At 43.4% G+C, this 57,671-nt stretch carries 52 protein-coding genes (2 of these 52 cut by a window edge); 25 read left to right on the plus strand and 27 right to left on the minus strand.

Translation table 11 applies throughout. The annotated features are described in order from the left end of the window. Window positions 1-1,162 carry the 5' portion of a cytochrome c oxidase subunit II gene (gene coxB, locus BCT34_RS13165; RefSeq protein ID WP_076652009.1) on the minus strand. It extends 98 nt beyond the left edge of the window, so the window shows 1,162 of its 1,260 coding nt (coding positions 1-1,162); its start codon is at window positions 1,160-1,162; its stop codon lies off the left edge, out of view. A gap of 443 nt (window positions 1,163-1,605) precedes the next feature. Here coxB and BCT34_RS13170 point away from each other — a divergent pair, with 443 nt between their 5' ends. Further along, the gene (locus tag BCT34_RS13170) at window positions 1,606-3,312 is read left to right on the plus strand and encodes a phospho-sugar mutase (protein WP_076652006.1); all 1,707 of its coding nucleotides are present in this window, start codon (window positions 1,606-1,608) and stop codon (window positions 3,310-3,312) included. Between the two features lie 105 nt (window positions 3,313-3,417). Here the strand turns inward: BCT34_RS13170 and BCT34_RS13175 are convergent, their stop codons facing one another. The 4 genes from BCT34_RS13175 to yegD form a co-directional block, all read right to left on the minus strand. After that, window positions 3,418-4,050 (minus strand): LysE family translocator, encoded by a 633-nt coding sequence (locus tag BCT34_RS13175; RefSeq protein WP_076652003.1) that lies wholly within the window; start codon window positions 4,048-4,050, stop codon window positions 3,418-3,420. Between the two features lie 150 nt (window positions 4,051-4,200). After that, the gene (locus BCT34_RS13180) at window positions 4,201-4,833 is read right to left on the minus strand and encodes a fumarylacetoacetate hydrolase family protein (protein ID WP_076652000.1); all 633 of its coding nucleotides are present in this window, start codon (window positions 4,831-4,833) and stop codon (window positions 4,201-4,203) included. 345 nt (window positions 4,834-5,178) lie between these two features. After that, window positions 5,179-6,306 carry a porin gene (locus tag BCT34_RS13185; protein ID WP_076651997.1) on the minus strand — a complete coding sequence of 376 codons (1,128 nt, stop codon included), beginning with the start codon at window positions 6,304-6,306 and terminating at the stop codon, window positions 5,179-5,181. A gap of 493 nt (window positions 6,307-6,799) precedes the next feature. Continuing rightward, window positions 6,800-8,152, minus strand: coding sequence for a molecular chaperone (gene yegD, locus BCT34_RS13190; protein WP_076651994.1), 1,353 nt, complete (start codon window positions 8,150-8,152; stop codon window positions 6,800-6,802). Window positions 8,153-8,310: 158 nt separating this feature from the next. Here yegD and BCT34_RS13195 point away from each other — a divergent pair, with 158 nt between their 5' ends. Next, on the plus strand, window positions 8,311-8,619 hold the full coding sequence (locus BCT34_RS13195; RefSeq protein ID WP_076651992.1) for a DUF1289 domain-containing protein: 309 nt from the start codon (window positions 8,311-8,313) through the stop codon (window positions 8,617-8,619). Between the two features lie 122 nt (window positions 8,620-8,741). Here BCT34_RS13195 and BCT34_RS13200 read toward each other — a convergent pair whose 3' ends face one another. After that, entirely contained in the window at window positions 8,742-9,092 is a 351-nt protein-coding gene (locus BCT34_RS13200; protein WP_076651989.1) for a HopJ type III effector protein, read from the minus strand. A 194-nt stretch (window positions 9,093-9,286) separates the two neighbouring features. Between BCT34_RS13200 and BCT34_RS13205 the strand changes: the two genes are divergently transcribed. After that, complete coding sequence (locus BCT34_RS13205; protein ID WP_076651986.1) at window positions 9,287-9,946, plus strand: PilZ domain-containing protein; 660 nt, start codon at window positions 9,287-9,289, stop codon at window positions 9,944-9,946. Window positions 9,947-10,031: 85 nt separating this feature from the next. Here the strand turns inward: BCT34_RS13205 and luxQ are convergent, their stop codons facing one another. The 5 genes from luxQ to BCT34_RS13230 form a co-directional block, all read right to left on the minus strand. Then, window positions 10,032-12,605, minus strand: coding sequence for a quorum-sensing autoinducer 2 sensor kinase/phosphatase LuxQ (gene luxQ, locus BCT34_RS13210; protein WP_076651983.1), 2,574 nt, complete (start codon window positions 12,603-12,605; stop codon window positions 10,032-10,034). Next, complete coding sequence (locus tag BCT34_RS13215; RefSeq protein WP_076651981.1) at window positions 12,605-13,699, minus strand: substrate-binding domain-containing protein; 1,095 nt, start codon at window positions 13,697-13,699, stop codon at window positions 12,605-12,607. Before BCT34_RS13215 ends, luxQ begins: the two co-directional genes overlap by 1 nt. Before the next feature lie 308 nt (window positions 13,700-14,007). Continuing rightward, the gene (locus tag BCT34_RS13220) at window positions 14,008-14,322 is read right to left on the minus strand and encodes a GIY-YIG nuclease family protein (protein ID WP_076651978.1); all 315 of its coding nucleotides are present in this window, start codon (window positions 14,320-14,322) and stop codon (window positions 14,008-14,010) included. After that, a complete protein-coding gene (locus BCT34_RS13225) occupies window positions 14,323-14,979 on the minus strand; it encodes a YceH family protein (RefSeq protein WP_076651975.1) in 657 nt (218 codons plus the stop codon). A gap of 56 nt (window positions 14,980-15,035) precedes the next feature. Continuing rightward, on the minus strand, window positions 15,036-15,236 hold the full coding sequence (locus BCT34_RS13230) for a hypothetical protein (RefSeq protein WP_076651972.1): 201 nt from the start codon (window positions 15,234-15,236) through the stop codon (window positions 15,036-15,038). A 195-nt stretch (window positions 15,237-15,431) separates the two neighbouring features. Between BCT34_RS13230 and BCT34_RS13235 the strand changes: the two genes are divergently transcribed. The 3 genes from BCT34_RS13235 (at window position 15,432) to BCT34_RS13245 (ending at window position 16,973) form a co-directional block, all read left to right on the plus strand. After that, window positions 15,432-15,746: a DUF496 family protein gene (locus BCT34_RS13235; RefSeq protein WP_076651969.1), complete on the plus strand. Its 315-nt coding sequence runs from the start codon at window positions 15,432-15,434 to the stop codon at window positions 15,744-15,746. Between the two features lie 199 nt (window positions 15,747-15,945). Further along, window positions 15,946-16,572: a D-Ala-D-Ala carboxypeptidase family metallohydrolase gene (locus BCT34_RS13240; RefSeq protein WP_076651967.1), complete on the plus strand. Its 627-nt coding sequence runs from the start codon at window positions 15,946-15,948 to the stop codon at window positions 16,570-16,572. Window positions 16,573-16,736: 164 nt separating this feature from the next. Then, window positions 16,737-16,973 (plus strand): hypothetical protein, encoded by a 237-nt coding sequence (locus tag BCT34_RS13245; protein WP_076651964.1) that lies wholly within the window; start codon window positions 16,737-16,739, stop codon window positions 16,971-16,973. Between the two features lie 32 nt (window positions 16,974-17,005). Here BCT34_RS13245 and BCT34_RS13250 read toward each other — a convergent pair whose 3' ends face one another. Continuing rightward, entirely contained in the window at window positions 17,006-19,570 is a 2,565-nt protein-coding gene (locus BCT34_RS13250; protein ID WP_076651961.1) for an ATP-binding protein, read from the minus strand. Between the two features lie 936 nt (window positions 19,571-20,506). On the opposite strand from BCT34_RS13250, the gene BCT34_RS13255 reads away from it, so the two are divergent. Continuing rightward, window positions 20,507-21,943 carry a glyceraldehyde-3-phosphate dehydrogenase gene (locus BCT34_RS13255; RefSeq protein WP_076651958.1) on the plus strand — a complete coding sequence of 479 codons (1,437 nt, stop codon included), beginning with the start codon at window positions 20,507-20,509 and terminating at the stop codon, window positions 21,941-21,943. A 239-nt stretch (window positions 21,944-22,182) separates the two neighbouring features. Here BCT34_RS13255 and BCT34_RS13260 read toward each other — a convergent pair whose 3' ends face one another. Then, the gene (locus tag BCT34_RS13260; RefSeq protein ID WP_076651955.1) at window positions 22,183-23,262 is read right to left on the minus strand and encodes a hybrid-cluster NAD(P)-dependent oxidoreductase; all 1,080 of its coding nucleotides are present in this window, start codon (window positions 23,260-23,262) and stop codon (window positions 22,183-22,185) included. Window positions 23,263-23,382: 120 nt separating this feature from the next. Then, entirely contained in the window at window positions 23,383-25,044 is a 1,662-nt protein-coding gene (gene hcp, locus BCT34_RS13265) for a hydroxylamine reductase (RefSeq protein WP_076651952.1), read from the minus strand. Between the two features lie 274 nt (window positions 25,045-25,318). Here hcp and BCT34_RS13270 point away from each other — a divergent pair, with 274 nt between their 5' ends. Next, window positions 25,319-25,549, plus strand: a complete 231-nt coding sequence (locus BCT34_RS13270) for a hypothetical protein (protein ID WP_076651950.1) — start codon at window positions 25,319-25,321, stop codon at window positions 25,547-25,549. A gap of 53 nt (window positions 25,550-25,602) precedes the next feature. Continuing rightward, complete coding sequence (locus tag BCT34_RS13275) at window positions 25,603-26,766, plus strand: alpha/beta fold hydrolase (RefSeq protein ID WP_076651948.1); 1,164 nt, start codon at window positions 25,603-25,605, stop codon at window positions 26,764-26,766. A gap of 144 nt (window positions 26,767-26,910) precedes the next feature. Here the strand turns inward: BCT34_RS13275 and BCT34_RS13280 are convergent, their stop codons facing one another. From BCT34_RS13280 to BCT34_RS13290, 3 genes are all read right to left on the minus strand, one after another. Next, on the minus strand, window positions 26,911-27,525 hold the full coding sequence (locus BCT34_RS13280) for a LysE family translocator (protein WP_076651946.1): 615 nt from the start codon (window positions 27,523-27,525) through the stop codon (window positions 26,911-26,913). 113 nt (window positions 27,526-27,638) lie between these two features. Further along, complete coding sequence (locus tag BCT34_RS13285) at window positions 27,639-28,559, minus strand: LysR family transcriptional regulator (RefSeq protein WP_076651944.1); 921 nt, start codon at window positions 28,557-28,559, stop codon at window positions 27,639-27,641. Next, the gene (locus BCT34_RS13290; protein WP_076652133.1) at window positions 28,553-29,014 is read right to left on the minus strand and encodes an Lrp/AsnC family transcriptional regulator; all 462 of its coding nucleotides are present in this window, start codon (window positions 29,012-29,014) and stop codon (window positions 28,553-28,555) included. Before BCT34_RS13290 ends, BCT34_RS13285 begins: the two co-directional genes overlap by 7 nt. 263 nt (window positions 29,015-29,277) lie before the next feature. Here BCT34_RS13290 and yjeH point away from each other — a divergent pair, with 263 nt between their 5' ends. Beyond that, window positions 29,278-30,543, plus strand: coding sequence for an L-methionine/branched-chain amino acid transporter (yjeH, locus tag BCT34_RS13295; protein WP_076651942.1), 1,266 nt, complete (start codon window positions 29,278-29,280; stop codon window positions 30,541-30,543). A 16-nt stretch (window positions 30,544-30,559) separates the two neighbouring features. Here the strand turns inward: yjeH and BCT34_RS13300 are convergent, their stop codons facing one another. Then, window positions 30,560-32,017 carry a PLP-dependent aminotransferase family protein gene (locus BCT34_RS13300; protein WP_076651939.1) on the minus strand — a complete coding sequence of 486 codons (1,458 nt, stop codon included), beginning with the start codon at window positions 32,015-32,017 and terminating at the stop codon, window positions 30,560-30,562. Between the two features lie 90 nt (window positions 32,018-32,107). Between BCT34_RS13300 and BCT34_RS13305 the strand changes: the two genes are divergently transcribed. Further along, window positions 32,108-32,767 carry a pyridoxamine 5'-phosphate oxidase family protein gene (locus BCT34_RS13305; RefSeq protein WP_076651937.1) on the plus strand — a complete coding sequence of 220 codons (660 nt, stop codon included), beginning with the start codon at window positions 32,108-32,110 and terminating at the stop codon, window positions 32,765-32,767. Between the two features lie 82 nt (window positions 32,768-32,849). After that, window positions 32,850-33,752, plus strand: coding sequence for an urea transporter (locus tag BCT34_RS13310; RefSeq protein WP_076651935.1), 903 nt, complete (start codon window positions 32,850-32,852; stop codon window positions 33,750-33,752). A gap of 10 nt (window positions 33,753-33,762) precedes the next feature. Here BCT34_RS13310 and BCT34_RS13315 read toward each other — a convergent pair whose 3' ends face one another. Continuing rightward, the gene (locus BCT34_RS13315) at window positions 33,763-34,770 is read right to left on the minus strand and encodes an AraC family transcriptional regulator (protein WP_076651934.1); all 1,008 of its coding nucleotides are present in this window, start codon (window positions 34,768-34,770) and stop codon (window positions 33,763-33,765) included. A 133-nt stretch (window positions 34,771-34,903) separates the two neighbouring features. Here BCT34_RS13315 and BCT34_RS13320 point away from each other — a divergent pair, with 133 nt between their 5' ends. The 6 genes from BCT34_RS13320 to BCT34_RS13350 all read left to right on the plus strand — a co-directional run bounded on the left by BCT34_RS13320 (window position 34,904) and on the right by BCT34_RS13350 (window position 41,778). Further along, the gene (locus BCT34_RS13320) at window positions 34,904-35,254 is read left to right on the plus strand and encodes an MFS transporter (RefSeq protein ID WP_076651932.1); all 351 of its coding nucleotides are present in this window, start codon (window positions 34,904-34,906) and stop codon (window positions 35,252-35,254) included. Further along, window positions 35,248-36,471: an HlyD family secretion protein gene (locus BCT34_RS13325; RefSeq protein WP_076651926.1), complete on the plus strand. Its 1,224-nt coding sequence runs from the start codon at window positions 35,248-35,250 to the stop codon at window positions 36,469-36,471. Before BCT34_RS13320 ends, BCT34_RS13325 begins: the two co-directional genes overlap by 7 nt. A 734-nt stretch (window positions 36,472-37,205) precedes the next feature. Next, entirely contained in the window at window positions 37,206-38,444 is a 1,239-nt protein-coding gene (codB, locus tag BCT34_RS13335) for a cytosine permease (protein WP_076651922.1), read from the plus strand. A gap of 9 nt (window positions 38,445-38,453) precedes the next feature. After that, on the plus strand, window positions 38,454-39,731 hold the full coding sequence (locus tag BCT34_RS13340) for a cytosine deaminase (RefSeq protein WP_076651920.1): 1,278 nt from the start codon (window positions 38,454-38,456) through the stop codon (window positions 39,729-39,731). A gap of 358 nt (window positions 39,732-40,089) precedes the next feature. Next, window positions 40,090-40,302: a cold-shock protein gene (locus BCT34_RS13345; protein ID WP_004740083.1), complete on the plus strand. Its 213-nt coding sequence runs from the start codon at window positions 40,090-40,092 to the stop codon at window positions 40,300-40,302. A gap of 459 nt (window positions 40,303-40,761) precedes the next feature. Continuing rightward, window positions 40,762-41,778 carry a GGDEF domain-containing protein gene (locus BCT34_RS13350; protein ID WP_076651918.1) on the plus strand — a complete coding sequence of 339 codons (1,017 nt, stop codon included), beginning with the start codon at window positions 40,762-40,764 and terminating at the stop codon, window positions 41,776-41,778. Between the two features lie 201 nt (window positions 41,779-41,979). On the opposite strand, the gene BCT34_RS13355 is transcribed toward BCT34_RS13350, so the two are convergent. Beyond that, window positions 41,980-42,576, minus strand: coding sequence for a malate synthase (locus BCT34_RS13355; RefSeq protein ID WP_017076609.1), 597 nt, complete (start codon window positions 42,574-42,576; stop codon window positions 41,980-41,982). A gap of 169 nt (window positions 42,577-42,745) precedes the next feature. Between BCT34_RS13355 and BCT34_RS13360 the strand changes: the two genes are divergently transcribed. Further along, window positions 42,746-44,275 (plus strand): DUF3612 domain-containing protein, encoded by a 1,530-nt coding sequence (locus tag BCT34_RS13360; RefSeq protein WP_076651916.1) that lies wholly within the window; start codon window positions 42,746-42,748, stop codon window positions 44,273-44,275. Window positions 44,276-44,811: 536 nt separating this feature from the next. Here the strand turns inward: BCT34_RS13360 and BCT34_RS13365 are convergent. Both BCT34_RS13365 and BCT34_RS13370 read right to left on the minus strand, forming a co-directional pair. After that, window positions 44,812-46,458, minus strand: coding sequence for a DEAD/DEAH box helicase (locus BCT34_RS13365; protein ID WP_076651914.1), 1,647 nt, complete (start codon window positions 46,456-46,458; stop codon window positions 44,812-44,814). A gap of 163 nt (window positions 46,459-46,621) precedes the next feature. Further along, on the minus strand, window positions 46,622-47,977 hold the full coding sequence (locus BCT34_RS13370) for a diguanylate cyclase (protein ID WP_076651913.1): 1,356 nt from the start codon (window positions 47,975-47,977) through the stop codon (window positions 46,622-46,624). A gap of 285 nt (window positions 47,978-48,262) precedes the next feature. Here BCT34_RS13370 and BCT34_RS13375 point away from each other — a divergent pair, with 285 nt between their 5' ends. After that, on the plus strand, window positions 48,263-49,411 hold the full coding sequence (locus tag BCT34_RS13375) for a DUF3541 domain-containing protein (protein ID WP_076651910.1): 1,149 nt from the start codon (window positions 48,263-48,265) through the stop codon (window positions 49,409-49,411). A gap of 103 nt (window positions 49,412-49,514) precedes the next feature. Here the strand turns inward: BCT34_RS13375 and BCT34_RS13380 are convergent, their stop codons facing one another. From BCT34_RS13380 to BCT34_RS13390, 3 genes are all read right to left on the minus strand, one after another. Further along, window positions 49,515-50,126: a class I SAM-dependent methyltransferase gene (locus BCT34_RS13380; RefSeq protein ID WP_076651908.1), complete on the minus strand. Its 612-nt coding sequence runs from the start codon at window positions 50,124-50,126 to the stop codon at window positions 49,515-49,517. 30 nt (window positions 50,127-50,156) lie between these two features. Then, window positions 50,157-50,426 carry a hypothetical protein gene (locus tag BCT34_RS13385; RefSeq protein ID WP_076652130.1) on the minus strand — a complete coding sequence of 90 codons (270 nt, stop codon included), beginning with the start codon at window positions 50,424-50,426 and terminating at the stop codon, window positions 50,157-50,159. Window positions 50,427-50,728: 302 nt separating this feature from the next. Then, window positions 50,729-51,937, minus strand: coding sequence for a NupC/NupG family nucleoside CNT transporter (locus BCT34_RS13390; RefSeq protein WP_076651906.1), 1,209 nt, complete (start codon window positions 51,935-51,937; stop codon window positions 50,729-50,731). Window positions 51,938-52,549: 612 nt separating this feature from the next. Here BCT34_RS13390 and BCT34_RS13395 point away from each other — a divergent pair. The 4 genes from BCT34_RS13395 to BCT34_RS13410 all read left to right on the plus strand — a co-directional run bounded on the left by BCT34_RS13395 (window position 52,550) and on the right by BCT34_RS13410 (window position 55,293). Beyond that, on the plus strand, window positions 52,550-53,026 hold the full coding sequence (locus BCT34_RS13395; protein ID WP_076651905.1) for a hypothetical protein: 477 nt from the start codon (window positions 52,550-52,552) through the stop codon (window positions 53,024-53,026). A gap of 284 nt (window positions 53,027-53,310) precedes the next feature. Then, window positions 53,311-53,580: a PTS sugar transporter subunit IIB gene (locus BCT34_RS13400; RefSeq protein ID WP_017064872.1), complete on the plus strand. Its 270-nt coding sequence runs from the start codon at window positions 53,311-53,313 to the stop codon at window positions 53,578-53,580. Window positions 53,581-53,590: 10 nt separating this feature from the next. Next, complete coding sequence (locus BCT34_RS13405; protein ID WP_076651903.1) at window positions 53,591-54,847, plus strand: PTS ascorbate transporter subunit IIC; 1,257 nt, start codon at window positions 53,591-53,593, stop codon at window positions 54,845-54,847. Then, window positions 54,844-55,293 carry a PTS sugar transporter subunit IIA gene (locus BCT34_RS13410; RefSeq protein WP_076651901.1) on the plus strand — a complete coding sequence of 150 codons (450 nt, stop codon included), beginning with the start codon at window positions 54,844-54,846 and terminating at the stop codon, window positions 55,291-55,293. Before BCT34_RS13405 ends, BCT34_RS13410 begins: the two co-directional genes overlap by 4 nt. Window positions 55,294-55,439: 146 nt before the next feature. Here BCT34_RS13410 and BCT34_RS13415 read toward each other — a convergent pair whose 3' ends face one another. Continuing rightward, entirely contained in the window at window positions 55,440-56,705 is a 1,266-nt protein-coding gene (locus BCT34_RS13415; RefSeq protein ID WP_076651899.1) for an HD domain-containing phosphohydrolase, read from the minus strand. A 225-nt stretch (window positions 56,706-56,930) separates the two neighbouring features. Between BCT34_RS13415 and BCT34_RS13420 the strand changes: the two genes are divergently transcribed. Continuing rightward, window positions 56,931-57,467: a GNAT family protein gene (locus BCT34_RS13420; RefSeq protein WP_076651897.1), complete on the plus strand. Its 537-nt coding sequence runs from the start codon at window positions 56,931-56,933 to the stop codon at window positions 57,465-57,467. 87 nt (window positions 57,468-57,554) lie between these two features. On the opposite strand, the gene BCT34_RS13425 is transcribed toward BCT34_RS13420, so the two are convergent. After that, window positions 57,555-57,671 carry the final stretch of a HAMP domain-containing sensor histidine kinase gene (locus BCT34_RS13425; RefSeq protein ID WP_076651895.1) on the minus strand. Its footprint extends 1,239 nt past the window's final position, so only the last 117 of its 1,356 coding nucleotides appear in the window; its start codon lies off the right edge, out of view — the gene reads right to left on this strand; the stop codon is at window positions 57,555-57,557.

Consider the following 57,671-nt stretch of genomic DNA (forward strand, 5'->3'; position numbering starts at 1 on the left):
AAGCTTGTTCCCCGCCTTCTTGCTTGGCTTTATAAGCGTTCACATCTGAAGCCTGAACAATATCGCCAGTGTCATTACCCCAAGCGTTTCGTTGATAAGTCACTACCGCTGCGATCTCTTTCTCGGTTAACTGATTATCGAACGCTTGCATCGCGGTGCCGCCACGACCATAAACAATAGTGTCGATATGAACACCCACATCACCAAGTGCGATAGGGCTTCCTTTGATAGCAGGGAAAGCTCCGGGGATGCCCTCACCGTTTACTTGGTGACAAACCGCACATCGAGTTTTGTAGACCTCTTCACCGATCGTATTCAACTCTTCCAAAGAAAGTGACGCATCTAATGCATCTTTCGCGGCTTGTTGTTCGGCTATCGCCAACTCTTTTTGCTCCGCTAGCCATGCGTCGAATTCGGCTTCTTCCATGGCATGCACCACTATCGGCATGAAACCATGGGCACGACCACACAACTCTGCACACTGCCCTCGATAAACACCGGGTTCATCTATCTTTGTCCAAGCCTCGTTGATAAAGCCTGGAATCGTATCTTTCTTAACGGCAAACGCAGGCACCCACCATGAGTGAATCACATCGTCGGAAGTCATCAAGAAGCGGACTTTACGGTCAACAGGCAGTACGAGCGGCTTATCGACTTCTAGCAGGTAATGTGCGCCTTTCACTTCGATGCCTTCAATTTCTTTGTCGCTGGTCGCTAAAAGGCTGAAAAACTCGACATCCTCACCAAAATAGCTGTAATGCCATTTCCATTGTGATCCGGTGATTTTAACGGTCAGGTCTGACTGGGAGGTATCTTCCATCGCTATCAAGGTTTTAGTGGCAGGTATAGCCATGGCGATGAGGATAATAATAGGGATGATTGTCCAAAGAATTTCGACTTTCGTGCTTTCATGAAAATGGGCAGCAACTGCACCCTTCGATTTCCTGTGCCTCAAAATCGAATAAAACATGACACCAAATACAACAAAGGCAATCGCGCAGCAGATGTAGAAGATCAGCATATGAAGTTCATACACCTTACCACTGATCTCAGTGACGCCTTGAGTCATGTTGTAGTCGCTGCTTGCGTGCACTAAAAGCGAAACAAGAAGCAAAACAGAACTCTTCAAAAGCCACGTTAGCCTAACCAGTAATCGTTTCAAAAGATCTCTCCTTATCCTTCCTAATTGGACACTTGCGACCTAAATGTCGTTGCGAGCTGTATTTCATTACGAGCTACATGTCATTACGAGCTGAGCAACATTCTCTGTTGTTCCAGCTAATAATGAAAAGGCTGAATCTCAATCTACAACTCATACAAAGTTGCCTTCAAAAGGGCTACTGACCTCACATCAACCTAGAAACTAATACGGATCAAGAGTGTTAGAGGTTTCCATGAAAGATTCAAAAACGGCGAATTTGTTAAATTTTGTTATATTTATGTAAAAGGCTAGTTAGTGATATCCAATTGTTCAAGGTAAGTTTATTTACTAAACAGTCAATTATTTTATATCGAGTTTTACGATTGCTTTCATAGAAATGATAATCAATATCACTTAAATTAAGTCAACAGTAAGTCATACCGAAATTAAAAGGTTTAGTGATTATGCAAGATGCAATGAATTGGTTAGCGAGAGACCCAGACCCAAGAACTCGTGAAGAGTTTCAACACCTCATCGATGAGGGAATGCACGACGAACTTGAAGACCGCTTTACTCAACGATTAGAGTTCGGAACAGCGGGACTTAGAGGAAAAGTGGGATGTGGTCCAAATCGAATGAACCGTTTAGTTATACAGGAAACGGCAACCGGACTCGGCCACTACTTAATCGAACATGTCGCCAATGCTACTATTCGAGGCGTTGTGGTTGGCTATGACGGCCGCTTAGATTCAAAGCAATTCGCTATTGATACCGCTTCCGTACTCACCGCTTTAGGCATTAAGGTCTACCTAACCGCGAATGTCGCCGCTACCCCTATTGTTGCTTTCGGTATTGAGCATTTCAATGCAGCCGCAGCCGTTGTGGTTACTGCCAGCCACAACCCGCCAGAATACAATGGCTTCAAAGTGTACTGGGAGAATGGTGCTCAAATCATTCCTCCTCACGACGCGGGCATTGCTGCTGAAATTGATATCGCATCAACCAAGCCTATTCCTTTAATGAGCCTGAGCGATGCTGAAACACAAGGCAAGTTAGTGTGGTTGACTGAGGGCTATTACCAAACGTATCGCGCTGCGATCAACCAGAGCCCATATGTGAGTAATGAGATCGAATCGGCGAACACCACCATCACCTACACAGCAATGCATGGTGTGGGCGCGCAAATGGCTGAAGATCTTCTCCATGATTCTGGTTTCCATAAGGTATTCAGCGTTGCAGAACAAAGAGAGCCCGATGGTAACTTCCCAACCGTAAACTTCCCTAACCCGGAAGAAAAAGGGGCTATGGATCTTGTGGTTAAGCTAGCAAAGAGTGTCGATGCAGATATTGCTTGTGCCAATGACCCTGATGCAGACCGTTTTGCGGTTGCGGTCAGAACTGAAGATGACTCTTACAAAATGCTGACTGGCGATCAAGTGGGTGTGTTGTTTGCGCATTATTTGCTTTCAAAACCTCACACCAAAACCCAGTTAGTTGGCAACAGTATCGTCTCATCAACGCTACTTGAAAAAGTGGCTAAATCCCACGGGGCGACTTATTTCCAAACGCTGACTGGCTTCAAATGGTTAGCGAATATTGGCATGCAGTTAGAAGATGATCAGAACGAGTTCTTGTTCGCCTATGAAGAAGCACTAGGCTACACAATTGGTACTCAAGTACGAGACAAAGATGGGCTATCGGCTATTGTCGTGTTTGCTCAATTGGTTGAAGAGTTGAAATCTCAGGGCCGAACCGTTTGGGATCTCCTAGCTCAGATTTCATTTGAACATGGCGTTCACACCAACGCACAGCGAAGTATCGCACTAGACCCAGATTCACCATCGATTGGTTCGAGGCTAAGATCAGCACAACCTAAAGCAATCAACGGTGTCGCTATCTCTGTAATTGAAGATCTTCAATCTTCTTTGCGCTTCGTCATTGGTGGCAACACCGAAGCCATTAACTTACCCGCGAGTGACGTGCTCATCTACCACCTCGAAGACGGTTCACGCATTATCGTGAGACCTTCAGGCACTGAACCAAAAGTGAAAGTCTATTATGAGACAGTGACAAAGTTCGAAGGGACAGAAACGTACGAAGACACTCGTCTGCGCGGTGAGCAATACATGGATAAACTGATTGAACAACACCAACAAGAATTAAACTCATAGCGATTTAGCGTGTTCAGATGCAACGGTTAAAACTAAAAATGGACGCTCGAAGCGTCCATTTTTGTCTCAGCGGCTAATCGCTAGAATATGTCTGAATTGATTCGCCTAAGCAGTAAAGAAAGAAGACAACATCCAGATAGCTAACACGATGAAAACTCCGCCCATCACTTTCTGTTGATAGGTACGAAACTTAGCATTTTCTACAAGAGACTTACCAATTGTCCCCACTAAAGCCACCAGCAAAAAGTTGAACGTTAAGCCGAGAACATTCAATAACAAACCCAGAATAAGCATCTGCTCACCAGAAGTCGCTTCAATGTTCGTCGATACAAACTGAGGCAAAAACATCACAAAGAAAACCAGCGCTTTGGGATTAAGCAGGTTGCTGATTAGTGCTCGTTGGTAGTAGGCTTTTGCTGCAAAGTTATCGCTTAACTCAGGCGCCTTACCCTGTTCTGTTCGAAGGCAATCCCACCCCATTTTCAATAAGTAGGTACCGCCTAACAGATGAAGAGCATTTAGAGCGATTGGGCTCATCGCAATCAATGCTGAAACACCCATTGCTGCCAATACTGTCAGGATGATTCCAGAAGTTGCATTACCTAAACTTGCGAACACACCAACCTTGCGGCCGTAGCTCATACTCGAGCTCGCAATGAGTAACATATCAGGGCCAGGCAAAAGAAGAAGTGCAACAACAGCAGTCAGGTAAACAGGTAAGATGGCTAAGTCGATCATGGGGTTCAGTATTGATAAAAACGGAGGCGGATTTTATATCAATTACCAACACCCTTCCAGATGCAATTAGTTGTAAGTAGGATATATATTCGAATTAAAAACCAACTTTAACCACTGAAACCAATTTATTAACTAAACATAGCGTATTAATTAACTCGCTACCCACTCAATCTCAATCAAGGTCGTTTCACCACACTTTAGACGACCGAGGAAGATATCACCTCGATGCACCTCACCAACACCTTTGGGTGTACCTGTCATGACAACATCACCATCAAGCAAGGTCGTGTAAGAAGATAACTCTTCGAGGATAGTTTGTGGGGAATACAGCATCTGTGCAACGTGGCCTTTTTGAACGCGAACACAGTTAATAAACAGCTCCAGATTTAAGTCTGTGAGATCTAGGTTATCTGTTGGAACAAAGCGACTAAACACGGCTGAACCATCAAACGCTTTGGCGCGCTCCCAAGGCAGGCCTTTCTCTTTTAAGCTACTTTGCAATTCACGTTTGGTGAGATCTAACCCTAAACCTACTGCTGAGTATTGACCATTTTCAACGATGAAGCAGATTTCAGCTTCATAGTGCAGGGCTTCTTGGTGAAAAGAAGAGAGAGAGGACGATACGCTAGTACTGGGCTTATTAAACACCACCATAGCATCTGGAATCACGTTGTTGAGTTCTTCGATATGATCGACATAGTTACGTCCAACACACAACACTTTAGTTGGTGTTGCGGTTCGTTTCGAATTCATCAATTGTTCCTGCCCTACAACGCTGCTCATAGTTTATCCCTGAACTATTTATTGGAGTGCAGAGTTTAACGCATCATAAAAACAGAGTCTTCGACAACATGGTTACCAATATCTAAATTCTGATCTTTAGCTCAATTAAATGATTTAAATACTTTTATCCGAAGATCACGACATATAAGAGCTGATGAAATGAGCCATAGCTACGTAGATAAAATGAATGGCTGGGGAACATGAAGGAAAAGCTAGAACAGATGCGCATAAAACGAAAGAAGCCCTCTCAAACCAAAAGGCTTGAGAGGGCTTAGCATGGTGTCTAGGACAGTATCCTAAAAGGTAAACCTAAGGAGTAAACACTATGCTAAATAAGTCTGCGACTTATAGGTAGTAACGACCACCGATAGTCCACTTGTCATCAGTCTTACGACCGTTGTCGTCGTTTAGGTCGAACTGGTAACCAGCGTAACCAACGAACTTAGGCGTAAAGTTGTACTCAGTTTGAAGAGCCAGCTCTTCTCGAGTAGTAACTTTTGCATCACCTTTATCTTCACGACCTTCAACCATTTCATAGTTGATGATGAAGTTTAAGCTATTGTCTAGAGCGTAAGCAGCTAGTAGCTCGTATGCATCGCTCTCCACCATCAGGTCATTATATGTGTACTTGATAGTTTCAGCAGCGTTTAGATCTGAGCCAGAAATATTGTTCATGTACTCGTTAGATGCGTATACACCCGCTAGGTATAGACCTGTACCGTATGAACCATATGCCGCAGAAAATACGTGAGAAGAAGCTGTTTCATCGAAACCTGAAGCTTTGATATCGCCGGTGTTGTAACCGTAACCAAGCTTCGCGCCCATGATTTCGTAACCTACAGTCACTTGCGTTCGGTCTTTAACGTTTAGGTTAAAACCAACTGTTGCAGAAGCGTCAGTTTCACCAGTAGCGTCGGTTGCTGTTTCAGTAATGATATCTGAAACAGTTTGAGAACCCTGCCAGCCTAGACCGATAGTAATTTTACCCGCTTCACCTAGATCAAAACCGTTACGGTAAGAAACCATTTTGTCTGCGCGACCAGTACCGAACGCACCGTGGTTGTCGTAGATAAAGTCGTTCGCGAATGCGATTGGCATATCAGCAACACCCGCTACGTCATAGTAAGGAGCCCACTGAGTACCGACTACTGCGCGACCAAAGTCATCGTGAGTAAGACCTACGTAACCTAGACGAGTTGTAAACGTCTCTTCACCACCTTCAAGGTAGTTAAGTGCCCATTCGCCTTTAGCGTCAGCAGTAAAGCCGTTACTCAATTCTTGAGTAGCGTTAAAGTTGATACGTGGTGAGTTAGCACCTACATCTGTATCGCCATTCTCAGAGCCATTTAGGTTTACTGAAACGTGGCCGCCAACTGAGAATGTTGTGCCGTCTTCGTTGTAAAGTTCTACTGCAACTGCCTGTGTACCAAATACTGCACCAGAAATCGCTAGCGCTAAAAGTTTCTTATTCATTGTCATGTCCATTATGTAACTGGGTGAGTTATTCACTAACAACCTCGTACTTACGGAGAAGTTGTTACCTGCATTTAACAAGTAGGCAGACCGTAATATATGAATGACAAGAAAGTTGCATTAAAATATATAAAATAAAAAAAATAGCGCTATAAAAAACAAAAAAAATCAATCAAAAACAAGCAATTAAACAAGAAAGAACCAACAAAACCTTTCACAGTTAAAAACAAAAACTTTGATTATTTTTGATTTTTCAATCATAAAAAGAGCATTAAAAATCTAATTGAGAGATAACTCATCAGACCATCTAGAAACCAACCTTTAATCTTGAAACATTTTGTAACACCCAGAACGCACTTGAAATATTTAGCTTCGTGAAACAATTATCAATTGGAGCCAGAAAAAATCGCTCAACTGAAAGTTCACTAGAGAAAATACAAAAAAGGGCAACCAATCAACGACTGGTTGCCCTTAATAATTCACCATTGGACTTTTATTTGAAGCAAACCTCAGCCCAACGAGCTAAGCCTGCGGTTACTGAACCGAAGTAATTACCACTCACAATAGGTACGTTCGGTACAGCTTGTTGTACGGCTTCACGAAGTATCAGTGAACGAGCTGAGCCGCCCGTCATGTAGATTACATCTGGCTTTTTCTGGCCTTGTTGAATCGCTTCTTTAACCAACTCAATCATCTTAGACTTCGGTGTTTCAATCGCTTCAACCATCTGTTCGACTGAGATATCCACCTCGACCAGTTCGGAGGCAACATTAATCGCAGCACGATATTGAGAGGATTCTGCCAGCGCAATCTTGGCTTCTTCCGCTCTACGCACAATACCGTAACCCAAGGTGTCGTGATAAACCTTCATCAAACGCTCTAGCTTTTGAGGCTCTGACGCTTCTTTACGAAGTAATTTTAGTGCTGCTAGGTTCTCGCGAGAATAGAAGTTCTTTTGCGCTTCAACATTATTGATCGCAATTGGGTTCCAGAATTGAGTCAGTGGCATATCGATACCCGAAATACCTTTGCTACCCATACCAAAAGGTGACATCAGTTGTTTGAACGCAAGATAGATATCGAGGTCATTCCCCCCTACCCTTTGCCCACTGTGTGCCAACAAGCTCTGGGTACGATCCGCTTTGCCAGACCAGGTTGGTCCCATTTCTAACAATGAGCAATCAGTGGTACCACCACCAATATCGACAACCAATACCGTTTGGTTTTCAGTCAAAGTGCTTTCGTAGTCAAGACCGGCGGCTACTGGCTCAAATTGAAAAGCGATATCAAGGAGACCTGCACGCTTAGCTGCGCGAGACAGTATGTCTTCAGCTTGTCTGTTCGCCTCTTCACCACCTCGACCGTGGAAGTTAATTGGTCGGCCAATGACGGCTTGCTTGATCTGTTCTTGAGTCGTGAGTTCAGCTTGGTGTTTGATGTTCGCCATCATGGCGCACACCAAATCTTCGAAAAAGCTCACCTGAACATCATGCAGTCCACTTGCACCAAGAAACGACTTTGGAGACTTAACATAATAAACATCGCGAGGATCTTCTAAATATAAGTCTAACGCTGCCTGACCAAAGGCCATGTCTTCTGGCACTAGGTCGATGCTCTCTTCTCTATTCAGTGCAATTGCACGTCGTAGTACTTGCTCACCTATCGCATCACTCGGCTTAATATTCAAGTGACGAAATAGGTGTTCAGAGACGCTTTCACGAGTAGGAGCAAAAACGGTTGAGGGAATATAGTGGTTGTTACCTTCTAGCGGTAACAGGCTTGGCTCTCCATTAACCATCGCCGCGACAGAACAGTTCGCTGTTCCATAATCAAATCCAATAAACATAATATCCCCCACTCAACAAAAGGGGCGAGATGCTACATGAAAAGCCTTGAAATTACGAGGTCATTTACTTTTTTGCTTGGTCATTTTTCGGTTTGATGACTCTTAATAGGCAAACAAATATGCTACATTTCAGCCCAAATGAATCACAGGTTAGATAAATGAAAACACCTTGCCGAGCGGCTTGTAAAAATAATGGCGGAATGTGCAGCGGCTGCTTTCGAACAATGGACGAAATTATAGGTTGGAAAGGCTTATCTGAAGATGAGCGAGTATCCATCATGGATAACCTGAGTGGTGCGAGTTCGACTCACCAATGTCCTGAGTGCAATGAGCCCGCTCAATGTGATATCAGCGCGGGCAAAGAGACATGTTGGTGTTTTGATTTAGAAAAACGGGACACAAGCAATATTCCAAAGGCTGGCGTTTGTATGTGCCGCAAATGCTTGTCTGCTTTGCCTATTCAGTAGTTTAGAACCTATCCAGCAAGTTTTGAGATGGTTCAAACATATACAAAAAAGCGAGAGGTTAAACTCTCGCTTTAAAATACAGCATTAAGTTTCGACTTAATCGCGACTCGCTCGGTTAGTATCTACTTCGCTTTTACAATCAGCGCAGGCTCAGAAAACTGGATACCGCTCCAGCCATGAACCATGAAGTTACGAATATTTTGATGGTCAGTGTTCTCAGGAAAACCTAGCACGTCGTTACGGTAAAATTGACCAAAACAAGCAAGTGTTTGCTCTGGTGATAACCCTTGTTCTAAGCCAAAGGCAAAAATCTTACACGAACCATTATTCTGCCCTGCTGCATTCACGACCTCACCATTGCGAAATTCGCTCTCAGAAAAATCATAATGAGCTTCGATCACTTGCATTGTATCTTCAAATCGCACGGTTTCTGGGGTTTCAGCCAGAGTATTCAATAAGGTTTCCAGTTCCATTTACTACTTCTCCATTACGTATATATCTGTCAGCAGTGTATCTTGTTTTATGGCAAGAGTAAGCCGTTGTTTACTTTGAACAACGATTCATTTTTTTGTTGTAGAATGCTAATTACTTCAATGAAACTAATGACATAGTTTTATCAGGACGTTATATTATTTTATCAAACGATTAACATTGTTCAGTAACGAATATGCATAAAGATAAAAACCTAGAACTGTTTAGATACCTTAGACCTGGTACAAAAACAGCAGGTGTATTGGAATTTGGCCCAGACGACTCAATCCAGATCAGTACACTTTATATCGGACACAAAGAAGAGCAGTATCTTATCCTTGAACTTTCACAGAAAGCGACAGAAGCACTGACGCTAAGAAAGCTCACAAACGTGGATATTATTGTTCGTGCGATTACCGACACCGAACTTGGGCACATTGTTGCGTTCAAAACCAATGTATTGGCTCATATCACTTCCCCAGCACATCTTATCTTCCTTCGTCCACCCTCAAATTTTGCGACCAAGCCTATTCGCGAACACGAAAGGTATAAGGTACGACTCAGCTGTGAAGTCACCTTTGATACTTTGTCACTAGATGCCACTCTGGTTGATTTTTCAGCATCAGGCTGTGGTATCTATCTTACGCAGCAGTCAGATATCGATGTGGGTTGTAAGATAAAAGTCAATTCCGACTTGAATGAGTACTTAGATGACGCTTTGATCTACAAAGTGGTGAGTAAGAAGAGGCAAAGACAAGGCTGGCTGTTAGGTATCCAATTTCCTGAACATCTAGATATGAGTGATGAGTTAAAAACACTGCTGTTGGAACAAGCCTTTGTCGCTGGCTCTATATAAAGACAGGTTCAACAGAGTTTGTTAAACGACACCTTATGATTCACGCTTCTTCAATTGAGTCGCTAAAAGAGCGCTAAGCCAAAGCCTAGTGCTCGATATCATTCCAGTGTGAGTTTTTGAAGTGAACAAACGCTTGGTGCAGCGACTCTTCTTTTATCGGTTTTACGATGACGTAATTCGCCCCAGCAGCCATAAAGCTGTCTCTCGTTGACTCTTGAGCATCAGCGGTACACGCATAAATTGGGGCTGAGACACCAATCTCATCTCTGAGTTGCTGAGTAGTTTCAACACCACCAAGATTAGGAAGTTGGTTATCCATCAAGATCAGGTCATAGGTTATCTTCTGAGCCAACTCTATCGCTTCTAAGCCGTCTTTTGCCCAAGTGACGACCATGCCATATTTTTTGCAAAAAGCCTGCGCAATAAAAGCGTTGGTGTGATTATCTTCCACCAGAAGCACCTTCAATGGCCGGCTAAACAAAGCCTCAGGTTTGACTTCAGACTGTTGCTTAGCATCGACTAACAAAGGTTTGGCATGCGCAACCACTGGGATTTCTATCGTGAACTCTGATCCCTGATCTATCACGCTACGGACTTGAATGTCCCCTTCCAACATATCGACCAGGTTTTTGACAATCGTAAGCCCTAAACCAGTACCCCCATACTCACGTGTAGTGGTATCTTCTGCTTGAACAAAAGGTTCAAAAACCGCGTCAATTTTGCTTTCATCGATACCAATCCCGGTATCTTTCACTCGAACGATCAAGCTTGCGTGTTCGGTGTTAAAGATAGTCTCAAGCTCAAAGCTAACGGAGATATTGCCCTGATGAGTGAACTTAAGGGCATTGCTCAGAAGATTAAACATGATCTGGTTAAGGCGCACTTGGTCGGTGTTGATTTCAATGTCATCAACCAAGTGATTCACGATGATAAATTCGACCGATTTATCTTCACACAGCGGACGATAGATGCTGTCTAAGGTATTCACTAACTCCCCGAGTTGGAAGTCTTTCTTTTGAATATTGAACTGTCCTTGCTCAATCTTTGAGAAATCTAAGATATCGTTGAGTACCGCCAGTAAATGTTCCGCACTATTACACAAAACATCTACCTGATCGCGGTTGTTTCCGCTGTGGATAGAGCGCTTCAATAACTGAGACACTCCAAGAATACCGTTGAGTGGCGTGCGAATTTCATGACTCATCTTAGCCAAGAAGTCGGCACGAACATTCGCAAGATGTTCTGCTTCTTCTCTTGCTCGATCAGCCTGTCGTTCCGCATCGATAAGCTTAGTAATATCTTGTCCTTGAACCACCACTCCTGTGATGCAGTGTTCTACGCTGATTGCAGACATATTCCAACGAAACACCTTTTCACCAATGGGCACGTTAATGCCCGTCAGTTTAGAGCCTTGAACCACCATTTGAATATTAGGCAGCATACGATGCTCAAACTCTTGAGCGATTGAACCATAGTTGTCATCGGCATCAAATAGCGCCATACGAGCAGCAGGGTTCATCTGAATCAAGTCGCCTTTTTCGGACCAAACCAAGATAGGTGAATGAGCAAAGTTAAAGAGGTCTTGGAACTTTTGATTCTGTTCTGATAAGCGCTCAAAGGTATCTTCAAGGGTACAACCGATATGATGGAATTCAAAAATATTAGAGCCATCAAACTTGTTGTACTCTTCGCCATCACTAGCAGAGCGAGTGAAATCCATCAGCTTATCTAGCTCAGCAGCAACCCTTCTCTGAATCCAAGTTCGCGCAAAGAAAGACATCAATATGATCACCACAACCACTACGATGATCGCACGCTGATAATTTTCTTCTAACGCTATGAAATTATTGTTCTTTTGAACAGCTCGAATGATTAAAGGGGTTTCAACAGCATTGATTTTAATCGTTGCTATGGTGACAAAATGACTAGGCAACTGTTCGTCAACTTGATAATTGAGGATATCAGTCATGGTATAGCTTTCATCACCACTGAATGTTGATGTCACAGGAGTTCCATGCGCTTCAATAACGATATTTTCGCAGTTACTGCCTTGTTGGATTGATTCGGCTAACGAGAAGTTATTATCAAGCACTATAACAATATAGAGCTGACCAAGAACCTCCCCGGTAGCGTTATCAACAATGGGAGTTCGGCGAGCCAACAAGTGACGCTTACCTATATCTGTCCTTAATTTGATGAAATGCCAATTACTGCTGAACGAAACCTCATCAGAAATATGCGTTAAGCTGGACTCATCCAAGCCATAAAATTGACTATTGCCATCCTCCCACACTAAACCATCATGAGTAGAGACAAACCGTAAATCAGGTGCGTGATCAGGTTCGCGTTGGTCAACGCCAAAGAAAAAGTAGCTCAGAGCTTCATCGTTACCCGTATCAAAATACTCTCTGAGAGTTGCGCTGTGTGAGCTACTATCTTGATGGATTTGCAGCACCGACAAACGATAATCAAACATGTTTTGGATCAGGCTTGAGGTTTGCTTAACTGTCCGATTGGTCTCTTGTTTTACGATACTACTGCTGGTTTCATAATTATGAATAAGCACGCCAAGTGCCATCACGCCTATCACTAAAATAACGATACGCGTAATGAGTCTAGCTAAAGTGTTTCTGGGTGTACTGGCGTAGCTTTTCTTCATTATTGACCTGAGTACCTAAATGCTCGCTGTTTTAGTTCAGAAATACGTTCTGGAGAATCTTCTTTGGTCACAATTTCAAATTCACCCGAGTAAACGGTAGGCACTTCCAAGCCGGCTAGATCCCACTTAATCGCCTCTGCCATCGCAATGCCCGTATCGTCGTTCATACGCATGACAGTAACATCTAAGTCGCCCCTTGCAATGGCTTCAAGTTCGGCAGAACCGCCTCCCCAACCATTTACTAAGATGTCTCGACCTGATTCACTAATGGCTTCCGCCGCACCCAAAGCGACATCGGTTGAGCATGCATAGATAAAGTCTAGATCCTTATCGCTCTCTATGCTGATTTTAGCCGCTTGGTAGCCACTGTCTTTGCTTGATTTTGTATAGAACGAAGATTTAAGCGTAAAGTTGGTATCCGTATTCACTTCATGGATAAAGGTGTCTCCACGCGCATCACTGATATAACCTTGCGAATAATATAAAACAGAATAATTACTGTCTGGTTTACTTACTTGTTTAAAATAGTCTGCCAATTTTAAGCTGCCTGTCGCATGATCAAAACCCACATACATAAATGGCTGTCTATCTGCCCAGGCACGAACTGGCGTGGTGATATTCTGTAAAATCAACTTAGTATCTGTTGAGGTCAATACGTGCTCAATAAACTTGCGGTGGCGCGTGGTGTCTAGCGTAAAAATCAAGTAATCCGTTTTATTCTCAATAGCTTCTTGCAGAGAAATACTCTGCTGCGTGAGATCGGCATTAATACGGGTAAATACTTGATTTATTTGATAACGAATCTTCAGCTTATCGAGACGCGTCTCAAAAGCTTGAATGTTGCGAATCCAATAGTCAGAGATCTGTTGACCCGGATACACAACTGAAATCGTGATCGGCTCGTCTTGAATTCTTCTCAATGGCACAGGGTGATTTTGCACAGCCTCAACCATTTTATCGGTCAGTGCTTTTTGCTCTGGAAAATTGGAAAGATAATCTTGGTATTCCCAGTACCCATTGAGGACATGAGTACCATGGGAGAGAGCGGACGCAGAAAATACGGCAAGTCCAAACAACATCAGTAAACGTTTCATATTTTTCTCGTTTTATATGAGCTACTTTGGCTCATTTTTTAACCTAGCATGACACCATCTCTTCGTATGGCTGATGGATATTATGTAGGACAACGATGATAAATGATAGCGTCTAACACTAATTAGAACGACATTCTAAATGAGCGATATGTTAATTTGGAATGGAGATTAAGACAAACGAGTTAAAACGTGAATCAAAGCCACTAAGATTAAGATTTATTAGCTTTTAAATTCAATGATTTAACTACATTCATTGTGGTCATTTTCATTATTGAGATTTAATCAATAACAAACGTTTTGGCTATGAATTATGAGACTTCGATATATTGAATTTTGTCTTTTTGCCACTCAATAATCAGTTTGAGTGATACCAGTTTTTCTTTGCGGGATTTAGGTAATTGTTTGATCGCGTATTCGGTTTTCAACGCCTCACTTTTAGAACCAACACCAAAGCTCCAAACTAGCTTAAGTGGGCCTTTACCTTTTAAAGCTTTAGCACCTTTACCAGTTTGATGTTGTTCAAATCGACGTTCCAGATTATTCGTCACGCCACAGTATAGAGCGTTGTGACGATTGCGGATCAAGTACACAACCCAATCCGCATTTTTATCAGCGTTTGACATCTAAAGCAGTGATTCAACCAGAGCTTTAAGCTCAGCCACTTCAGCTCGTAGGCTTGCTACTTCCGACTCAAGTTCTTCAAACTTTTCACTCGTTGCTGAGGGTGCAGCCGCGCTTACTGATGCCGTCGCAAACGCTTCAACATCCACTTCACCGCTCAATAAGTGCTGGTAACGTGATTCACGTTTGCCAGCTTCGCGTGGGAGCTTAACCACCAACGCACCTGCTTCTCTTGCAGCGAGCTTCTCTAATGTTGCTTCGACTTCTTTCACATCACTAAAGTTTGCAAGGCGACCCGTTCGAGTACGAAGTTCTCCGGGTGTTTGCGCGCCGCGAAGCAGCATGCAACAGATGATCGCGCGCTCTTGCTCTGTAAACTGCAGATCACCGAACTCAGTATTGCAGAAACGATGCTGATACTTATTAACACGGCTATTGAAGCTGCTTTCATCGCTCACCATGCGACGTCCTATCAAACCATCAACCGCATCTAAAACGTCTGACTCAGAAAGAGAGAGAACAGGCTCACGGTTACTCTTTTGATTACATGCCGTTGTTAAGCTGTTCAGTGTCAGTGGGTAATGATCGGGAGTAGTGACTTCTTTCTCGATCAAGCAGCCGATAATTCTCGCTTCAATTGGGGAAAGTACTGTGTTCATCGTTTTTCCTTTTTATTATTTTGATAATTCCATCTCAACACTTAACAATACAGTGACTAGTGTTCAGACAAAATTGGTACTCGTTTCTTTCTGCCCTGTTCATCAATCATTATGATCTTAGAACGGTTTAGCTCTATTTCCACGACTTCCAAATAAGTACGCTCTTGTACATACGCATCACGAAGCTTGTTTTGCTCTGCTGAGGGTTCAGTGACATTGTCGTCCAAATCTTCGTTTTCCAATTGTTGTTGATTCATTTCACATTTCGTATCAATGCAGTATCTACATGGGATACTAACTTGAACGGTAAGATAAAAACAATCACACATCAGCGAGAGTGACGAATAATTAAACAACCTTACTTTTGCTTTGATCTAAAGACTGTTACATCATCAATTGATGTGCTTTAATCAGAACCAGACAACGTATTTGACGAATAGGAAAAGGAATCTATGAGCAGCGTATTTGAAATTGTTAACCAAGCACGACGTAAGAACAAACTTAAGTGTGAACTTTTAGACAACGAAAAGAAAGTTCGTGACAACCGTAAGCGTGTCGACCTTCTTGATAACCTACTTGATTACATCAAGCCAGAGATGACTCACGACGAGATCCTAGGCATTATCAAAAATATGAAAGCTGACTACGAAGACCGTGTTGATGATCACATCATCAAGAGCGCTGAGATTTCTAAAGCTCGCCGTGACATCAGCCGTCGCATTCGTGAACTGACAGAAGAAGACAAGCAAATCCAAGGTAAGAAGTAATCTTACAAAGTTGAATAACTTGTTTAGTAACCCACTCTTTGTAGTGGGTTTTTTTGTACCTAAATTCTAGCGTCTATACTTAAGCGTACTTAAATAAACACGTGAAACTGAACAGCTATAAAACACTGAACTACTATATAAAACAGAGCAACAGCAAGAAGAAATATAACTAGGTGAACATCAGCGATGGAGAGACCTTATGTATGCAAGTATTCTGATTACCTTAGCCTTATCAACCGCACAACCCTACCCTGAAGAATTTGAACGACTGTATACCGAAGAAACAGAAATTACTTATGACGATCTCGTTGTAGACGTTCATGGCTACAAAGTTCCGACCCGTTCAGCCTTTAGAGGTTGGATGCTGCTAAATCACGCAGAAGATAAGTTGAAAGAAATCGGCCAGCAACTCAAAGAGGCTGGCATTACACAAAGTATGCCCCTGCATCTCATTTTGCTGCAAGGGACAGACTGGGCAATGAGCAACACCACCTTATTTACTCTTCCTGATAAGAAAAATGTACCCAACATGATCAAGACATTGAAGTACATTCAACAATACATAGAGCCTGAAATCGGCGTCGTTATTCCCGTATCAGGTGAACGTTCTAAGCTCTACAACCAACAAGCTGGCGGAGCACTGCGAAGTAAGCACTTAGAGTTCTGCGCCTTAGATCTTGTACCTGCTAATGACATCACGCGCGAAGATCTGCATGTGAAGCTCAAAAAGATTCATTCGGAATTTGGGCAAAAGAATAACGTTGGGCTGGGATTATATTCTGGTGTTCGGTTCCACATCGATACGTGTGGGTTTAGACAATGGTAAACAACACTATAGAGTCATATAGACACTCAATTATCAAGTGTCATTTAGACTTAATAAATAAGAAATCTTCCATAAACAACTGATTACAAATGAAAATATAACTGGAACGCTAATTGCTATTAATAACAAGTATCATAATTATTAATAGCAATTAGGAATTCAATATGAAGACGATGCCTCAACGCTTTCAAACTCTGCTTTCTGTTTCAAACTTCACTCTAGCTGTCACGGCCTTGCTTATGCTACTCAGTATTATTGTCGCTTATCCACTGGCCGATCATTTCTCACTGCCAATTCAAATCGTCGCCCACATCAGTACCATCTTGGTCGCAGCTCTGTTAAAAATCAGCTATGTCGGTCGCTGCCTTGCACAATACAACCTTGGGTTAGAAGTTCGTTAACTCGCACAGCGCTAGCCTTGGTACTAGAACGCCTAGACAATATCAAGGCTACTGAAAAGGTCATACAGCTGGTGAGATTTATACGGTTTCGGTAAGTAGGCGTTCATGCCAGCTTCAAAACAATCTTTGATGTCTTCTTCTAGAACACTGGCGGTTAAAGCAATGATGGGTAATGGTGTGATTTGCTGATCAGCTTCCCATTGACGAATCGCACGAGTTGCCGTTATACCATCCATAACAGGCATCATGCAGTCCATTAAGATGGCATCAAACTGAGCACCTTGCGTGATCACATCCACGGCTTCTTGGCCATTACTGGCAATCAAATATTCATAGCCAGCTTGTTCAAGGAAGAAGCTCGCAATTTTTTGATTCATCAGGTTATCTTCAACAATCAAAATGCGTCGATTTAGAGAACGAACCTCTTCATCTTGTACTTCCACTTGAGGGGGTTGTTCTTCGCCCACATCAAGAGACAGTAAACTGTTTAAAAAACGTCGCCCTAAGAATGGTAATGTGTGGGTCGAGTGAACCGTTTCTGTGATGAGGTTGGTTTTAAACAAGTGATGCTGACACACGATGACGCGTTCAAGAGGGTATAATGCCTGCAACGTAGCAAGATCTTTCTCCATCGAGTGATGCAAGGTATGACAATAAAGTATGAAGTCGCTTTCTTTCACACTGTGTGCAAGCCCAGAAATGGATGAAACAACATTAGCTCGAATATTCAAACGCTCACACTCTTTCACAAGTTGGTCGAGATAATTGAAAGAGTTCGAGATGATCGTCGCTCGGCTCAGATTCTCGAAAGTTTGAACGGGGGCTTCTACAACATCGACATACAAGCAAAAAGTGAACGTTGAGCCTTCGCCTTTCACTGAACGCGCGGTAATATAGCCCCCCATCAAATCAACGAGCTGTCGACAAATCGCAAGCCCCAGCCCCGTACCACCAAATTGCCGCGTAATGCTGCCATCTTCTTGGGTGAAAGGTTCAAATATGGACTCTAGCTTCTCCGGTTCAATACCAATCCCGGTGTCAGATACACTGCATTCAAGCTTACCTCTGCCCAAAGACATGGGTGTATACGCAATGTCCGTAGTAATCGTGCCCTTGGACGTAAACTTGATGGCATTAGAAAGCAGATTGGTCAATACCTGTCTCACGCGGTACTCATCGAAAAACAGTTGTGGTGGCGTTTGATAATCGATATTGATGTCGAGCTCGATATCCTTACTTATCGCTTTCGACTGAATCACACTTACGGAGTCATAGACCGCCTCTCGCAAATCAGCATTGTGTGGTGACAACATCAAGTTACCCGACTCGATTTTAGACAGGTCAAGAATATCATTAAGTAGAACCAGTAAAGAGTGAGAAGAAGATTCGATATCTCCCAGCACTTCTTGTTGATTTGGGCTCAGTTGGCTTTGAGATAAGATCTCAGCCATGCCAATAATACCGTTAAGCGGTGTGCGTATTTCATGTGACATATTCGCTAAGAATGCGCTTTTGGCTTTATTAGCAGAAATTGCATCTTCTTTTGCTGTTATTAACTCTTTATTGTGGATGTAGTTACGCTCCATCACTCGATTTAAAGTTTCAGTGAACTCGGCAAGTTCATCGTTCCCTTGAATATGAATCACCTTCGGCTGACCATAGCTATCAGCGCATTCTGATACGCCTTTCAAGATAATCGATAGGTTTCTGTTTAAGCGTAGAGACGTAGCTACCCCAAGCCACATCAAGACACCAGAAGCGGCCAGTATCAGCAATGTCATGATCAAGGTTTGCCTTTTCTGTAAGGCGATGTTCTTTGTCAGCTCAAACTGTATTTGATTGGTGTAAGCGCTAATCGCTTTAGAAATCGCCCGCTTTTTAAGCTCTAAGCTTTTTAAATGTTGATATATTTCGGGTGATGAGAAATCACCTTTGAGAATTCGAGATGTGAATTTGTCTTGGAATTCATCTTTGGCCACTGCGTTTAATAACTGTCTAATGTTTGGAGAACGAGTATCCGAACGAAAAAACGTATCTAAAAGTTGCTGCTGCCTCTCTAGAGCCCCAACATAACTGAGCATAAATTGGTTTTTAAACTCTGGAGAGCGATACAAACTGAAGCTCAACCACGCTTCTCTCTGAGTCCAAAACACATAATGGGTAAGGTTAATAAACACCGCATCAGCTTGAGCTATATTGTCATCAACTAACACCATGCGATATTCAGAGAGTTCCATGAGCACGTCTTTTAACAAGTCGAAAGCGCGCTCTGTCAATTGCCTGCTGTCTGCGGTTTCTCGTGAGCTTGCAAGGCTCATCAACACCTTTTCTAATTCAGATAACTGAGGTTCAATACTCCAATTGCCCTCGAACTGTTGAAGCCGCTTTCCATACTGAGTGAGTCTATCTAGCTCCGATTGCAGTGTTAGAAGTAACTGACCTTTCTCAGGGGAATCATTAGACAGCACCAACCATCGATAAGCATCACTTGAAACCGTATTAAAAGATTGAAGCGCTTCAACCTTAATACGCGTTGTTTCAAGGTGATTCATCTTCTCATCGTTCTTAAACACTTCATTCACTGTAAACCCAAACATAATGAGTACAGAAACCGTGGAAAGAAAAATAAGACGCCATCTAATTGACAGATTTATCATTTTTATAACTACTCCCTTCCCGAAAGTAATTGACCTAGCCCAAATTAAGAATAGGACATTAACAGGATGTTATTGATCAAATTGGATATGAACAAACGATACTCTGAGCTCAGAACGAAAAATTAGAGTCAAAGAGCATCCAGAACAGACCTTAAAAACGATAATGTCGACTTAAATAAGTGAAGTTTATAAAAATTAGCTTTACGCGAGGAAGGCTTCTACAAATGAGATTTAGGCGAGCAAGGTTTAAATAAGCAAGATAAAAACAAAAGCCACTACATCAAGTTATTATTATCCGCATAACAAGTGAACCGCCACTTTTCACGGCTCAACTAAACGGCGAATAATGACGCTACGCACTGAAAAGTCGATGATTAGGCTGAAATTGTGACATCTAATCGTTTGCGTGGTGCACTTTTCACACTCAAACTAGGCTTATTCAAAGGTCGAACAAGGTTACTCGTTGATTCTCTTATTTTTCGTTTACTGTTTACGTGTAACTTGAGTTAATGATCACATCTTTAATGTTCAACATAACCTTTATTACACATCATATTTTGAATTGAGTATTTTTTGGTGAAAAATAAGTGCTACAGATTGTTAAAGTCAATAGTCTTTATCGACGTTCAAATCTTGATTTACGGCTAATATAAAGCCAATTTGTAGATATTTTGTCTGCATTTATTTTTCCTAGCAGAATAACCCGTCGTACCTTACAATCCTGCCACATAAAAATTACAAGTTACACACAAGGCATATCAGCACATTTAAGTGGCAATAAAGACCACAGCCTGATGCCTCAAATCCCCTATGCTGATTGGCTTCCCTACAACTGCCATGAATGCAGAAACTTAACGTGAAAGGTCCCGAGTAAAGATGAGTCCCGAAAAGCACCTCCTAGATTGGCAAACTAGTCAAACCATTGCTGAATCCATCGCTCCAACTTTAGGTCAGTTATACCGTCAAAAAGGCGTAGAAGTTATCCTCTTCGGTAAGACCTTAGTGAACGCGACAACTATCGACATCATCAAAGCTCACCGCATCGCAAAACGTTACACTGGTTCTCCTCTTACAGCAGAACAAACTCAACCCATCATTCAACATCTTCTATCTATGGACCTATCTCCATGTCGTATTGATGTTGGTCGCCTTGCACATTCATTCTGGCAAGATCGCGAAGACGCACACGGGTTGGATGATTTCTTACAAACTGCACTTATCGAGTCACTTGAAGGCGATGCGATGACAGAACCTCGCGACGTTGTGTTGTACGGTTTTGGTCGTATTGGCCGACTACTAACTCGTCTACTGATCGAGAAAAGTGGCCCGGGTTACCCACTTCGTTTGCGTGCAATTGTGGTACGTGGCGGTAAAGATGGCGACTTGGAAAAACGTGCTAGCCTACTTCGTCGTGATTCTGTTCACGGCCAATTCAACGGCAGCATTGTTGTAGACCAAGAACGCAAAGCGATCATCGTTAACGGTAACTTCATTCAAGTTATCTACGCAAACAAACCAGAAGAAGTGGACTACACGGCTTACGGCATTGAAAACGCACTTGTGGTTGATAACACAGGCGTATGGCGTGACGCGGAAGGCCTGAGCCAGCACGTTGCGTGTAACGGTGCGAAGAAAGTTCTACTGACTGCGCCAGGTAAAGGCGATATCAAGAACGTAGTATTTGGTGTGAATGAAGATGTGATTCAACCAGAAGACACTATTATCTCTGCTGCAAGCTGCACCACCAACGCAATCACTCCTGTATTAAAAGCGGTTCATGACAAGTTTGGTGTATTGTCTGGTCATATCGAAACCGTTCACTCATTTACCAATGATCAAAACCTAATCGATAACTTCCACTCAGGTGATCGTCGTGGTCGTGCTGCGTCATTGAATATGGTACTGACATCGACTGGTGCAGCCAAAGCCGTATCAAAAGCGATGCCAGAGATGGAAGGTAAACTAACAGGTAATGCGATTCGTGTACCAACGCCAAACGTTTCAATGGCTGTCGCGAACCTGAACCTTGAGAAAGGCACAAACAAAGAAGAATTGAACGAGTACCTACGTGAAATGGCGCTGTCTTCTGCTTTGTCTGCACAAATCGATTACACAGACTCGACTGAGATTGTATCGACTGACTTAGTTGGCTCTCGTCACCCAGGCGTGGTTGACGGTGTGGCAACTATCGCACAAGACAACCGTGCCGTGCTGTACATTTGGTACGACAATGAGTTTGGTTACAGCTGCCAAGTTGTTCACTGTATGGAACAGATGATGGGTGTACGCTACAAGACATACCCTGAAGTTTAATCAACTTCGCTCTTGTAGATACGTCCATCGCAAAAAGCTCCACAACATAATAACTATATCTGCGAAGTCTGTTATGGGCTTCGCAACCCCTTTTGTTTTACTCCCCCGTATAAACAAGAGGGTTGCCACTTAGATCTGCTCTCTCTAACTGATCTAGGTGGCCTTTTTACATCTGGCACTCTAACTTTTATCTCGATGACGAGACCTTGTCTTCATCACCCTGCAAAGCTTCAAGCCTGTTACAATTCAACTTCAACATCTGACTGAATAGAACTTGAACAAGCAAGTACATAGCCCTGTTCAATCTGTTCTGGCGTCAATGTTTCTTGGCTGCTTGATTCCACTGAACCTTTGGTTACTTTGCATTTGCAAGAACCACAAATCCCACTACGACAAGCGATGATAATTGGAACGCCTGCTTTTTCTAATGAATCTGCTAATGGCGTGCCCGCTTCTGCTTCAACTTCAGCACCAAATGCAGGAACAAACACCTTAACAGCACCACTTGAATCTGCAGATGCTTCTGCCTGTGATTCTTCTGAGGCAATATCGCTATTGGTGAGTGAATTATTGTTTTGAGTTGCTGGTGTGAAGCTTTCTTGATAGAAGTTTTCCATGTTGAACTCAAGCTCTTTCAGGTAGCTTTCTATGTCTTGCATAAAGCCAACTGGGCCGCAGAGGTAGACGGTTCTATCTAGGATGTCTGGGCTTAGTTTCACTAACCAGTTTTTATCTAAACGACCTTGAGGAGCCGTTGTTCCTTCGTTGTCTTTTAGTAGCAACCTTAAATTGAAGTTAGCATGTGACTCACCTAGTTGATGCAGTTCTTCAAAGTAAATGGTCTCACGCTTATTGCGAGCCATGTGGACGAAGTCGATCTCAATATCACTGCCTTGAGCCAGCCAATATTTTGCCATCGCCATCACAGGTGTGATACCGCAACCTGCGCTCACTAGCGTCACTTTATTCGTCGATGTTGGTATGCAATCAATACAGTTAAATGCGCCTGCAGGCTTCAGCACTGAAACTTCGTCGCCCTCATCAAGCTCATCAACAATAAAGTTCGAAACCAAGCCACCTTCCACACGTTTTACCGTCAGCTTCAGGCGATTATCTTCAGGGCAAGAAGCCACAGAATAAGCACGGTAATCTGTTTTCGTCGGCATATTCAAACCAAGCGTGATGAACTGACCGGGCTTAAAATTAAAATGTAGATCTTGTGGAATATTGCCGAGTTCGAAGCTGACCGTATCTGGCGTCTCATGCCATTTCTTTAAACACACTAAATTGATTGAATCGCTATCCGACCATGCATACATAGTTCGTGTACCTTACTGATAACTAAATAATTAAATGACTGAAGATTGAAATCGAAAAAGCCTCGCCGTTGTCTGTTTCAGAAAAACGTCACAACAACGAGGCTTAGGAGCAGGCTTAGATTAAGCCGCTAAGATTGTTTTAAGATCTTGCTCTGGCGTTGAGATAGAACGCATGTCGAACTCGTCTTGAATAATCTTTAGTAGGTTCTCTGTTAGGAACGCAGGTGCTGTTGGGCCTGTGTAGATGCCTTTTACACCAAGAGCAAACAGAGTCAGTAGGATAACGATCGCTTTTTGCTCGAACCAAGAAAGAACCAGTGTTAGCGGTAGTTCGTTGATGCCACAATCAAACTCTTGAGACAGTGCGATAGCAAGCTGAATCGCAGAGTAAGCATCGTTACATTGACCTACATCGAGCAGACGTGGAATACCATTAATGTCGCCGAATTGGTTCTTGTTGAAACGGAATTTACCACATGCCAATGTAAGGATTACTGAATCCTCTGGCGCTTGAGCTGTGAAGTCTGTGTAGTAGCTACGCTCAGATTTGTCACCGTCACAACCACCGACTAGGAAGAAGTGCTTGATGTTGCCCTCTTTCACTTGCTCAACAACCGCAGGCGCAGCTTCCATAAGAGCATTACGACCAAAGCCGACAGTGATCATTTGCTCGATCTCGTCATGCTTGAAGCCTTCTTGCGCGAGAGCACAATCAATCACTGCACTGAAATCGTCACCTTCAAGGTGAGCAACACCCGGCCAGCCCACGATGCTACGTGTAAATAGACGGTCAGCGTATGAACCTACATCTGGGTTAAGTAGGCAGTTAGATGTCATTACAATCGCACCAGGGAAGTTCGCAAACTCTTTTTGCTGATTCTGCCAAGCGCTGCCGTAGTTACCCGCAAGGTGTGGGTACTTGTTCAGTTCAGGGTAACCGTGTGCAGGTAGCATTTCACCGTTGGTGTAAACGTTGATGCCCTTGCCTTCTGTTTGTTGAAGGATCTTTTCTAGATCATGTAGGTCATGACCAGAAACAAGGATACAGTGACCTTTCTTCGTCTTCACATTCACGGTTGTTGGTTGAGGGTGACCAAATGTATCTGTCTCACCTTTATCCAGCATTTCCATGACTTTGTAGTTCATCAAGCCAATCTGCATAGATGTATCTAGCAGTTGTTTTAGGTCTGATGGATCTGTACCTAAGAACGCCATGATTTCATGGTATTCAGCAAAAATAGCATTGTCAGTTTGACCAAGAACACGAGCATGTTCCATGTAAGCCGCTGCACCTTTTAAGCCATATAGGCAAAGAAGACGAAGGCCAATCACATCTTCATGTTGAGAATCGTGACCACGGTTAACCGCAGCTTGAGGCGCAAGTGCCAATAGCTCTGAAGAATCTGTTGGAAGATCGAATTGCGCAGCGGCAGAAAGCGCTGGGATCTCAAAACCAATCAATGTAGCTGCAGCGCGAACCTGTTGTTCTAAACGCTGCTTAAACTCGTGAGATTGCTGAGCAAACTCGATAATGCGAGCAGGATCGAAGTTAACATTCGTTAATGTTGCGAAAAACGCTTTTGGCGCCCACTCGTCAATTTCAGTATCGATAACATCGCAAGCACGGCCCAAATTGGCCCAAAAAGAAACACCTTGAAGAGAATGCACCACCACGTCTTGAAGGTCGGATACTTCCGAAGTTTTACCACACATACCTTGTGCGAAAGAACAGCCTTTTACGGTTGGGGTTTGAATTGTTTGTTCACATTGAATACAGAACATATAAGGGGCTCCAGTAATTTTTATTAGCTGTAAGTGCTTTGCTTACAGTGACTTATTCCAACCCCTATAGAGCATCAACCGTGCCAACTTTTAACTTATTGATTTTATTGAACTTAACCATATTCCATATTTTTAGTGCGTGATTATGACTACATATAAACTCCCCAAGAGCACACATCCGTGTCATAGTGACTCTCGAAGATTAATTAACGGCGTTCATGTTTCGTTCAGAATAGAAGCGATAAAGTAACAACATAGAAAAAGAGGAATGAATATGAAAAATATATTAGTCACGATTGTTGCATTGTTTACTGGCCTTTTGGCGTTATTCACAAGCTTGATCCTTGCTATTCCTTTAGCTATCGCAGCTTTAATTACTGGCAAGCGCATTCAGAATCAAATGAAGAAACAGGGCTTCGCAGCTCACATGCACACTCACCAGTCATCAACCAATGATGCAGGTGTTATTGAAGGTGAATACGAAGACCTTTCAAGCAAAAAGTAATCTAAACTTTAGTTTCAAACATAACGACAGAACAACAGAGACAACATTACATAATGCAAAGAAAGCCCCTTCTAGCACTGCTGGCCTTAACGACTTTGAGTCTCGTTGGTTGCTCCAACGAGACATCTATACCCGCTTACGAAACTTCTCCTGACTTACCAAACTATCAACAAGATAGCTTTGATGCCTATGTCCATGACACCCAAGATTGGTTATTGAAAAACCGTGTGTTCATGACGGAAGACAAGCAACTCGAGATCCAACTTAATTCTCCGACTGAGTACAAGCCTGCCACACCTAACGGAAAGGCCGTTCTATTGGTTCACGGATTAGGCGACTCACCCTATTCGTTTAAAGACATCGCGACTCATTTAGCTGAACAAGGTTACTTAGTAAGAACCGTGTTACTTCCGGGCCACGGTAGTCGTGTCGGTGATTTAATGCAGCCGAGCCTAGAAGATTGGCAAGGTGTGGTAGCTCATCATACGAAGTTACTTGAGCAAGAGTATGATTCTGTATGGCTAGGTGGTTACTCAACCGGTGCAAACTTGGTGACTTCACAAGCGATGAATGATCCAAAAATCTCAGGGTTATTACTGTTTTCGCCTGCATTTCAACCAAGCTCGTCTGCCGTTCAATACGCAGGACTAGCAAGCTACTTTGTCACTTGGGCTGATCAAGATACTGAAGACAATGTAGTGCGTTACAACTCGCTGCCAATGAATGGTGCGTCGGTTTACTACGAAACATCAGAAGTGGTTCGAGATGATTTAGAAGCTAAACACTTCGACAAGCCGGTGTTTATTATGATGAGTGAAGGCGACAGCGTGATTGACACCCACTACGTTCAGCAAGCGTTTACTGAATCGATGCCTAACCCAAATAATGTGTTGGTTTGGCAAGGGGAGACGCCACTTGAGGATCCTCGCGCAGTTCAGTACAGCATGAAGATTCCAGAGCAACGTATCTCAAACGGTTCTCACATGGGGTTACTGTTCTCACCAAATAACCCTTATTACGGAGTCAATGGTAGCGAGAAGATTTGCTCTAATGGTCAGGCTGAAGGGTTTGAAGAGCAGTGCAACGCGACAAGTGAAGTTTGGTACTCAGCATGGGGCTATCGTGAAGAAGGTAAAAATCATGCACGTTTGACCTACAACCCCTACTTCTCAGATTCTATGGCGAAGCTAGATGCGGTGCTCAACTCTGAAGGCTAACAAGCTCAAGCCTGTTGAAGCCAATCCATAAAAGCCAAAAAGGCTCACGAGATAACCTCTAGTGAGCCTTTTAATGAGTATCGTTTTTCGGGAACGTCTCGTTACTTATTGTTATCGTGCACTGCTATTTGTTATCACGCACTGCTATATCGTCCACACCACACGAACAGCAAGCAAAATCAGCACCACGCCAGATAGTCGATCAATCAACTGAGCTTTCGAGCGAATACGTTCAACAATCAATGGGCTAGACAGCACCAAGGTGATAAAGGTATACCAAAGACCGTCGACAATCAGCGGTGTTGAAACAATAATCACTTGATTGGTTAGCTCATTACCTAGAGCAACAAATTGGCTGAACAGAGCGATGAAGAACAGCGCGATCTTTGGGCTCAGGATAGAGATCAAGAAAGCCTCGCGAGCAGATTGCATGTAACTCATCTTTTCACCCGCTTCTAATTTCGCGGCAACACCACCTTTAGAACGCAACGCATTTACGCCGAGATAAAACAGATACGCAGCCCCCGCTAAGCTAATACCTTTGAAAAGCATTGGAGATTGCTCAAGCACAACTGCTAAACCAACAATGGTTGCGAACGCATAAATACCGATACCAGCGGCATGTGACCAAGCTGCGATAAGCCCGTTCATACGGCCACCAGCCAAGCTATGCTTAGCGATCATCGCCAAGCTCGGGCCCGGAGACATTGCCCCCAACAAGCAAATCGCCAATAAAGAAAACCAAATTGTTACTGTCATCATTCCATTCCTAATAAAACCATACGTTCCGACTGAACGCCTTGTACTTGCTAGCTACCATAATTCGCCATAGGTATCATTTGAAATCAAAGATAGTCATCGCACTCATGATTTCAATTCATACTGATATTGTAACTCGACTTCTGCATAGCTTGGAATGCCTTTTCTCGCGCCCATTTGTGGGCAGAATCATTGTCATATTTAGGGTGCCACATTAGCCAATAGGTGTGCATTTCCGTATCAAATGGCAAAGAAAGGTAGATAGTATCGAGGTGTCGCCCTAGGTTATGGGCGATATGTTCCGGCACGATCATTAGGTAATCATCTTGCATCAACACCGTTCCAGCCGATGAAAAGAACGGAACCTGTAAAGCGACTCTTCGCTTTAGCCCTTGTTTCTTCAATGCTATGTCCGCGTAGCTGTCTTTATCTCCGCCCCCCGTCACCTTGATGTGAGAATAGCGAACGATATCTTCTGCACTCAAAACCGCTTGTTGAGCTAAAGGGTGAGATTTACGCATCAAACATACAGACTTATCTTCACCAAGTTTGATGCTTGAGACATGTTCTGGCTTTGTGGGAAACATACTCGAAGCTAAGTGAATACCAGACTCGTTCAGCGCTTCAAGGTAGTTTGGCTGCCACAAGCGATAAGCCAAATTGATGTTCGGCGCTTCAGCGGACACCTCAGCCACAATCACAGGCAGAATATATTGAGCCACATAATCACTCGAAGACAACACCAACTCACCGTGCCAATCTTGCGGTTCAAATGGCTTATCATCTAACAGGTGGTCAAATTCACTAAGCAAGTCATCAAGCTTGTCTTTAAGCTGCAGAGCACGGTTAGTAGGAACCAGCTTGTTACCATCTCGAACCAGCAACGGATCACCACACAAATCTCGTAGCTGGCTAAGCTGGCGGCTGACCGCGGATTGTGTGATATGCAGACGTTGAGCAGCTCGGCTCACATGACACTCTTCAAGAAGCACATGCAGCGAACGCAGCAGGTTTAAGTTGACATTGCCTAGCATGAATGCACCGTCGCATTCTGTTTGTTAAAAAACTCAGTCAAAACCGTATGAGTCATTAGATGGCGAAGATCAGGGTAGCTTTGCAGTTGATCTCGAACTCGGTTTAAGCTGTCCATGCTTTCCGCTTCCACGTACAGCATCATGTCGGTCTCACCGCTAATAGAGTGACACCATTGCACCTCATTAATACTCTGGATTCGATTCGCGTAAGACTCGCAACTATGGTCACTGCTCGACATATCGAACTTCAACGAGATATAAGCGCACACATTCTTTGTTTGGCTAGGTTCTGCCACTTGAGCGCAATAGCCCGTAATCACCTTATCGCTTTCCAGTTTTTTGATTCTGGCATTCACAGCCGAGCGCGAGAGGCTGACATCTCTGGCGATATCGCTCACAGAGCAACGTGCATTGGTTTTGAGAATATCCAAAACCTGGCGATCAAATTTATCCATGCTTTTGATTCTTTCCATTTATTGTTCTATTTATAACACCTAATTTGACACAACTTTCCTACTTATAACAGCCATTATGACAGCGACACTTTCACACTTAATCGGATTAATACCGTTAAAATGACGGTGTCTTACGACGTTTCGCTAGCTGTATTATTGATGGTGACAATGTATGCTCTCAATCAGAACGTCACACACCACAAGATAGTCGCCAGAAAACAGTTACTGGAAGGCCGATCAGAATCAAACCGCTAGGAGAGCGAATGACACAACTCAAACAAGAAATCACGCTAATCTCTGGAATCGGACAACTCTCGACGACCTTGCTTGGTACTGGGCTGTTTATGATTCCAGCTATCGCAGCAGGCATCGCTGGGCAGCTGTCTCTGCTCGCTTGGTTAATCCTGTTTATCGCTATTTGTCCCATTGCGCTCACCTTCGCCGCATTGGGAAAACGCTACCCGAATGCAGGTGGTACTGCTTACTTTGTGCGTCAGGCGTTTAGCGAACGATTAGAAACAAGCGTGGCTTGGTTGTTCGTGAGTGTGATTCCTGTCGGTATTCCAGCCGCGATTGCATTAGCAGGCGGCTTTGCTCAACAACTATTACCCGCACCTCTCGACACACCGCTTGGTGCTCAATCCTTTACCGTAGCCCTACTTATTGCTGTCAATTTGATGGGCAGTAAATCTTCTGGCCGACTGCAAACCGTAATTGCGTTGTCGATTTTCACCTTGGTTAGTGCCTTTGTCTGGAAAGCTGATATAACGTTAACCGATGTGACTCTTCCGGCGATCTCGTCCGATTCGATGTGGTCTATCGGCGCAGCTTTGGCTGTCATGTTTTGGTGCTTTGTCGGAATAGAAGCTTTTGCTCATATGGGAGAAGAGTTCAAAAACCCACAGCGTGACTTCCCAATAGCCATCATTGCAGGCTGTTTTGTTGCGGGGCTAGTGTACTGGGCTTGTTCCGTAGTCATTCTGAAATTGGGGGCTTACGGATCACCTGAATTCGATGCAGCATCCATACCTTGGGTAACAGAGCAACTGTTTGGCAATGGCTTCAAGACTGTCATCAGTGTGCTGGGATTCTTTGCTTGCTTTGCCAGCCTCAATCTTTATACGCAAAGCTTGTCTCGTATGATCTGGGCGCAAGCTCGCCAACACAGCCCTACAAGTAGAATGGCTCAACTGAACAGCCGCGGCGTACCTTTTTATCCAACCTTGGCAATAGGATTTATCGCATTGATCTCATGTGTGATTGGTGAGCTATCTAATTTGGACCTTGAGTTCTTTCTTAAGCTCGCCAACGGTATTTTTGTTCTAGTTTATCTACTAGCAATGTTAGCCGCTTGCCGATTACTGACAGGCGCATCAAGATACACAGCCATGCTCTCATTTGTCATTTGTACCTTGGTGTTTATCTGCTTAGGTTGGTCGATGCTCTATGCCGTCACTATTTTTGTGACATTGTCACTCCCTTGGCGAAAGTGGTTGGGTAAGCCCACGGTTTCTATCGACAAGTTGTAAATTAGCGCTACCAATATTACTGATAAAAAAGCCGAGCGATCTGTTTGATCTTCGGCTTTATGTCACTCAAGCGGATATTACCAAAGCCCAATACCGCCCCACTCCAATCACGTTCATCACTTGAACCATATTCATAAAAATCAAACGGTCGAATGATGATGTTCTCAAGTTCAGCTCGTCGACTCCATTTCTGCTCTGATATTCCGTTCGACCATTTAACCGTGACATGCAACCCCGCCGCTTGGCTAATCACTTTAAGGTCACCGTTAAATTCGCTTTGAATGGCCTCAATCATCGCTTCGTGCTTGAGTTTGTATGAACGACGCATCTTTCTAATATGACGCAATAAATCGCCTTCTCGAACAAAATCAGCCAAAGCTTCTTGTGTATGGGACGCTGTATCTCCAGTGAGCGCATCTTTAATTTCAAGACACTTTTCCATCAGGCTTTCTGGCACCACTAAGTACCCTAATCGAAGTCCATTAAACATCACCTTGCTCAGGGAGCCGACATAGATGATTCGGTCATCAAGTCCTAGCTTACCCGCCAGCCCTTGCATGCTAGTATAAGGGCGATGAGCAAACTGGAACTCGCTGTCGTAATCGTCCTCAATGATCCAAGATTGGTTTTTGTTCGCCCAATCGATCAATTTAAGGCGTTGCTCAGTATTTAAAGTCGTGCCCATTGGATATTGATTACTCGGCGTGACATATAGAGCCTTGGCGTTGCTGGAAAGAACTTTCTCAATATCTAACCCAACCTTCTCATGCACACTCACACCGTCTAGCTCTAATCTCAACAGGTCGATAATTTTATGTACTTGTCGATAACCGGGCTCTTCCACAAGAATTTTGTCACCCATCACTAACGTCGCCATCAAACCGATTGAAATAGCTTGCTGCGCGCCTGCGGTGATGATGATTCTTCTTGCACTACAGTGAACTGAACGACTGCTTGCAAGATACCCACTCAGCGCTTCTCTCAAAGCTAAGCTTCCTTGAACCTCTTGGTTGCCCGCAATGTTCTGACGTGTAGAGTGGCGTTGTAGCAGCCTCTGCCATTTGGCAAAAGGGAACGCTTCTAAGTCAGGAACTCCGGGAGCAAAGCTGCGATTAATATCGTTAAATGCTGCTATGTTTGCACTCGGTTGACTGACTGTTTGTTTCACCCTCGCACTCTCAACAAACTTCGGCTGAGACAAACTGAGAAAATGCTCTGGTTGTTCAACCGAGACATAAAAGCCTGAACCTTGCTTGCTCTCTATATAACCTTCAGTGACCAGTTGTTCGTACGCATAAATCACCGTATTCCGACTCAACGATAACTCGACGGCTAACTTACGTGTTGAAGGTAACTTGCTGCCTTTGCTCCATAAGTCTTGAACGATCTTCTCTCTAATCGCATGAAACAAGGCGGTTTGACGAGTGTCGTGTTGTTCGTCTAATTGCAAGTCACCGACATCAATAGGCTGCATAACTGGATCCAAATAGTGTTCAAAAGTGGCTCTATTTAATAGACCAGTTAATCGCTACCTTAATCAAAAGGCAATGATTAAGGAGCGATTATGTTATCTAACACGAAAAGAACCACGATTAAAAAAGGGGCACACAAAGCCGTATTTGAACAAGAGAAACTCCATCAAATTATTGATGAAAGCTTAATCGCACACATTGCGTTACAGGGCGAACAAGGTCCGATGGTTATCCCGATGCTCGCATGGCGAGTGGATGACATGGTTTACATTCATGGGGCTAAAAACAGCCGCTTATTAAAAGGGTTAAAAAAGGGAGAACCCACCTGTTTGACGTTCACTCTGTTCGATGGTTGGGTGCTGGCTCGTTCTGCATTTCATCATAGCGCGCATTATCGTTCTGCTGTGGTATTGGGCTCATTTTCAGTCATCGACGATAACCAAGAAAAAGACCGCTTGTTGAATATCTTCATTGAGCAAATCGCGCCAGGCAGAACCGATGAAGTTAGGCTCAGCAATGAGAAAGAGCTCACCGCAACCGAGCTACTAGCGATACCTTTAACGGAAGCCTCCGTGAAGATCGGTAAGCATGGGGTGAATGATGATAAGGCCGATATGGACATTCCAGTATGGGCTGGCGTATTGCCTTATCGAACGGTTGTTGGACCATTAGAAACCGTTCCAGAACAAGAAGGCATCATTGAAGCACCTGATTACCAACACGCTTATGGTGAACGCTGGTGTCAGAATTAGCACACCAAGATGGTTTACTTAATAAAATTGCATACAATCTGACTTACAAAAAATTAACATGACTCAATGATGTAATCAGACGATGAAAACGGATAAGGATATTCTACCATTTCAAGGCTTGCTCAATGGCATTGGGCAAGTCTATTTCACACCATCCTTTATGACGTCGCTTCTATTATTGTTTGCCATTTCTATTGAGTCACTTGCACTGGCTTTTCTTACCTTGCTTGGCGCCATTTGTAGCTTTGCATTGGCTCGTTATTCCATCAAACAAAGCAAAGACATTGATAGTGGAATGTACGCGCTAAATGGGGCTTTGATTGGTTTATTTATCGGTAACTTTTTTGGTGTGACACCAACGTTGGCTTTAGTGACTGTGTTAGGTGCGCTACTCACAGTGCCCATTGCTCACATAGTATTCCGCTCTAAGAAATATCACGGTTACACTAGCGCCTTTATCCTCATCACTTGGCTGATTTATCTTATCCAATCAACCTTTGATCTATCAGCGTTTTCGACATCTGGCTCTGCACTGATGCCACTTATCAGTATTGAAGCAGACTCGAGCTTCAACCTACCAACAGTAGTGATCCCGTTCTTAAAAGGGATAAGCCAAGTCAGCTTTATCGAAAATGCATTGTCGGGGCTCGTTATCTTAATTGCCATCGCACTCAACAATATCAAGCATGCCATTTGGATTGCACTTGCAGTGTTAATCAGCACCTTGTTTAGCGATTTGATTGGCGCTTCAAACGAACTGATCGCCCAAGGTCTTTACGGGTACAACGCCATTCTTACCACTCTAGCACTTGTGCTCTATCCGCGAATCCCTTGGCCGTTAATCCTATTAGGCATGCTGTTAAGTTGTCTCATTACGCTCGGTTTTCATGAGCTGTCATTGCTGCCTCTCACCGCCCCTTTCATCCTTAGCACTTGGAGCATGGTTTACTTGTCCAGCCTAATCCAGAAACGAACCATAAGTTAGCCTTGAATTGTTAGATGTCAGTTTTTAAACGTTCAACATATTGCTTTGGAGTTAGGCCTCGGTGTTTCTTAAACATACGGTTAAAACTTGCGACATTGGTATAACCTAGCCTCGTCGCAACTTCTTCTACTGGTACCGAATACATCAACAGTTCTACCGCCACGTTACTTAACGCATACCCCATAATGGTAGAGAAGTTGACACCTAAGTTATGCAGTCGACGCTGAAATTGTTGTTCAGATAACCCAAGCAAACTCGACACTTTGTGCAACGTTGGTAGGCCGAAATGGCGACTGTAATTGATCATCTCATAAGTCACCTTATGCTCATCCTCGGCATCTGGCATATTGAGATAGTTATCTAAGTCATGGAAGTTCATTGCCAAACTCATCTTGCCGACCAAAGGCGCTTGATTGATCGATAACCTCAGCTCGCTTGGTATCCAAATCTCTGTTCGTGGTTGGCCCCACTGGATGTTGCAACCAAAATATTCTTGATAGAGTTGAGTGTTTTCTCGATACCCCGCGATAGATACGGCAGCGGGCGTAAAATCTTCTCCCAAGTAATGCCTTAATATCTTCATCATAAAAATGGCAACTCGGATGGAGTCATGCACCTTTCCCGCCTCGGTGTAAGCAGGGTTGTCGTAGCACCACTTAATGAATCTTCCGACTTGAGCGCCATACAAAAAAGCGCCAGACTGCAAACAGTGCAACCCAATGTTAACTCGACGAATAGTCGAAGCAAGGTCATGCCCAGAGAAAAACCAGTTGGAGAGAGGACCTAACCTTTCAATATCCACCCTATCAGCCAGCTTCAAGATAATATCGGAATCACCTGTTTGCTGTTGAAGTAGGTTATACCATTTGTCCACTTCACCAACCGGAATAAGGCTCATCGGGTTATTAAAAACTGACTTGGGGATACCTAATTGCTCTGCATTCACGACCTCATTAGCCGTTGCGTGTTGGTAAATACCCAAAATCCCCAATGCTCTTAAGAAGTTACAATTATTCATTAGCCACCATATCTAGAAGTCACAGTTACAGATCAAATCATATTGGCATTATTATTAAAGTAATTGGTAAATTTTCAACCTCAAAATCTGATATCAATCACACTCAGCGCTCAATTTAACCTGGGGTTTATCAATGAGTTTAGTTAGTGTCCCATTTGTCGGAACCGGCGCAGATACCGCACTACACGTAGTTGCAGGCGTTGTGTTGGTCGCAACCATCGCAGCTGCATGTTACGGCTTCTGGCGCGTGCATGAATTACCAATCAACAAAGCTCATAGTAAAGAGCACCAACAACTCGGTTTAATCACCGCATTAACATGGATTGGTTTTGTGTGGCACTGGGTATGGGTACTAGCAGTCATATTGGCCTTCGTTGATATGGAAAAAGCCATCATCAATCTAAGAGACACATGGAAGTCACCGACAACAACTAAGGAGAAGCCAACTTCCGACAAGCAAGATGAGGAGAGCCAAACATGTTAGAAGGCTTAGCTATTTGGGCACTGTTTATTTACTTACTCAGACTTGTTGGTATGCCTTGGAATAAAGGCACCAAGGCATTTGCCTACTTAGGTGGTACGTCTTGGTTGTTGTTTGTATGGGTTGGCCTACTCAACTTTACTCCGATGGACCTATCTGGCGGCTCAGTTGTTCAGTCCCCGCATATTCAGTTGCGCCCAGATTCAACCAATGTGTCGGGCAAAACATCCAAAGTTCACATCCAACCGAACCAGGATGTGACTGAAGGAGAACTGATCTACGAGATTGATGACACCAAATACGTCATCGCGAGAGATAAAGCTAGCGTTCAGCTTGAGTCTGCAGAAGTGGCGTTAGACACAGCTCGCCAAGAAGTGAGCATTGCAAAAGTCAGTTATCAGTCGGCGCTTGAAGACATTAAAGCTTCAGTCGCACAAATAGATTCAGCTAAAACAGATTTGGTATTGCAATCAAAGACACTTGACCGCTACCAGAAGCAAAATAGTGTCGTAGAACATACCATTACTGAAACTGACATCGACCAACAAACAGCCAAGGTAGACTTAGCAACGCATAACGTCACTACATTGGAATCTCAGCTTAGCAAAAAAGAAGTTGATGCAGAGAATGCGAAATTAAACATCCACAAAGCTGAAACTAATGTAAGCAAGAAGCAGACTGAGGTCGACTCTGCGAAGGCAACACTAGCGCAAGCACAGTGGGATCTGAACAGTACTAAGGTTACAGCACCGACTGACGGCTTTGTAACGAACTTTATTCTTCGTGAGGGACAGCGTGTTTCAATGATGCCTCGTATACAAATGTATACCGAAGAAAAGTACGTGCTGATGCGAGTCAATCACCAAGCGATTCGCAACATTAAAGTCGGCCAGCCTGCTGAGTTCGCGACAGCGGTATATCCAGGGAAAATATTCTCTGCAACTGTAGAAGGCATTGTAGAAGCCACCGGTGAAGCGCAAGCGAGTTTACTCGGTATCGATGAGCAAGTACGTGTGACCACAGGAAGAAACCTTCAGAACAAACACCACTTCGTTCGTTTGAAAATAGACGAGGCAGAGGGCTACGATATTCCTGTTGGTTCTGTTGGATTAGCGTGGGTAAGCGGTGAGAAGCCTATCAGCTTTATGGCGTTCCTAGATGTAATACGCGGGATCATCATTAGAATGAAGTCTCAACTGTACTTCTTCTACTCCATCTAATACTTACCATTAGTGAAATAATACTAAGCCCGTGCGCTCTCAGAACGCACGAGCTTTTTTATATCTTGATAGTCGGTGCTAGAAACAACACCCTAATTCGAGGAGCTAGGCAACATTAAACATTCGATATTCAACGTTCACTTTTATCTGTTTTACTCGTTATTAAAAGCCTAAGATCGCAAAACGCAATTGCAATTTGCAACATTAGGTTGCAAAAATGCAAACCAAACGCTCAAATACGCACCGAATTGCTATAAAACTGCCGTTTTAACGGGTTTTAAAAGTTGGCACACTAACTGCTACGTACATATCGACCCTTCTTAAGCCGAGGGTCACCTAGCCAACTGACGTTGTTAGTGAACCCTATTATTGTTCACAAAATATATAAGCCAATTGCGATTATTGCGATTGGCTATTTTTTTGCCTGCAGCCTGGCCAACCACTCTCCTCTTCGATACAGACACCCATTTAAAAGCATAATAATCTACATTCATAGCCAACCAACAACAGCAGATAGTCAATGCGTTATAGAAAACGTTTTCTATTTATTTTTTTGAAATAAACACAGAAAATAACCTTATGTTTTAAAAGACAATTAGTTTAGTAACTGATTTAAAACTGTCATTACTGACAAAATTAGCATTGACTATGTGATTTATATCACCATAATGCGCACGTTTGCCTGCAATACGGCGACCGTTAATTTTAATTTTGATCATTTGCGGAGGTAAAAAATGGCTGCTGATAATAACTACAGTCTAGGGCCGGTTCCTACATCGGCTAGGAAAGGAGTCGCTTCACTCACCATGGTAATGCTTGGACTCACTTTCTTCTCTGCAAGTATGTGGACAGGTGGTTCACTCGGGACAGGTCTTTCATTCAACGATTTCTTCCTCGCCGCTCTCATCGGTAACCTAATCCTCGGTATTTACACTTCATTTCTTGGCTACATCGGCTCATCTACTGGCCTCTCTACTCACCTCCTTGCTCGTTTCTCTTTTGGTACTAAAGGCTCATGGCTTCCTTCTGCTCTACTTGGTGGTACACAAGTGGGTTGGTTTGGTGTGGGTGTTGCAATGTTTGCTATTCCAGTACAAAAAGCGACTGGCATTGATACCAACACCTTGATTATCGTTTCAGGCTTGTTGATGACGGGGACAGTGTACTTCGGTATTAAAGCGCTAATGGTGCTTTCAGCGATTGCAGTACCTGCGATTGCAATTCTGGGTGGTTACTCAGTACTGACAGCCGTAGACAGTGTTGGCGGACTAGAGCAACTGCAACTGATTGAGCCAGAGACGCCAATGGACTTCTCAATGGCACTAGCAATGGTTGTCGGTTCGTTTGTGAGTGCGGGTACGTTGACTGCCGATTTCGTTCGCTTTGGTAAAAAGCCAGCGAGCGCAGTATTGATCACTATGGTCGCATTTTTTATCGGTAACTCGCTGATGTTTATCTTCGGCGCAGCAGGCGCAGCCGCAACCGGTCAGGCTGACATTTCAGACGTGATGATCGCGCAAGGTCTATTGCTTCCAGCCATCATCGTGCTTGGTTTGAACATCTGGACAACTAACGAAAATGCACTTTATGCATCGGGTCTTGGTTTCTCTAACATCACAGGTCGCTCAAGTACTACAATGTCTATCATTAACGGCATTATCGGTACGATTTTCGCACTTTGGTTATACAACAACTTCGTAGGTTGGTTAACCTTCCTTTCACTGGCGATTCCACCAATTGGTGGCGTAATCATCGCCGACTTCTTTGCGAATCGTAAACGTTACAAAGATTTTGCAAATGCAGAGTTCCAAACCGTAAACTGGGCTGGCATTATCGCGGTAGTAACAGGCGTAGCCGCTGGTCACTTCCTACCCGGCGTTGTTCCTTTGAACGCAGTGTTAGGTGGTGCAATCAGTTACCTCGTGCTTAATCCTCTATTGAACAAAAAAGCTCTGAAATCTCAGGCCGCTTAAGGACACACTATGACAAGCTTATTAATCAAGAACGCGAAACTTCAAGACCAAGAGGGCTTGAAACAGATTCTGATTGAAAATGGTCAATTTTCTCGCATTCTCGATAATGACGCACAAATCAATCATCAAGGTGACATCCTTGATGCTGAAGGTGGCATTGCAGTTACTCCTTTCTGTGAACCGCACATCCACCTAGATACTACTCAAACTGCTGGTGAGCCTAACTGGAACATCTCTGGCACTTTGTTTGAAGGTATTGAGCGTTGGGCTGAGCGTAAAGAACTGCTATCAATCGAAGACGTCAAGTCTCGTGCCAAACAAACACTGAAATGGCAGATTGCCAACGGTGTTCAACACGTGCGTACTCACGTCGATGTATCTGACCCAACACTCGTTGCTTTAAGAGCGATGGTTGAAGTTCGTGAAGAGATGAAAGAGTGGGTCGACATCCAGATCGTTGCATTCCCTCAAGAAGGCATTCTTTCTTACCCTAACGGCAAGGAACTTCTAGAAGAAGCTGTGAAAATCGGTGCTGACGTGATTGGTGCTATCCCTCACTTTGAATTCACTCGTGAATACGGTGTTGAATCTCTGCATTACGTGTTCGAGCTTGCTCGCAAATACGACTGTCTGATCGATGTTCACTGTGATGAAATTGACGACGAACAATCTCGTTTTGTTGAAACGCTCGCAGCCCTTGCTCATAAATTTGAGATGGGCGAAAAAGTAACAGCAAGCCACACGACTGCGATGGGCTCTTACAATGGTGCTTACGCGTCTCGCTTGTTCCGTCTGTTGAAGATGTCTGGTATCAACTTCGTGGCAAACCCGTTAGTGAACATTCACTTACAAGGCCGTTTCGACGATTACCCGAAACGCCGTGGTGTTACGCGCGTTAAAGAAATGCTGGCAGCAAACATCAACGTTTGTTTTGGCCACGATGATGTCTTCGACCCATGGTACCCACTGGGTACAGCGAACATGCTTCAAGTTCTGCACATGGGACTGCATGTGACACAGGTTATGGGTTACGACCAGATCAACAACTCACTTGATTTGATCAGTAAGAACTCTGCTCGCACATTGAACATCCAAGACAACTTCGGCATCGAAGAAGGTAAGCCAGGTAGCCTACTGATTCTTCCTGCTGACAATGGTTTTGATGCAGTGCGCCGCCAAGTACCAGTGCAGTACTCAATACGTCACGGTAAGGTGATTGCAGAGACTCAACCAGCTAAGACAAAAATTAATTTAGATCAGACTGAAGATATCAACTTCAAGCGTTAATATCGTCTATACTAATGATCAAAAGGAAGCTGAGATGCTTCCTTTTGTTGTGCTGGAAGAAGCGACAAAACTATCACTAAATCAGTGTGAATTTTGTACACTCGCACGGTATGACAAAAAAAACGCAAATTTCTTAAGCAATGCGTGTACATCTCAAAAGACTGTGTTAACATGCTCTCGCTCTGTTAGCCGGAGTTATTTAAGTTAGATGAATAGTAAAAAATTGACATGTAAAATCGTTACCCGTTTTTGTAAGTAGTTTTTCCTTATTTCTTAGCAATATTAAATAATTCAATTATCAGCGCATTGCATTAAATGCAATCAACAATTTAGAAAATTTATGAATAAGGGACAAATTATGTCTAACACAAATACTGGCACTGTAAAATGGTTTAACGAAGAGAAAGGTTTCGGTTTCATTTCTCAAGACAACGGCGGCGCTGACGTATTCGTACACTTCCGTGCAATCGTTTCTGAAGGCTTCAAAACTCTGAAAGAAGGCCAAAAGGTTTCTTTCGAAGTTGAAAACGGTCAAAAAGGCCTACAAGCAGCAAACGTTGTTGCTCAATAATTAGCTCTTATAGCTAAAAAGAATTTTAAAGCGCTGATTTTTATCGGCGCTTTTTTATACCTGCTCATAAATCCTTTCCTACTCTTAGTATTGGTTTCATTCGTTAACTCGTCATGACTCAAACCGCCGGACAAACCTCCTAATCTAGCTTCTCTCAGAAAAGCACGACGATCAATTTACTCTCCTTTTTATACGCACCTCCCCGAAACGACAGTACGCATTTATCGCTAATATTTTGATATAAACTCACTCTATCCCGAAAGTTTGATAGTCCAAAATATGGTTAAATAACAATCCATTAGATTGCAATTATGAATACGCAATCGATATTCATAATAAAAATGAGTTATTTACCCAATCCTCATCCATTAATCATATAATTTTTAAAGCAAAGACCTTCGAAATCCGCTAACCTTGTCCACAAGTGGCTTAGTTGTTTTGGTATCTGCAGTAAAAATAATGAACAAAGACGAATTTCAGAAATCCACCGCAAATCTAAAAAAAGCGGTACCTCTAATGATGAAGAACCGGGTGTCGACTACACCTGCAAATTACGCACTTTGGTATACCTATGTCGACAACGCTATTCCACAGCTGACTCAAGACATGGATGGTATCTTAGAACACTACGGTATTTGCCCTCCTGCCGTTGGTGAGCAGCTTTACAACAACTATGTTGCTAGCAAATCTGAAACCAATATCAATGACCTCCGCGCTAATTTGGAACTGTTGGTTTCTGAAGTTTCCAATTCAATGAACGACACCCTGACCGACACCTCCGCTTTTTCTGACATGATCGATAAAAGCTTCGAAGATCTGGCTCGTGTTGATCATGAAAGCTTATCCATTGACGAAGTCATGTCTCTGGTTCGCCAACTGGTTTCTGAGTCTCGTCATATTCGTCACTCTACTCAGTTTTTGAACTCACAACTAAACTCCGCGACGTCAGAAATCACTAAGCTCAAAAACCAGTTGGTAGAAGTACAGAAAGATGCGCTCTTCGATAGCACAACCACACTCTATAACCGACGCTCTTTCGATCGTGATATGGAAACTCTGTGTGAAGCACAGCAATCTTTGTGTTTGATTCTTCTCGATATCGACCACTTTAAAAATTTCAACGACACCTATGGCCACCTGTTTGGCGATATGGTTCTTAAGGGTATTGCTCGTAAGCTGAAGTTAAGCTGTCGCGATGGTATTTCCGCTTACCGATTTGGCGGTGAAGAGTTCGCGCTTATTGTGCCAAACAAGTCTTTGCGTATTGCTCGCCAACTCGCGGATACCAATCGTCGTTCTTTAGAAAAGCTGTCGATTAAAGATCGCCGCAGTGGTGAACAAGTCGGTAGCATCACGGCATCGTTTGGTGTTGCTGAGCTTGAACCGGGTGAATCTGCTCAATCATTGATCGAACGCGCTGACAAGCTACTTTATGAAGCGAAATCACTTGGTCGTAATCGAGTCATGCCTCTTTAAGGTTTATCAGTAGCTCGGCTTTACTAGCTCCAATGAACCATCCATAAAAACGCCTAAAAAGAACATCAAAAAGCCCCAAAGACTAACTTCTGCGTTAATCTTTGGGGCTTTTCGTTGGTTGCGTGTCAATTTATTAACTACGTATTAGTTGGTTGACTACTAGCTTTAACTCTCTCGTTCACGAAACCTTACTTCTTGCCACTAAAGTTGGTAGCAGTAATTCAGGCAGTAATCTTCACCACTCTTCGCTCTGAACTCTTTGTCTTCACTGCATGCCTTTGGTTTACCTTTTGCATCACCTTGAATCAAACTGATCCAGTGTCGCATTGCCGCAATAGTCTCTTCTCGCATTGTGGTTGTTGCTTCCATTGGTGATTGGCCAAACGTGGTGCAAGATTCCAGCTGGATATCATCGATTTCCACCAACTCAATACAACCGGTTCCTTTGTGACAACCAAACATCACCTCTAGGTGGCTTCCACTCCCATCACGGAACAGGATTGAGTCAGGATCGTTCTTCTCACCCATGTACGCTACAAACTGTTTAGGATGCTTTAAGCCGCTGTGCTGACCGTCTTTAAAGTAAGCCATGATATGTCGGTAATCCACTACATAGCTAGTTACGTCTTGGTGTGAGCCATTCTCTAATGGGAAGAGTCGGTCAAGCAATTGCTTTGCTTTCACTTGCTTTTCAGTTTGCTGGTTTGCACTGATTGTCTCCACGGCAAAGACAGCTTCAGCGATAAATGGCTTTGATTGTTTTTGGATTTCTGTTTTATCGAATGTCAGCATATTCATAGTCTTTCCCTCTTGACCAGTCCGGTGATAACCACCGATTTCTACAGCAAAAATGTGTCCTAGAGCAATTATTCCAAACTAACGTTTAATTTATTTGTCATTTTGTGAATTGCTTAGTTTGTAGATTAGCGCTTTTTTACATACAATTTCACAACAAAAATTTTACAATGTGAATTTTACAAATATGCCCTTGTCAAAAAGTTTAGTTCGTCAGTCGCATTTCCTAGGTACGAAAATACGTAACCTAAGAAAACGTAACCATTTAACGATGGAAGATCTGTCTGCGCGTTGTATTAGAATCAACCCAGAATATGCGCCTTCCGTTTCTTACCTTTCGATGATTGAACGCGGTAAGCGGGTTCCAAGTATCGATATGCTGGAAGTGATCGCACAGGTCTTTCAGAAGAATCCGACGTGGTTCCTCGACGACGAATCTGAACAACAAGCCATTGCCCCTGATAAAGGAAATCGTGGAGGGATAAGTGGCATGGCACTCGAGCCGAGCTTCCTTTTCTCCAACGACATCCTGCAAATTGCGATTCCTGAAATGCTTTCACAAACAGGGATCTCTGGCCGCCAGTTTGCACACCTTTTGATTCGAGCTCACCAAGAAAGCAACCAGAACCACTTCCCTGACCTTGAACGCGCTGCGGAGGAAGTTGGCTTAAAGCGTCTTAACCTGAGCGTAGAAGACCTTATAGACATCGCTAGAACCCTTGGAATTAACATCCGCTGGGTGACGCGCACGCCGCAAGACGTAGTCGATGAGCTTGGGATTAATGCAAAGCAACTGGTGACGTCATTCTTTGAGCCTCCCGGTACGATCTTTTTAAACGAGATTCTTAAAGAGTATCCAACTCGTCTGAAATACGATCTTTCGGTTTATATCGGCCATTGTATTCTGCACAGTAAAGAAGGCTTGAAGAGCGTGTTGTCGGTCGGCAACAACAACACATGGGACGACAACCAGGTATCAGGATCTTCACAGCTCAACTCTCAAGACATTCTTCAAGCATGGCGAGATTTTGAGTCCAGCTTCTTTGCAGGAGCACTACTGTGTCCGAAAGTCCCATTCAGGCAACTACTCGACCGCACTGGTTACGAAATCGACGTCCACAAAAGAGCAGGGGTTTCCCCCTCTGTTGCGATGCGTCGAATGACTGTAGTATCGCCCTACCCTCACTGGCACTACTTTGATGCTTATGGGCCGGGGAAACTCAAGGCGGTATATCGCGGGAACGGGATTCCACTACCTTGGGGAAATATGAGAACGGTCGCTGACCCATGTCAACATTGGGCTGTGTTCCGTCGATTATCAGAACCTCGGGCGGGGAGCTCGGCTCAGATCTCCATTTTGAATGTGGGCGATGAGCCAAGAATTTACTGTTGTGAATCCATCAATATGACGGATCCTGCGGGTAACAATCGTGTGTTGTGTGCTGGTATAGATTTAAACCCTGCGATTGATGCTCAAGGCGGTAATTCAAGAGACATTGCAGAGCAACTTAAAGCGTCATGCGTTAACAATGGTGGCTCTGTGGCAATCCCGCGTAACATCAAAAAAGATCTCACGACAATAGCCAAGATTCTAAATATAAACTGGATTGAACGTGGGATTGAGACAGAGGCGAGGCTTATCTGCTCTAGAGGTGGAGAATGTCCACGCCAACCAAGCTGTTATTCGAAGTGTGGTGGATAAAAAAGTAACAATAGAACCTAAAATTCAGGCAAAAAAAAACCAACCACAATAAGCGTGATTGGTCATATATTTTGTGTGAACAAAAAAGGTTCACTAACAACGTCAGTTGGCTAGGTGACCCTCGGCTTAAGAAGGGTCACCGTTACTAATGCAGCATACGTGCCAACTTATAAAGCACCAATTTACTACGCATCTGGACACGTATTGCACGTATATCATGGTTTGTTTTGCAAACTGGAATTGCAAATTGCAAACAACAACAAAAACGCTAGTGATTATGTTGTTATTAATGAATCATTAAAGATTCATTACCCTCCCCCAAAATGCGATATTTCTCATAAATTCAATCACTTTAGACAGCAATAAATCTCTCCTGAAATACAAATCAACGCCCATAAAAAAACGCGAACATTGAGATTCAATATTCGCGCTTATTTGAGTTAGATAGTAGAAAGCCACTAATCAGCGAGAACTCTTCTAAAAGCAATTCTCGTTCTTGGGTCTCTATCAGCTACTTAAGGGCTACCTAAGTGACTCTACTTCTGAGGAGCTGGCTTAGAGCGGCTTCTAGATGGTTTGTTCGAAGGCTTGCTACCTGCTGGCTTATTCGATGACTTACCCGGACCGTAACTACCGCCGTATCCCGATTTTTTAGGCTTGCCTGCAGGTTTACCCGCATTGTTTGGCTTACCCGTACCGTTAGATTTACCGGCACCGCTTGGTTTGCTCAGAGTGTTCTGAGAACCCGCGTTATTTGCAGCTGGTTTATTGCCAGCATTACCACGTTTAAAGTTGCTGCCGTTGTTTCTTACTGATTTATCTTCACCTGCCGCGGCTGAATTGTTTTCTGCCGGTTTCTTACCAGATGTTGGCTTACGCTTTGGCGCAGATCCATTACCTGCTACATGACGTTTGTTCTTACCTGTCGGCTTATGACCACGAGCGTTATCACTTGAACGCTGACCATCAGCATGCTCGCGTGGTTGTTTTGCTTTCTTCGGCTTTTTAGGCTTAATTGGGCGCGTATCCAAGCGAGACTCTGGTAACTTGTTTACTGGAGAGAAACCTTCCAGTTCGCGACGCTCTAACACTTGTTGGATAAGGCGTTCAATACCGAACAACTCACCCACTTCATCAGCACAAACCAATGAAATCGCTTTACCTACTTCACCAGCACGGCCAGTACGACCAATACGGTGTACATAGTCTTCTGATACATGTGGAAGATCGAAGTTAACGACTTGAGGCAGTTGAGGGATATCGATACCACGAGCAGCGATATCAGTCGCTACAAGTACTCGTACCTTACCTGTTTTAAAGTTCTCTAAGGCTTTAGTACGCGCACCTTGGCTCTTGTTACCATGAATCGGCGCAGCAGTGATGTTTTGCTCTTCAAGGAAGCGAGCAAGCTTGTTTGCACCGTGTTTTGTTTTGCTGAACACCAACACTTGTCGCCAATCGTTATCTTTGATTAGCTTCGCTAGCATTGCGCTCTTTTTCTTTTTGTCTACTGGGTAGATGCTCTGCTCAACCGTTTTTGCCGTCGAGTTTGCAGGGCTTACTGAAATCTCAACAGGGTTGTTCACCAAGCCTTTCGCTAAGCTGCGGATATCATCAGAGAATGTCGCTGAGAACAGTAAGTTCTGACGTTTCTTAGGTAGGAAAGCCAAGATCTTGCGGATATCGCGGATGAAACCCATGTCTAACATGCGGTCCGCTTCATCTAGCACTAGGATCTCTAGTTGGTCAAAACGCACTGCATTTTGGTTGTATAGATCAAGTAGACGACCAGGTGTTGCCACCAACACGTCACTACCTTTACGCAGTTTTTGCATCTGAGGGTTAATCTTTACGCCACCAAACACTACCGTAGAAGTCAGCGGTAAGTTAATACCGTATTTCACTACGCTACCATTCACTTGCGCTGCAAGCTCACGAGTTGGCGTTAGCACTAGCGCACGAACTTGATTCTGACGTACGCGAGGGCCTTTCGATAGTATTTCAAGAATAGGTAGCGTGAAGCCTGCAGTTTTACCTGTACCTGTTTGAGCAGCGGCCATAACATCTTTGCCCGTTAGGACAGCTGGCACGGCTTTCTCTTGAATTGGTGATGGCTTATCGTAACCTTGTGCTTCAATAGCTTTAAGGATCGGTTCAGAAAGGCCAAGGGAGGTAAAACTCATAGATTATTTTCTCAGTTGAATAACATTTAGTATGAGCAACACGATAAAAAGTGCGTTGCTTCAGCTTTTGTTCATCAAATACATTGATACGGAGCAAAGCGCGGTATTCTGAGGCTTTTCCCCACATTCAGCAACTAAATTCTAATCGCAACTCAAATTCAACCTAGATAACTTGTCGCTTCTGTTCGTACATTTTTTCATCAGCGGCTTTCAAGAGCGCATCGACATCATTGTAGTTGTTATTATGAATAACCCAACCAACACTAATTCGAAGATAAATTGAGTGCGCTTCGTAAACAACCGGTGCCGCGCATATCGCCTTCCGTAGTTTAGTGACGATCGAAGAGACATGTTGATCATCGATGATGCGTGGCAATAAAACTAAGAACTCATCACCGCCTATCCTTGCGACGATATCTGTAACCCGTAACTCACTGCGAATACGATTAGCACACTCGATCAGCACCTGATCGCCAGCCGCATGACCATAAGTGTCGTTGATAGCTTTAAATCCATCGAGGTCGATATTGACAACAGCAAAGGTTCTTGGCTTCTGTTTTTGAGTGGTTTTAAAGGCTTGCTTGAGGCTATACATGAAGTATCGGCGATTTGGTAGCATCGTTAGCTCGTCATGCATAGAGCGGCTATCTGCAATACGGTACAAGCGGTAAATAGTAAAGAAAGCAAACGCCAGAACTAACATGATAGAGTAGCTCACCAGTCTTACCGCTTGAATTCGATACCAAGGCTCATCCATCAATACATGTTTGTTACCAGAAAGAGCAAGGTACCACCCCCCATATGGGAAACTCACCTGTTCGGTGGCAAACGCATTATCGAACACATCCTGAGTACCATAAAAGACAGCGCCATTTTTACCTGAGCTGTTTTTACCCCGTATCGCGAGTTGATACTTGTTCTCGATCTTGCCGATTCCAACATCTTCAAACAGCTCGTCTAAACCTATAACAGCGCTGGATACACCCCAGTAATCTTGATTGAAAGGCGGATCTCGGAAGATCGGAGTACGCGTAATAAGGGCTTGCCCTCCCTGAAACAGCTCGAAGGGACCTGCAATAAACGTATTACCAAGGTTACGGGCTATCTCTACAGACTCCCACTGATTTGGGTGATCGCGATAATTAATACCGAGCACCTGTTCATTTCCTTCCAGGGGGTAAACAAAATTTAGAATGTCGTCTTTGGCGAGTCCGATTAGCCGAATATGAAAGCCATCTTGAATGATATTCTCAGCAATCTTGTCCCAGTTTTTCACCTCACCATCAGGGTTAATGGTCACTAAAGTCGAGAAATTATTGAGGATATACATATCTGACACGATCGCGGCTTCAATCCGAGAACGGATAATGGATAGTTGTTTTTTTGCCTCTGAATACGATTCGTTTTTAAGAAAAGTTAATTGCTTGGCGTGAAAGAACTCTACTGCGCTTACTATCGCAAGGAAAAAAAGAAAAAATACTACTCTGGCAGACCACTGCTTGCTTGAACCACTTGGCATCTACGAACCTCAAACACTTTTGTTCTATATACTGCCTTAAATCGGCTCATTTCTGGCTAATTCTTCCAGTATGCCGACAAGTAGTTAAAAATCCATACTTTGCGTTGGGTCTAATTCCATTATTGAGCGATTCATCACTTCACAATGCGTTAAATACATTGATTATTAAATCAAAAAACCTTAATGAACCTTATAAAGCTTACATTGTATTGACCCAAACCTTACATTAAATGATTCATCAGTGTTATTTTACATAGATTAATAATCAGCTTGGTATCTCACAACATGAAGTTAAAAACTATCACACTGTGTACATTGCTATCTGCCTCGGTTGCCGTTGGCGTTCATGCACAAGAAAGCCCTCAAGTGCCAACCACAACAAGTGTTCAACCCCAAGCTGATTCGCTCAACTCTCAAAAACAATCTTTCAAGCAATCTGCAGACCTAATTCGCACCACCTACGAAAGCCAGCTTTACACCCTGCCTGCATTCAAAAAAGGTCACTACGGGCTGCGTATGTATCGACAAACATTAGACGATAAATATTCGGCTGCGGTGTGGAGCGACATGGCACGGGTGGCAAGCAAGCTCAGCGCATTGTCGAATGACGTTCATACTATGGAACAAATCGTACTCTACTCAGAGAAGCGTGTTGCATCTTATATTGGCGATAATGATGAGCGCAGCGTTCGACGCTACAACATCACTAAGCACATGCCTGAGTACCTCTACCTTGGAGTCGACCTTCTAGGCTCTATGGCTCGTGCCAACGAGTACGGTTTAGAACACAAAAACGATGCCAAGCTGCGCGAGATCATTCGCCGCTATGACTTCTCACGATACGTCACCAATGAAGACATGGTGAAGGCGTGGGCGGCTCAATTGGCTAATCAAGTTTACTGGTTGCGCCAACTGGGTGAACAGGATGTCGTGGATGAATTTGTCGATACCTTCAAAAAAGCGTACCCAGATTCGCAAGACAGAAAGCTTTCAAGCCAGCAATACGGCAATAAAATCTATGGCATGACACATGTGATCTTTGGTGATTCAGAATATTACCAACATCAAGTAAGCGAACAAGATCATCAATGGATCTACGATTACTTCAGAGAAAACATCGATACGATTCTACTGCGAGCTAAAGAAGATGTGATTGCTGAGGTTGGATTAACCTTCTTATTAGCTGGTTTAGAAAATGATCCCGTTGTAGAGAAAACTCGACTCGCAATTCAAGCTTCTATCGACGAGAAGCAAGGCATGATCCCTTCAATTACTGGTGATTTTGACCTTGAGTACGGTGAGCACCGCAACGTATTAGCAATCATGCTTCTCGATTGGCAACAAGTGAATGAAGCACCAACTTATGAAGGCAACCCTAAAGTGTTTACTAACATTCCTTATGGACTCATTAAAAACCAACCGCAGAAGAACTAACATCGATACCTAAATTGGTCTTAGAACCCAAAAAGCCGCATACCTTTCGAGGGCTGCGGCTTTTTTGATTCTTACGACACCATAACTTAGCTCTGGGTCTAACTCAGTGTGCGACTTTGTTCATCACTATTGTAAAATCCCCTTCTGCGTAACCTTCTATTAAAGAGACATCCTCACAAAGCGTTTTACAGAAGCGATACACGCCCTGCGGGTGATAACTCATCAAGGTATTGCGCGAGGGATATTGGTTTGAGTTGAGAAGGTTAAAAATTACGGTTTGATTCGCCAATTCATACATGCGAGTAATCATGCTCGTCAGATAATCAGAATCACGAGAGATGTAGTTCAGTGAACCGCTAACGATGACAATATCATGCGCTTCAAGGTTCACTTTGCTCATATCACCCGACAAAAACAGGCAACGATCTTCGGTGTAGTTCTGCTTTGCCTTCTTAAGGAAATCTGAGTGCTGATCGACACCTGTGTAGGATTTGAGGCGATAGATGCTGTCGAGCAGTTCAAACAACTCTCCATAGCCACACCCCAGATCCAAAACACTCTTCTTCTCAAAATCAGTCGACCGTGCAATGACTTCGAAGCGGCACAATTGGCTCTCTTCGTTGGTCCAGCCTAAAGACTTTGCCTTATCCCCTTGCCAACGATTGGTTTGCTTTCGGTGATACAGATACACCTTAAAACGATCACTCCAATGCATTACATATTACTCACCACATCGTCTAATTGGCTATGCTTTAGAGTCATTAGAAAATAGGCCACCAATCTTGTAGCCGATCGCATAACAAACCACAGCAATAGTCACAAATACCAAGGCCGAGAATAAGTGCGCCACAGGTGCCGCTACACCAGTACCCCAAACAACGCTAAACACCAAACCAAGATAAGCCTCTTTTGGCCACTGGTAGATAGGAAACTGAGCGCCTCCAGCAATTAGATAAACCATCGCAAACAAGCCAATGAAGGTAACAATAAGACCGATGAGAACGCGCATGTTCATGGAGAGACCCTTGATTAAATTGAGCTTGGTTGCCATTGTTTTTAACCAGAACCGGATGTTCTTAGTCGAAACCGAGTATTCTTAATCGATACAGAATGGTATTAATCGCAACCTGATGATATTCAAGTATATCGGATAAAAGGCATGGGCTCTATTACCCTTCCGAGTGAGCCTTTGCTCACTAAATACATATAGCAACCGACAACCAAAATCGGATTTCGCCTGATTAACAGGCACAAAAAAGCGGACACCCTTCTCACGTTGAAACCGTAAGCAAAGTGTCCGCATTTACTGAATCTAGCTTAAAGCAGGATGAAGATACCCGCTAAACATGCACTCATTAGGTTTGCTAGCGTACCAGCAGCTACCGCTTTCAAACCTAAGTTCGCCACTTCAGCACGGCGCTCTGGAGCCATAACACCGATTGAACCTAACTGAATCGCGATAGAACCAATGTTAGCAAAACCACATAGAGCAAAAGTCACGATGACTTGACTGTGCTCAGATAGCAGCGCTTTGTTCTCAACGAAGTCGATGAAAGCAACAAATTCGTTCATAACGATCTTCTGACCGATGTAAGAACCCGCCATAAGCACTTCATCACTCGGAATACCAATCAACCACGCTAGAGGCGAGAACAAGTAACCGAAGATAGCTTGCAACGTAATGCCCGCAAAACCGAACGTTTCACCTAGGGTTTCTAGGCCAGTGTTGACCATCGCAATCACACTCACGAAGGCAATCAACATAGTACCGACAGCCACTGCGACTTTCATACCGTTCATTGCGCCACTTGCCAATGCATCAATCACATTGCTTTGGTCAGCTTTATCTAGTTCAATATGGTCGTAGTCACTTGGTGTGCTGCGCTCAGGAACAATGATCTTCGCCATTAATAGACTACCTGGAGCCGCCATAAAGCTTGCTGCGATAAGGTACTTAAGCTCAACACCAAGGCCAGCATAACCACCAAGTACACTGCCCGCTACCGACGCCATACCACCAGCCATTACAGCAAACAGTTCAGAACGAGTCATAGACTTTAAAAAAGGACGAATAAGAAGAGGAGACTCACCCTGAGAAAGGAAGATGTTACCTGTTGCAACCAGAGACTCCGCTTTACTTGTACCCAGCAGTTTTTGCACTGCTCCGCCCAAGATTTGAATCACTTTCTGCATGATGCCCAAGTAATAAAGCGCAGAAATCAAAGCACTGAAGAAGATAATGATTGGAAGTACGCGAACCGCGAAAATGAAGCCTTCAGTAGCAAGGTCACCGAAAAGAAATGCGATACCAACGTCTGCAAAACCAAGCAGGCTAGAAACACCATTGCTTAGACTTGTTAGCGCCAATTGTCCCCATGGGAAATACAACACCAAGGCCGCAAAGCCAATTTGAAGTAATAGTGCACGAGAGACCGTTTTCCAGTTAATTGAAGAACGACTTTCAGATAGTAGGTACGCGCAAGCAATCAGTGCAAGAACACCGACAAAACCAAATAGAATATTCATAATGTGTCCTAATAATCCTTAAAGAGTGAACATGAGCCAAGCAAATGACATCAAAGGAACAGGACAAAGAACCGCAAGCAAAACGCTACGCGATGAAGGGGCTAACAACGTTAGCGACTGTAACAACGAGTTGTTCATGTAAAAATCACCTTATACAAGCAGTGGAACGTAGCTGGTCCGGTCCGTGGGGTCATTCACATATCCATGTGACGGCTTGTATTGGCTAAGCACCGGCTTAAAACCGGAAGAGAAGTATAAACAGTTAAGTGAGACTTTCATCACATTTTTTAACGCAAACGATCGCGCGGTTAAGGATTAGGCGAAATGCATTGTTTGTCGTCATTTTCGTGCTTCAGAAGCTGTAAATAACCTGTATGAGATTGAACTTAGAATGTTAAGTCTTTAAGCGTATGAGCGTAACCTCTCGGTTAATTCTGTGTGATTATTAGCAGTTTTCTGTGCTCTACCTCATTTCCCACGACTTCAAGATTCATCTTAACTTTAGATGCGTATATACTTTGTAGATATCTCACCAAATAATATCTAAAAATACCAATAGAACTGATTAGATATAACAGCCATAGAGACTAAGCGAGGAAACACGTGAAGAAAATGGAAGCTCCGCACGACATGAACAATGGAGCTAGATTCAAAACAAATAGACATGGCTATGTGACAGTAGTTGAATATTATAATACCTACACTGTTATTGTCGCGTTTGAAAATACCGGAAATATCCGCGCTATCAGTGCGGCGAAATTACGTACAGGTCAACTTACCGATCGTTCTGTTGCACCTGAGTCAATTATGATTGGTGAAAAGGTTGAATCGGTTAAACACGGGATATTAACCATAACCCAAGTTGAATCTGAAAATATTGTTGTACTAACTAATGCCAATAACGAAGAAATTAGAATGTTATTGCCTGCCGTACAGAAAATGAAAGATAAAACTGAAGAAGTCGACAATGAAAATGTTGCCTCTCCAAAACCAACCTCTCTCAGCCAACTGACTAAAAGAAATAAAAAGACTAAAGACGTTAATAGCATGCTTAAGAAAATGCTTACTGACTATGGTCGATACGACTAATTACTCTTTTTCTACAATAAAACCTCTAAATATTTATATCCTAGCGTCAAAATTAATTAAGCCTTCCTTTCTCAATAAAATACGTTGCATATTCGAGTGAAAAGTTAAATTTGATCAAAGTCTCACTCTGGATCTTTACTACAAATTAACGAGATCTCCATCACAATCTCATTTTAGCTTTGTGATGGAGATCTTATTGAAATCTGAATATTTCCATTACTATGCTCTCACACAATAAGAGAACGAAGTTTCTCAACCCCTAAAATCCAATTGAGACAAATATTATGAAAAAGATTCTTGTAGTTTGCGGTAACGGCCTTGGTACTTCTCTGATGATGGAAATGGCAGTGAAAGAAGTCGCTAAGAAAATTGGTTTTGAAGCAGAAGTTGATCACGAAGATCTATCATCTGCTGCATCAAGCAATGCGGATATTTGGGTTGCAGCGACAGACGTTGCAAACCAACTAAAAGACGCTGGTAAAGAGAACATCATCAGCCTTAAAAATATTTTTGACAAAGCATCAATCGAAGAACAACTAAAAACTTTCATGTAAGGTCAAAATTATGCAAAACTTTTTCGAGTTCATGCTCGGCTTATTAAAAGAGCCAGCGATCATGGTAGGTTTAATTGCTTTCATTGGCCTAGTTGCTCAGAAAGCCGATATCTCTACCATTCTTAAAGGCACCATTAAAACCGTAATGGGTTTCCTAATTTTAGGTTTTGGTGCAGGCGCTCTTGTTGGCGCTCTAAATAATTTCTCAGTGGTATTTACTGAAGCATTCGGCGTAAGTGGTGTTATTCCAAATAATGAAGCAATTGTTGCACTAGCACAAGAAGCATTCGGTTATGAAATGGCTCTAATTATGTTCTTCGCATTCGTTGTGAATATTTTATTGGCTCGTCTTACTCCTCTAAAATATATTTTCTTAACAGGTCACCACACAATGTTCATGTCTATGCTTGTAGCAGTAATCCTGTCTACAGCTAACATTGAAGGCACAGCTCTAGTCGCGATCGGCTCGATCATTGTGGGTTCACTGATGGTTATCATGCCTGCACTTGCTCAAAAATACACAGAGAAAGTGATGGGTACTGATCAGTTAGCGATGGGTCACTTCTCAACGTTCTCATACCTAGTATCTGGTTACATTGGTAGCAAGTTTGGTGACACTTCGAAATCAACAGAAGACATCAACGTACCTAAGAGCTTAATGTTCCTACGTGATACACCTGTAGCAGTAGCAACAACAATGGCCATCTTCTTTATGTTTGCTTCTATTGTTGCTGGTGGCGAGTTTGTTGAAACCGTTTCAAATGGTCAAAACTGGGTCGTGTTCACCTTCATGCAGTCTCTTGTGTTTGCTGGTGGTGTTTACATCGTACTGCAAGGTGTGAAGATGTTGATTGCTGAAATTGTTCCAGCATTCAAAGGTATCTCTGACAAGCTAGTACCGGGCGCAAAACCTGCTCTAGACTGCCCTATGGTATTCCCTGTAGCGCCAAACGCGGTACTTATCGGTTTCCTTTGTTCTTTCGCTGCTGGCCTGCTAGCAATGGCAGTTCAAGGCGCACTTGGCTGGACAATCATTGTAGCGGGCGTAGTTCCTCACTTCTTCGTAGGTGGTGCAGCAGGCGTTTACGGTAACGCAACTGGTGGTCTACGTGGTGCGGTTCTAGGTTCATTCACGCAAGGTCTATGTATCTCTTTCCTACCAATGCTACTGCTTCCAGTTCTAGGTGGCCTTGGTCTTGAAGCAACAACATTTGCTGACTTCGACTTCGGTGTAGTTGGTCTGATTCTAGGGTGGATTGTTTCATGAGCCTACTCGATTTAATTGGTAACCAAGGCGTTATCATCAACTCTGAAGAGAACCTAACGGTTGATGCAGCGATTGATGTGACATGTTCAACACTGCTAGCGAGCAACAAAATTGAAGCAAGCTATGTTGAAGCCATCAAACAAAAGCACAAGGACATTGGCGCGTACTATGTTCTAGCTCCAAAGATTGCGATGCCTCATGCTCGTCCTGAAGATGGTGTGAATGAAGCATCATTACAAGTGACGGTCTTCAAGAAAGGGGTTGATTTAGAGTCAGAAGACAACGGTGACGTTTACCTTTCAATTACTCTGGCGGCGATGGACTCAGATAGCCACATCCATACGATTATGGCGCTATCAGAGTTATTCCAAAACGATGATGACATTGATGCCATTATCGCTGCGGAAACAGAGCAAGCGATCATCGAGATCTTAAAGCGCTACTAATCTTGCTCTAAAGATCCTGATATTGATTCTGATAACACCCCCATTAAAAAAGCGATAGCCTCGGCTATCGCTTTTCTGTTTTCGGTGCTTCGTCATTTCCCATCGAGTATGAATTAAGACATCAAACTTCGAAAGTATTCATGGCGTTAAAACGCGTACATTCGTTTGTCTGTCGATAATTCAAAGCAATACTCCGCGTGCTTTTTCAAACATTCAAACACTTCTCTGTCCAACTTGTAGTTGTCTACATGGTCCGTCAAAATCGCTAGAGTTTCTTCCAATGTCATCCCATTTCGGTACGGACGAGATTGGGTTAGTGCTTGGAACACATCCACCACAGCAACAATTCTACTGGGTTGATCCAACTCTTCGGCTGTTTTACCCATCGGGTATCCAGAGCCATCTAATCGCTCATGGTGATTAGATGCCCACTGACAAACCTGAGGTGAACTGAACAACTCCTGCAATGCGAATCGAGTGTCCATTGCATGGCGTTTAATACAGCAATACTCTTCTTCAGTAAGTAAATCCGGCTTATGCAAAATGTCATTAGGGGTTTGCAATTTACCGATGTCATGGACCAAACCTGCTAGATAGAGTTTGCGCTGAGTCGTGTAGGAATAACCCAGCTGTTTGGCAAGGTATTCTGAAAGCTGCCCTACTTTCAAAGAGTGCTTAAAGGTAAACGAGCTCTTGGTATCCACAACATTGGCGATAAATTCGGCAAAGGCCACCGTCTCGTCCAGCGACATTTGTTGAGAGAAGAATGGCACAGGTTCAAAGTTGTCCCTCATATTTTCGATGTAAGGGATTTCCATTGAAAACCAGAAGTCATCCAAATCGACTAACTCACACATGTGTTGCACAAGGTTGGTTTCGAACATCTCATCCGCTTGTTCAGTTAGGCGGTCAATGATGCTCGCTTTGCCGTCTGGCGTGAGGTTTCCATATCGATCCGAAGCGGTTATGCCATATAAGTAGTCGACCCTATCAGCCAACATCACAATGGCGGCCAATTCCTTCTCTAACTCACTGATCGGCATCGCTTTGAGTTCAACCCAAGGAGTATGATGATAAAGCACCGGTTTAGCGAATATAGACAAAACCGGACACTCTTTTAGAATTTGGTATCCCTTTTGACAATGGTGATAGCTTGAGTCAGGAACGAACTCAGAAACCAAGCTAAGCTGCTCATCAATTTGCGATACACCACAGTCGTGAATTAACCCCAACGAGAAAGCGAGCTGCGCTTGTTCTTCTTCCCATCCCACACTCAGAGCACATCGATACGCAATATACCCTACCCTTTGACCATGATTTTTGCTTTCGAAACCGACGTTATCAAGCGCCTTAGCAATACCAAATAGAGCCTTCCTTAGGTCTACGGTCACGTCCTGGCAATGTTGATTCATTAATTAAGCCTAGAATTTTTATAGTTTTTATATATTTAGGCTGCTAATACTAATGCATAGCTAATGATTATATACACAACTATTGTAAGGTTTAATGAGTTTCGTGATGAAACTAACGTATCACGGAAAATCCGTGCTACAAGTGGTTGCATATTGAAAATCATGCGACATTATAGCCAGTCCACTAAGGTTTTCTTAAACAGCAGCCATAAGAAAAGGAAAGACATGTTTAAAACGGTTATCGATAACGAACTCTCCATCGCATTGGTTGAAGAGAGTTTCGCTTCTCACTACGCAGAAATCTCACAAAGCCAGAATGAGTACCTAAGCCAATGGCTTGTGTGGCCGCCACATTGCAAAACCGAGCAAGACTTTAGGATCTTCATCCAGCGCTCGTTACACGATTATGCGGAAGGTAAAAGTATGACCTGTGCGATTGTCTACCAAGACAAGGTCGTCGGTAACTGTAGTTTCAATACCATCGATCATGATAAGCAAAAGGTGACGATAGGCTATTGGTTATCAGAGACATACCAAGGAAAGGGGATTGTGACGCGCGTTGTCCAGAAGTTGATTGATATTGCTTTCAATGAGTTAGATATGGAAAAGATCGAGATATCAGCCGCAACGGGTAACCAAAGCAGCCGCAAGGTTTGTGAGCGCTTACATTTCACCTTAGAAGGTATCATCACGCGTAATGAGAATTTGAATGGTCGTATCGTTGACCATGCTATTTATGGCCTTCATCGCTCTAAGCAGTAAGCAGTAGTTATTCTGTTATTGAAAATATGACAAAGCCATGGCATTAGACCATGGCTTTGCTATTTTAAAACTAGAACAAACCTTTAACTACAACTTATCAACCTTAGGAATCACGATACTAAACTTAGCACCGCCGTGATTACTGTCGTCGATTTTAATATCCCAAGACAGCTTTTTGGCTGCTGAGATTGCAATTGCAAGACC

This window comes from Vibrio sp. 10N.261.45.E2, from assembly GCF_002875705.1.
Lineage (GTDB): Bacteria > Pseudomonadota > Gammaproteobacteria > Enterobacterales > Vibrionaceae > Vibrio.

What these genes read in the sequence shown, in the direction of transcription:
- BCT34_RS13320 (WP_076651932.1), top strand. Translation starts at nt 34,904, where the DNA reads ATGAGTTTAGTTAGTGTCCCATTTGTCGGAACCGGCGCAGATACCGCA.
- BCT34_RS13365 (WP_076651914.1), bottom strand. Translation starts at nt 46,458, where the DNA reads ATGAGTTTTACCTCCCTTGGCCTTTCTGAACCGATCCTTAAAGCTATT.
- BCT34_RS13230 (WP_076651972.1), bottom strand. Translation starts at nt 15,236, where the DNA reads ATGAATCAACAACAATTGGAAAACGAAGATTTGGACGACAATGTCACT.
- BCT34_RS13340 (WP_076651920.1), top strand. Translation starts at nt 38,454, where the DNA reads ATGACAAGCTTATTAATCAAGAACGCGAAACTTCAAGACCAAGAGGGC.
- BCT34_RS13220 (WP_076651978.1), bottom strand. Translation starts at nt 14,322, where the DNA reads ATGTCAAACGCTGATAAAAATGCGGATTGGGTTGTGTACTTGATCCGC.
- BCT34_RS13280 (WP_076651946.1), bottom strand. Translation starts at nt 27,525, where the DNA reads ATGACAGTAACAATTTGGTTTTCTTTATTGGCGATTTGCTTGTTGGGG.
- BCT34_RS13410 (WP_076651901.1), top strand. Translation starts at nt 54,844, where the DNA reads ATGAGCCTACTCGATTTAATTGGTAACCAAGGCGTTATCATCAACTCT.
- BCT34_RS13225 (WP_076651975.1), bottom strand. Translation starts at nt 14,979, where the DNA reads ATGAACACAGTACTTTCCCCAATTGAAGCGAGAATTATCGGCTGCTTG.
- BCT34_RS13385 (WP_076652130.1), bottom strand. Translation starts at nt 50,426, where the DNA reads ATGAACATGCGCGTTCTCATCGGTCTTATTGTTACCTTCATTGGCTTG.
- BCT34_RS13240 (WP_076651967.1), top strand. Translation starts at nt 15,946, where the DNA reads ATGTATGCAAGTATTCTGATTACCTTAGCCTTATCAACCGCACAACCC.
- BCT34_RS13235 (WP_076651969.1), top strand. Translation starts at nt 15,432, where the DNA reads ATGAGCAGCGTATTTGAAATTGTTAACCAAGCACGACGTAAGAACAAA.
- BCT34_RS13175 (WP_076652003.1), bottom strand. Translation starts at nt 4,050, where the DNA reads ATGATCGACTTAGCCATCTTACCTGTTTACCTGACTGCTGTTGTTGCA.
- BCT34_RS13420 (WP_076651897.1), top strand. Translation starts at nt 56,931, where the DNA reads ATGTTTAAAACGGTTATCGATAACGAACTCTCCATCGCATTGGTTGAA.
- BCT34_RS13405 (WP_076651903.1), top strand. Translation starts at nt 53,591, where the DNA reads ATGCAAAACTTTTTCGAGTTCATGCTCGGCTTATTAAAAGAGCCAGCG.
- yjeH (WP_076651942.1), top strand. Translation starts at nt 29,278, where the DNA reads ATGACACAACTCAAACAAGAAATCACGCTAATCTCTGGAATCGGACAA.
- BCT34_RS13250 (WP_076651961.1), bottom strand. Translation starts at nt 19,570, where the DNA reads ATGTTTGGGTTTACAGTGAATGAAGTGTTTAAGAACGATGAGAAGATG.
- BCT34_RS13200 (WP_076651989.1), bottom strand. Translation starts at nt 9,092, where the DNA reads ATGGAACTGGAAACCTTATTGAATACTCTGGCTGAAACCCCAGAAACC.
- BCT34_RS13350 (WP_076651918.1), top strand. Translation starts at nt 40,762, where the DNA reads ATGAACAAAGACGAATTTCAGAAATCCACCGCAAATCTAAAAAAAGCG.
- BCT34_RS13395 (WP_076651905.1), top strand. Translation starts at nt 52,550, where the DNA reads ATGGAAGCTCCGCACGACATGAACAATGGAGCTAGATTCAAAACAAAT.
- BCT34_RS13345 (WP_004740083.1), top strand. Translation starts at nt 40,090, where the DNA reads ATGTCTAACACAAATACTGGCACTGTAAAATGGTTTAACGAAGAGAAA.
- hcp (WP_076651952.1), bottom strand. Translation starts at nt 25,044, where the DNA reads ATGTTCTGTATTCAATGTGAACAAACAATTCAAACCCCAACCGTAAAA.
- BCT34_RS13215 (WP_076651981.1), bottom strand. Translation starts at nt 13,699, where the DNA reads ATGAAACGTTTACTGATGTTGTTTGGACTTGCCGTATTTTCTGCGTCC.
- BCT34_RS13310 (WP_076651935.1), top strand. Translation starts at nt 32,850, where the DNA reads ATGAAAACGGATAAGGATATTCTACCATTTCAAGGCTTGCTCAATGGC.
- BCT34_RS13245 (WP_076651964.1), top strand. Translation starts at nt 16,737, where the DNA reads ATGAAGACGATGCCTCAACGCTTTCAAACTCTGCTTTCTGTTTCAAAC.
- yegD (WP_076651994.1), bottom strand. Translation starts at nt 8,152, where the DNA reads ATGTTTATTGGATTTGATTATGGAACAGCGAACTGTTCTGTCGCGGCG.
- BCT34_RS13380 (WP_076651908.1), bottom strand. Translation starts at nt 50,126, where the DNA reads ATGCATTGGAGTGATCGTTTTAAGGTGTATCTGTATCACCGAAAGCAA.
- BCT34_RS13355 (WP_017076609.1), bottom strand. Translation starts at nt 42,576, where the DNA reads ATGAATATGCTGACATTCGATAAAACAGAAATCCAAAAACAATCAAAG.
- BCT34_RS13270 (WP_076651950.1), top strand. Translation starts at nt 25,319, where the DNA reads ATGAAAAATATATTAGTCACGATTGTTGCATTGTTTACTGGCCTTTTG.
- codB (WP_076651922.1), top strand. Translation starts at nt 37,206, where the DNA reads ATGGCTGCTGATAATAACTACAGTCTAGGGCCGGTTCCTACATCGGCT.
- BCT34_RS13185 (WP_076651997.1), bottom strand. Translation starts at nt 6,306, where the DNA reads ATGAATAAGAAACTTTTAGCGCTAGCGATTTCTGGTGCAGTATTTGGT.
- BCT34_RS13275 (WP_076651948.1), top strand. Translation starts at nt 25,603, where the DNA reads ATGCAAAGAAAGCCCCTTCTAGCACTGCTGGCCTTAACGACTTTGAGT.
- luxQ (WP_076651983.1), bottom strand. Translation starts at nt 12,605, where the DNA reads ATGAAGAAAAGCTACGCCAGTACACCCAGAAACACTTTAGCTAGACTC.
- BCT34_RS13390 (WP_076651906.1), bottom strand. Translation starts at nt 51,937, where the DNA reads ATGAATATTCTATTTGGTTTTGTCGGTGTTCTTGCACTGATTGCTTGC.
- BCT34_RS13180 (WP_076652000.1), bottom strand. Translation starts at nt 4,833, where the DNA reads ATGAGCAGCGTTGTAGGGCAGGAACAATTGATGAATTCGAAACGAACC.
- BCT34_RS13170 (WP_076652006.1), top strand. Translation starts at nt 1,606, where the DNA reads ATGCAAGATGCAATGAATTGGTTAGCGAGAGACCCAGACCCAAGAACT.
- BCT34_RS13305 (WP_076651937.1), top strand. Translation starts at nt 32,108, where the DNA reads ATGTTATCTAACACGAAAAGAACCACGATTAAAAAAGGGGCACACAAA.
- BCT34_RS13415 (WP_076651899.1), bottom strand. Translation starts at nt 56,705, where the DNA reads ATGAATCAACATTGCCAGGACGTGACCGTAGACCTAAGGAAGGCTCTA.
- BCT34_RS13285 (WP_076651944.1), bottom strand. Translation starts at nt 28,559, where the DNA reads ATGCTAGGCAATGTCAACTTAAACCTGCTGCGTTCGCTGCATGTGCTT.
- BCT34_RS13195 (WP_076651992.1), top strand. Translation starts at nt 8,311, where the DNA reads ATGAAAACACCTTGCCGAGCGGCTTGTAAAAATAATGGCGGAATGTGC.
- BCT34_RS13290 (WP_076652133.1), bottom strand. Translation starts at nt 29,014, where the DNA reads ATGGATAAATTTGATCGCCAGGTTTTGGATATTCTCAAAACCAATGCA.
- BCT34_RS13300 (WP_076651939.1), bottom strand. Translation starts at nt 32,017, where the DNA reads ATGCAGCCTATTGATGTCGGTGACTTGCAATTAGACGAACAACACGAC.
- BCT34_RS13315 (WP_076651934.1), bottom strand. Translation starts at nt 34,770, where the DNA reads ATGAATAATTGTAACTTCTTAAGAGCATTGGGGATTTTGGGTATTTAC.
- BCT34_RS13370 (WP_076651913.1), bottom strand. Translation starts at nt 47,977, where the DNA reads ATGCCAAGTGGTTCAAGCAAGCAGTGGTCTGCCAGAGTAGTATTTTTT.
- BCT34_RS13375 (WP_076651910.1), top strand. Translation starts at nt 48,263, where the DNA reads ATGAAGTTAAAAACTATCACACTGTGTACATTGCTATCTGCCTCGGTT.
- BCT34_RS13325 (WP_076651926.1), top strand. Translation starts at nt 35,248, where the DNA reads ATGTTAGAAGGCTTAGCTATTTGGGCACTGTTTATTTACTTACTCAGA.
- BCT34_RS13255 (WP_076651958.1), top strand. Translation starts at nt 20,507, where the DNA reads ATGAGTCCCGAAAAGCACCTCCTAGATTGGCAAACTAGTCAAACCATT.
- BCT34_RS13260 (WP_076651955.1), bottom strand. Translation starts at nt 23,262, where the DNA reads ATGTATGCATGGTCGGATAGCGATTCAATCAATTTAGTGTGTTTAAAG.
- BCT34_RS13400 (WP_017064872.1), top strand. Translation starts at nt 53,311, where the DNA reads ATGAAAAAGATTCTTGTAGTTTGCGGTAACGGCCTTGGTACTTCTCTG.
- BCT34_RS13205 (WP_076651986.1), top strand. Translation starts at nt 9,287, where the DNA reads ATGCATAAAGATAAAAACCTAGAACTGTTTAGATACCTTAGACCTGGT.